General features: G+C 35.1%; 43 protein-coding genes and 4 pseudogenes (2 of these 47 only partly in view). 15 read left to right on the forward strand and 32 right to left on the reverse strand.

Annotated features, from left to right (window positions below; translation table 11 throughout):
- Nucleotides 1-694 carry the beginning of a class I tRNA ligase family protein gene (locus tag ABWU55_RS02205; protein ID WP_353286443.1) on the reverse strand. Its footprint begins 2648 nt before the window's first position, so only the first 694 of its 3342 coding nucleotides appear in the window; its start codon is at nucleotides 692-694; the stop codon falls past the left edge of the window.
- A 176-nt stretch (nucleotides 695-870) separates the two neighbouring features.
- Between ABWU55_RS02205 and ABWU55_RS02210 the strand changes: the two genes are divergently transcribed.
- Complete coding sequence (locus ABWU55_RS02210) at nucleotides 871-2337, forward strand: peptide MFS transporter (protein WP_007548626.1); 1467 nt, start codon at nucleotides 871-873, stop codon at nucleotides 2335-2337.
- Nucleotides 2338-2476: 139 nt separating this feature from the next.
- Here ABWU55_RS02210 and miaB read toward each other — a convergent pair.
- Nucleotides 2477-3795 (reverse strand): annotated as a pseudogene (gene miaB / locus ABWU55_RS02215) (tRNA (N6-isopentenyl adenosine(37)-C2)-methylthiotransferase MiaB).
- Between the two features lie 988 nt (nucleotides 3796-4783).
- Nucleotides 4784-5212: a protoporphyrinogen oxidase HemJ gene (hemJ, locus tag ABWU55_RS02225; protein WP_010082641.1), complete on the reverse strand. Its 429-nt coding sequence runs from the start codon at nucleotides 5210-5212 to the stop codon at nucleotides 4784-4786.
- A 55-nt stretch (nucleotides 5213-5267) separates the two neighbouring features.
- Between hemJ and pdhA the strand changes: the two genes are divergently transcribed.
- Together pdhA and ABWU55_RS02235 are read left to right on the forward strand one after the other, a co-directional pair.
- Complete coding sequence (gene pdhA, locus ABWU55_RS02230) at nucleotides 5268-6248, forward strand: pyruvate dehydrogenase (acetyl-transferring) E1 component subunit alpha (RefSeq protein ID WP_006279887.1); 981 nt, start codon at nucleotides 5268-5270, stop codon at nucleotides 6246-6248.
- A gap of 408 nt (nucleotides 6249-6656) precedes the next feature.
- Nucleotides 6657-7580 (forward strand): RluA family pseudouridine synthase, encoded by a 924-nt coding sequence (locus ABWU55_RS02235; RefSeq protein WP_006279888.1) that lies wholly within the window; start codon nucleotides 6657-6659, stop codon nucleotides 7578-7580.
- Between the two features lie 7 nt (nucleotides 7581-7587).
- Here ABWU55_RS02235 and ABWU55_RS02240 read toward each other — a convergent pair whose 3' ends face one another.
- Nucleotides 7588-8850, reverse strand: a complete 1263-nt coding sequence (locus tag ABWU55_RS02240; protein ID WP_006280528.1) for an MFS transporter — start codon at nucleotides 8848-8850, stop codon at nucleotides 7588-7590.
- Between the two features lie 61 nt (nucleotides 8851-8911).
- Nucleotides 8912-10714: an aspartate--tRNA ligase gene (gene aspS, locus ABWU55_RS02245; protein ID WP_007548818.1), complete on the reverse strand. Its 1803-nt coding sequence runs from the start codon at nucleotides 10712-10714 to the stop codon at nucleotides 8912-8914.
- A gap of 196 nt (nucleotides 10715-10910) precedes the next feature.
- On the opposite strand from aspS, the gene ABWU55_RS02250 reads away from it, so the two are divergent.
- The 3 genes from ABWU55_RS02250 (at nucleotide 10911) to ABWU55_RS02260 (ending at nucleotide 14370) form a co-directional block, all read left to right on the forward strand.
- Nucleotides 10911-11342 (forward strand): hypothetical protein, encoded by a 432-nt coding sequence (locus tag ABWU55_RS02250; RefSeq protein WP_174515653.1) that lies wholly within the window; start codon nucleotides 10911-10913, stop codon nucleotides 11340-11342.
- A gap of 3 nt (nucleotides 11343-11345) precedes the next feature.
- The gene (gene ccmA / locus ABWU55_RS02255) at nucleotides 11346-11969 is read left to right on the forward strand and encodes a heme ABC exporter ATP-binding protein CcmA (RefSeq protein WP_007548816.1); all 624 of its coding nucleotides are present in this window, start codon (nucleotides 11346-11348) and stop codon (nucleotides 11967-11969) included.
- A gap of 1105 nt (nucleotides 11970-13074) precedes the next feature.
- Nucleotides 13075-14370, forward strand: a complete 1296-nt coding sequence (locus ABWU55_RS02260) for a Na+/H+ antiporter NhaC family protein (protein WP_006280467.1) — start codon at nucleotides 13075-13077, stop codon at nucleotides 14368-14370.
- A 1001-nt stretch (nucleotides 14371-15371) separates the two neighbouring features.
- On the opposite strand, the gene ABWU55_RS02265 is transcribed toward ABWU55_RS02260, so the two are convergent.
- From ABWU55_RS02265 to ABWU55_RS02285, 5 genes are all read right to left on the reverse strand, one after another.
- Nucleotides 15372-15671, reverse strand: a complete 300-nt coding sequence (locus ABWU55_RS02265; protein WP_010962566.1) for a type II toxin-antitoxin system RelE family toxin — start codon at nucleotides 15669-15671, stop codon at nucleotides 15372-15374.
- Nucleotides 15652-15876, reverse strand: coding sequence for a hypothetical protein (locus ABWU55_RS02270; RefSeq protein WP_010962565.1), 225 nt, complete (start codon nucleotides 15874-15876; stop codon nucleotides 15652-15654). Before ABWU55_RS02270 ends, ABWU55_RS02265 begins: the two co-directional genes overlap by 20 nt.
- A 94-nt stretch (nucleotides 15877-15970) precedes the next feature.
- Nucleotides 15971-17677: an arginine--tRNA ligase gene (gene argS, locus ABWU55_RS02275; RefSeq protein ID WP_010962564.1), complete on the reverse strand. Its 1707-nt coding sequence runs from the start codon at nucleotides 17675-17677 to the stop codon at nucleotides 15971-15973.
- Between the two features lie 93 nt (nucleotides 17678-17770).
- A complete protein-coding gene (locus tag ABWU55_RS02280) occupies nucleotides 17771-17989 on the reverse strand; it encodes a hypothetical protein (protein ID WP_010962563.1) in 219 nt (72 codons plus the stop codon).
- A 195-nt stretch (nucleotides 17990-18184) separates the two neighbouring features.
- The gene (locus ABWU55_RS02285; RefSeq protein WP_353286444.1) at nucleotides 18185-19900 is read right to left on the reverse strand and encodes an ABC transporter ATP-binding protein; all 1716 of its coding nucleotides are present in this window, start codon (nucleotides 19898-19900) and stop codon (nucleotides 18185-18187) included.
- Between the two features lie 772 nt (nucleotides 19901-20672).
- On the opposite strand from ABWU55_RS02285, the pseudogene ABWU55_RS02290 reads away from it, so the two are divergent.
- From ABWU55_RS02290 to ABWU55_RS02300, 3 genes and pseudogenes are all read left to right on the forward strand, one after another.
- A pseudogene (locus tag ABWU55_RS02290) lies at nucleotides 20673-20918 on the forward strand (PD-(D/E)XK nuclease family transposase); the annotation flags it as partial.
- 633 nt (nucleotides 20919-21551) lie between these two features.
- Nucleotides 21552-23099, forward strand: a complete 1548-nt coding sequence (gene ltrA / locus ABWU55_RS02295) for a group II intron reverse transcriptase/maturase (protein WP_151807757.1) — start codon at nucleotides 21552-21554, stop codon at nucleotides 23097-23099.
- Complete coding sequence (locus tag ABWU55_RS02300) at nucleotides 23096-23902, forward strand: Rpn family recombination-promoting nuclease/putative transposase (protein WP_353286445.1); 807 nt, start codon at nucleotides 23096-23098, stop codon at nucleotides 23900-23902. The genes ltrA and ABWU55_RS02300 overlap by 4 nt, the downstream gene beginning before the upstream one ends.
- Before the next feature lie 331 nt (nucleotides 23903-24233).
- Here the strand turns inward: ABWU55_RS02300 and ABWU55_RS02305 are convergent, their stop codons facing one another.
- The 3 genes from ABWU55_RS02305 to ABWU55_RS02315 all read right to left on the reverse strand — a co-directional run bounded on the left by ABWU55_RS02305 (nucleotide 24234) and on the right by ABWU55_RS02315 (nucleotide 37456).
- Nucleotides 24234-34478: an ankyrin repeat domain-containing protein gene (locus ABWU55_RS02305; protein ID WP_353286446.1), complete on the reverse strand. Its 10245-nt coding sequence runs from the start codon at nucleotides 34476-34478 to the stop codon at nucleotides 24234-24236.
- A gap of 165 nt (nucleotides 34479-34643) precedes the next feature.
- Nucleotides 34644-35999, reverse strand: a complete 1356-nt coding sequence (locus ABWU55_RS02310; protein WP_353286447.1) for an OTU domain-containing protein — start codon at nucleotides 35997-35999, stop codon at nucleotides 34644-34646.
- 206 nt (nucleotides 36000-36205) lie between these two features.
- Nucleotides 36206-37456 (reverse strand): hypothetical protein, encoded by a 1251-nt coding sequence (locus ABWU55_RS02315; protein ID WP_353286448.1) that lies wholly within the window; start codon nucleotides 37454-37456, stop codon nucleotides 36206-36208.
- 968 nt (nucleotides 37457-38424) lie between these two features.
- Here ABWU55_RS02315 and ABWU55_RS02320 point away from each other — a divergent pair.
- Nucleotides 38425-38778 (forward strand): hypothetical protein, encoded by a 354-nt coding sequence (locus ABWU55_RS02320; RefSeq protein WP_265024414.1) that lies wholly within the window; start codon nucleotides 38425-38427, stop codon nucleotides 38776-38778.
- On the opposite strand, the pseudogene ABWU55_RS02325 reads toward ABWU55_RS02320, so the two are convergent.
- Nucleotides 38755-40047, reverse strand: a pseudogene (locus ABWU55_RS02325) (IS4 family transposase). The gene ABWU55_RS02320 and the pseudogene ABWU55_RS02325 sit on opposite strands and share 24 nt — an antisense overlap.
- An 87-nt stretch (nucleotides 40048-40134) precedes the next feature.
- On the opposite strand from ABWU55_RS02325, the gene ABWU55_RS02330 reads away from it, so the two are divergent.
- From ABWU55_RS02330 to ABWU55_RS02340, 3 genes and pseudogenes are all read left to right on the forward strand, one after another.
- Complete coding sequence (locus tag ABWU55_RS02330; RefSeq protein WP_353286449.1) at nucleotides 40135-41271, forward strand: hypothetical protein; 1137 nt, start codon at nucleotides 40135-40137, stop codon at nucleotides 41269-41271.
- A gap of 154 nt (nucleotides 41272-41425) precedes the next feature.
- A complete protein-coding gene (locus ABWU55_RS02335; RefSeq protein WP_353286450.1) occupies nucleotides 41426-43372 on the forward strand; it encodes an ankyrin repeat domain-containing protein in 1947 nt (648 codons plus the stop codon).
- A gap of 170 nt (nucleotides 43373-43542) precedes the next feature.
- A pseudogene (locus tag ABWU55_RS02340) lies at nucleotides 43543-44365 on the forward strand (IS5 family transposase).
- Between the two features lie 34 nt (nucleotides 44366-44399).
- Here the strand turns inward: ABWU55_RS02340 and ABWU55_RS02345 are convergent.
- Both ABWU55_RS02345 and ABWU55_RS02350 read right to left on the reverse strand, forming a co-directional pair.
- Nucleotides 44400-44846 (reverse strand): transposase, encoded by a 447-nt coding sequence (locus ABWU55_RS02345; protein WP_353286451.1) that lies wholly within the window; start codon nucleotides 44844-44846, stop codon nucleotides 44400-44402.
- Nucleotides 44847-44902: 56 nt separating this feature from the next.
- On the reverse strand, nucleotides 44903-45250 hold the full coding sequence (locus ABWU55_RS02350) for a transposase (RefSeq protein ID WP_264378254.1): 348 nt from the start codon (nucleotides 45248-45250) through the stop codon (nucleotides 44903-44905).
- 99 nt (nucleotides 45251-45349) lie between these two features.
- On the opposite strand from ABWU55_RS02350, the gene ABWU55_RS02355 reads away from it, so the two are divergent.
- On the forward strand, nucleotides 45350-45940 hold the full coding sequence (locus ABWU55_RS02355) for a hypothetical protein (protein ID WP_264378253.1): 591 nt from the start codon (nucleotides 45350-45352) through the stop codon (nucleotides 45938-45940).
- Nucleotides 45933-46067, forward strand: coding sequence for a hypothetical protein (locus tag ABWU55_RS02360; RefSeq protein ID WP_264378252.1), 135 nt, complete (start codon nucleotides 45933-45935; stop codon nucleotides 46065-46067). The genes ABWU55_RS02355 and ABWU55_RS02360 overlap by 8 nt, the downstream gene beginning before the upstream one ends.
- A gap of 465 nt (nucleotides 46068-46532) precedes the next feature.
- On the opposite strand, the gene ABWU55_RS02365 is transcribed toward ABWU55_RS02360, so the two are convergent.
- The 16 genes from ABWU55_RS02365 to ABWU55_RS02440 form a co-directional block, all read right to left on the reverse strand.
- Nucleotides 46533-48026 carry a recombinase family protein gene (locus tag ABWU55_RS02365; protein WP_264378251.1) on the reverse strand — a complete coding sequence of 498 codons (1494 nt, stop codon included), beginning with the start codon at nucleotides 48024-48026 and terminating at the stop codon, nucleotides 46533-46535.
- Complete coding sequence (locus ABWU55_RS02370) at nucleotides 48019-48459, reverse strand: DUF2924 domain-containing protein (protein WP_353286452.1); 441 nt, start codon at nucleotides 48457-48459, stop codon at nucleotides 48019-48021. Before ABWU55_RS02370 ends, ABWU55_RS02365 begins: the two co-directional genes overlap by 8 nt.
- A gap of 4 nt (nucleotides 48460-48463) precedes the next feature.
- Nucleotides 48464-48961 (reverse strand): ankyrin repeat domain-containing protein, encoded by a 498-nt coding sequence (locus ABWU55_RS02375; protein ID WP_353286453.1) that lies wholly within the window; start codon nucleotides 48959-48961, stop codon nucleotides 48464-48466.
- Between the two features lie 38 nt (nucleotides 48962-48999).
- Complete coding sequence (locus ABWU55_RS02380) at nucleotides 49000-49719, reverse strand: ankyrin repeat domain-containing protein (RefSeq protein WP_353286454.1); 720 nt, start codon at nucleotides 49717-49719, stop codon at nucleotides 49000-49002.
- Between the two features lie 167 nt (nucleotides 49720-49886).
- Complete coding sequence (locus ABWU55_RS02385; protein WP_353286455.1) at nucleotides 49887-51053, reverse strand: phage tail protein; 1167 nt, start codon at nucleotides 51051-51053, stop codon at nucleotides 49887-49889.
- Between the two features lie 278 nt (nucleotides 51054-51331).
- Nucleotides 51332-52132: a baseplate J/gp47 family protein gene (locus ABWU55_RS02390; RefSeq protein WP_353286456.1), complete on the reverse strand. Its 801-nt coding sequence runs from the start codon at nucleotides 52130-52132 to the stop codon at nucleotides 51332-51334.
- A 2-nt stretch (nucleotides 52133-52134) separates the two neighbouring features.
- Nucleotides 52135-52470 (reverse strand): GPW/gp25 family protein, encoded by a 336-nt coding sequence (locus tag ABWU55_RS02395; RefSeq protein ID WP_264735441.1) that lies wholly within the window; start codon nucleotides 52468-52470, stop codon nucleotides 52135-52137.
- Between the two features lie 7 nt (nucleotides 52471-52477).
- Nucleotides 52478-53569 carry a YhcG family protein gene (locus ABWU55_RS02400; protein WP_264735442.1) on the reverse strand — a complete coding sequence of 364 codons (1092 nt, stop codon included), beginning with the start codon at nucleotides 53567-53569 and terminating at the stop codon, nucleotides 52478-52480.
- The gene (locus tag ABWU55_RS02405; protein WP_353286457.1) at nucleotides 53553-53807 is read right to left on the reverse strand and encodes a PAAR domain-containing protein; all 255 of its coding nucleotides are present in this window, start codon (nucleotides 53805-53807) and stop codon (nucleotides 53553-53555) included. Before ABWU55_RS02405 ends, ABWU55_RS02400 begins: the two co-directional genes overlap by 17 nt.
- A complete protein-coding gene (locus ABWU55_RS02410; RefSeq protein ID WP_353286458.1) occupies nucleotides 53804-54268 on the reverse strand; it encodes a phage baseplate assembly protein V in 465 nt (154 codons plus the stop codon). The genes ABWU55_RS02405 and ABWU55_RS02410 overlap by 4 nt, the downstream gene beginning before the upstream one ends.
- Nucleotides 54255-54731 (reverse strand): hypothetical protein, encoded by a 477-nt coding sequence (locus tag ABWU55_RS02415; protein ID WP_353286459.1) that lies wholly within the window; start codon nucleotides 54729-54731, stop codon nucleotides 54255-54257. Before ABWU55_RS02415 ends, ABWU55_RS02410 begins: the two co-directional genes overlap by 14 nt.
- Before the next feature lie 9 nt (nucleotides 54732-54740).
- Entirely contained in the window at nucleotides 54741-55232 is a 492-nt protein-coding gene (locus ABWU55_RS02420) for a phage tail protein (RefSeq protein ID WP_386086961.1), read from the reverse strand.
- Nucleotides 55229-55540, reverse strand: coding sequence for a hypothetical protein (locus ABWU55_RS02425; protein ID WP_264378242.1), 312 nt, complete (start codon nucleotides 55538-55540; stop codon nucleotides 55229-55231). The genes ABWU55_RS02420 and ABWU55_RS02425 overlap by 4 nt, the downstream gene beginning before the upstream one ends.
- Nucleotides 55540-56544 carry a major capsid protein gene (locus ABWU55_RS02430; protein ID WP_353286460.1) on the reverse strand — a complete coding sequence of 335 codons (1005 nt, stop codon included), beginning with the start codon at nucleotides 56542-56544 and terminating at the stop codon, nucleotides 55540-55542. The genes ABWU55_RS02425 and ABWU55_RS02430 overlap by 1 nt, the downstream gene beginning before the upstream one ends.
- A 24-nt stretch (nucleotides 56545-56568) precedes the next feature.
- Nucleotides 56569-56940 carry a head decoration protein gene (locus ABWU55_RS02435; protein WP_353286461.1) on the reverse strand — a complete coding sequence of 124 codons (372 nt, stop codon included), beginning with the start codon at nucleotides 56938-56940 and terminating at the stop codon, nucleotides 56569-56571.
- Between the two features lie 145 nt (nucleotides 56941-57085).
- Nucleotides 57086-57671, reverse strand: partial view of a S49 family peptidase gene (locus ABWU55_RS02440; RefSeq protein WP_353286462.1) — the 3' portion only. It continues 428 nt past the right edge of the window; only the last 586 of its 1014 coding nucleotides appear in the window; the start codon falls outside the window, past its right edge; its stop codon occupies nucleotides 57086-57088.

Here is a 57671-nt window from a genome sequence, read left to right on the forward strand (position 1 = left end):
ACTTTCGTTTAACACTTTTAAATTGCTGTGGGTTTTCTAAAAGCTCAAATGCAACAGTTACAGCTTTGCTAACTTTTTCTCTATACGCGTTATCAAGCCTTGTTTCGAAATTAGATAATGGAGTTTCGCATGCCCAGCTATATGGTACAACGCGCACTGATTCATACACCAGACCCTTATCATAAAGCTGCTTGAATGCCCACATGACCGACTCCATGAATGATTTATCCATAGTCTTATAGTCATTGTGAAAGTCTACCCACCTTGCTTGCCTATTTACATACTTCTCCCACTCTGATGAAAATTTCATCACAGAAGTACGGCAATGATCGTTAAATTTATCTATACCAAACTTCTCTATCTCAGTTCTACCAGATATTCCAAGTTCTTTTTCTGCACCCATCTCAGCCGGCAATCCATGGCAATCCCAGCCAAATCTACGTTCAACCCTTTTTTGAAGCATAGTTTGATATCTTGCAAATGCGTCTTTGATGAAACCAGTGAGTAAATGTCCATAATGCGGAAGTCCATTTGCAAACGGAGGCCCATCGTAAAAGACAAAACAATTATCCTTGGAACGTTCTTCAACTGACCGCTCAAAAACTTTGTTTTCCTGCCAAAATTTTATGATTTCCTTTTCTAACGATAAAAAATCAGGACTACTTACTGTATCAGGATAATGCTTTGACTTCATGTTCGCTATGTAAAACTAAAGAATATAGGGCTTTCTGAAAAATTACAAATTCAAAAATATTTCCGTAGCTCACACCCCAACAAACTATTCTGCCGAGCTTCCAATACCTTTTTTTAAGTTTTACTTGCAGTTTTTATTGTTTTACTTAACATTAACCCAAGCTTTAGGGGTATTTTATGGATCAGAAGACAGATAAGTTTCCACAATTTTTAAAAATGTTGTGCTTTGTTGAAATGTGGGAACGTTTCTCTTACTATGGAATGAGGGCACTTTTGGTCCTATTTTTGACTTCTCACTTAGGTTTCACTGATGAGAGGGCCTTTACTATTTACTCATTATTTGCTGCAACAGGTTATGCTATACCAATACTTGGAGGTTTTTTAGCTGATAAGTTGATGGGATTCCGCAACATGGTGTTGCTTGGAGGGATAGTGATGATAGCAGGTCATGCTTGCATGTCATTGGTTAAGTTTGAACCAGGTTTATTATATTTAGGTTTATCTCTAATAGCCATAGGTACTGGTATGTTTAAAGGGAACGTAACTAACTTACTTAGTTCATGCTATGGCAAAGACGATCCTGAACGTAGCAGAGGCTTTACTTTATTTTACGTAGGTGTGAATATTGGAGCAATATTGGCTTCTATTTCATGTGGTTATGTAGCCCACTTGTTTGGCTGGCACTACGGCTTTGGTTTAGCTGGTATTGGGATGTCTATAGGGCTAATCTTTTTTCTCAAATTTCAGAATCTTTTAGGAGATAGCGGCCTTTCTCCTTATCCAGAGCTTATGAATAAGCGCATATTAGGGATTAAAATTTTTGGTATAGTATTGATAGGAAGCTTTCTGTCATCATCAATAATTGCTAAAATGCTTATACATAGTGAATTTTTTACTAATATGCTCATATTTATTGGAATAACAGCTCTGGGCATATTTATTTATATAATATCTAAATTATCAGCAGAACAAAGACGAAAATTAGTGGCATTATCTATTCTTGTGGTATTTTTCTTGTGTTTTTTTGCTTTAGAAATGCAGCTTGGCTCTTTGGTTAACTTATTCACCGAAAGAAACGTTATTAACAATGTATTAGGTATAACAATCCCAGCTTCAGTTTCTCAAGCCATAAATCCTTTGTCAATTATAATATTTGGCTTTCTTTTTGGAACATACATGAAGTTTAAGCAAAAATATGCAACTTCCATGTTTACCCTTGGCCTTCTGACAATGGCTATGTGTTTTTTCACACTGTACATAGGATGTTTAAACTCTAACATTGAAGGTAAAGTAGAATACTTATATTTAATAATTGCTATCTCCTTTATGGGACTGGGAGAATTATGTATTGCTCCATTAGTCCAAGAACAAGCAACTACACTAGCCCCCAAAAACCTTAGAGGAGTAGTGATGGGTATAGTAATGCTGTCATTAGCGTTTTCTAACCTAGCCGGAGTTGCAATATCAAAATTTATGTCAGTTCCTTCAGTAAATGGTAAAATAAATTATTTAGAATCTTTAGAAATATATAAAGAGGGTTTTTTAAAGGTGGGAATATTTAATTTAATGCTCGTTATTGTATTTTTATTCTTCTTCAATTTTATACATAAAGTTGTTACTAACTCATCTTGTACAAAAAATTGATATAGGTAAGCTCAAATTTGTAGGTTTAAGGTACCCGTTCAGCAGAGGTAGCAATTAAACTTTGTAACTTTTGAAAAAGATTATGATTGCATTTTTTCAATACTCTTTGCTTAAGATTTATATTTAACGCTGCTTAAAATCAGTGAAATGCACACCCCAGCAAACTACTCTGCCGAGCTTCCAACACTTTCACATTTACTATTTTGTCCCTGTATTTATCTTCAGAATCATCAATGCACACTGATTGCATATATGGGCTTTTACCAATAATTTGGTTTTGGTGTTTACCTTTTTTATCGCTAAATAGAACAGGTATAGTTTTACCTACCATACTCTGGTTAAACTCAAGTTGTTGCTTACTAATTAATTTCTGTAAACGAAGAAGGCGCTCTGTTTTAACCTCTTCTGGTACTTGATCTTTTCTTTCCGCTCCCGTGTGCCTGGTCTTGGGCTGTATTTAAAACTATAAGCCTGAGCATATCTAACTTTTTCTACTAATTTCATAGTTTCTTCAAAATCTTTTTCGGTTTCTCCAGGAAAACCAACAATAAAATCAGAAGAAAATTCGATTTCAGGTTTCAATTTGCGAAATCTGTCTATTATTTCCAAATACTCCTCTGCAGTGTGTTTCCTGTTCATCGCGTGCAATATTTTATTCGAACCAGACTGCACAGGCAGGTGAACAAACGGCATGAGCTTTGGCTCTTCCGCATGTGCCAAGTAGAGAGATTCATGCATATCTCTTGGATGAGAAGTTGTATAACGAATCCTCTCTAGCTTTTCAATTTTAGCAATATGACTAATTAATTTTCCTAAATCCCACACTTCCCCTTCGCACTCCCCATGGTAAGCATTGACGTTCTGACCAAGCAAATTGATCTCATTTGCCCCATTTGCAACTAATTTCAATGCTTCACGAAATATTTCATTCACTGGCCGTGAATACTCAGCTCCACGAGTATAGGGCACTACACAAAACGTACAAAATTTATCACAACCCTCTTGTATGGCAAGAAACGCAGAAGACCCCTGGCTATTGCCATAGCATTCATCTGGCAATTTATCAAACTTTGCAACTTCAGGAAAATCAGTGTTTATTACATGACCTTTACTTCTGCTTGCTTTGACTATCAGCTCCGGTAAGGTAGCGATACTCTGCGGACCAACAACAATATCAACAAAAGGAGCCCTTCTGAACACTTCTTCTCCCTCTGCTTGCGCTACACACCCAGCCACCACTATAGTCATTTCTTTTCGTAACGAATGAATCTTCCCAAGCTCTGAGTAAAGTTTTTCTGCTGCCTTCTCTCTAATGTGACAAGTATTCAGTATCACTAAATCGGCTTTCCCTGCATCACTAACAACGTTGAACCCCAAAGGTTTAATTACATTTTCCATTAAAACGGAGTCATAAACGTTCATCTGACAGCCGTAAGTTTTAATATATAGGCCTTTCATATTTGGTATGTCTTTTTCAAAATTTCTTCACCCTACACGTAAATGTCTAACAGACCAGCGCGTGACGCTAGTGAACTTGCTAGCACAATAGATTTTGACAAAATTATACGAAAAACTGGATCCCAGTGTCAAGCACTGGGATGACAAGTTCTCGGCAACCCCTACGTAATACCATCACGGTATCTCTAGATCCCGCTAACAAGTAGCGGGATGACGGTTGTCAGGGTGTCATGAAAGTAGCTAACACTGGCTTCCATCCAAGAGGGCAGTGCCCTCTTCTTGTCATCCCAGTGCTTGACACTGGGATGGCTTTGTTGCATCGCTACTTATGAAAGGCTAACTATAGTTAGGATTATAAGCAACCTATTGAAAATCTTGTTTTTTTGCAATCAATCTGATCAAATTTAAGAATAGTAATTTATTATTTATATTAATAAATTTAATTCTATTGAAAATAGCTAAAGCATTGAAATTCTTGAATTTTAGCCGGATTAGTGAGTGGTAGTGAAATTTCTTTTACTCAAATTTAGGTATTCACTGACCGTTCTTGTTATAAATACCAGAATAATAAGCTACTGATATTCTCTACCTTTTTTATCTTTATCCATCATAGCTAGCGATGCAACAAAGCCCACTGGGATCCAGGAAAAAGAATGGTGTCATGCAAGTAGCTAACACTGGGATCCAGGAAAAAGAATGGTGTCATGCAAGTAGCTAACACTGGGATCCAGGAAAAAGAATGGTGTCATCCGAGTAGCTTGACACTGGCATCCAGGAGACTTAATTGCAAGTAATGCATTGAGTTTGGTGAGTATGGGTTTTGCGTTATAGAATGAAGCACTTTTGGTGAATTTGTAAAGAAAGCTGGATCCCAGTGTCAAGCACTGGGATGACAAGAAAGGGAGCACTGGAATTTTTATTTCAGTATTGTACATTAGCCATGCATCTGAACAGATACGAGCTTTCTGCTTTTTTTGGGTAAGGTCAGTCAAAAAGGTTTTACAACAACCATAATAACTATAACTATTATCAATACTGTAACTGCTTCATTTAAAACGCGAAAATAAATATGTGACTTCTTATTCGAACCCATTGCAAAATTTTTCCTATATTTTGCAAGTAGCATATGAATAATTAACATCAAAAGTATTGCAAATGCTTTTACATGAAACCATCCTTCACGATATGCTTCCCTAATAACCATTAGTGTAATTCCAAGACCAAGTGAGAAAAGCATTGCAGGGTTTATGATATATCTAAGTAGCCTCTTTTCCATTGTTTGAAGCAAGCTATCATTTTCCGATCCCGGTTTTACAGTTGCATGGTAGACATAAAGCCTGGGTAAATAAAGCATACCTGCCATCCACATGATAACAGAGATAACGTGAAAAGCCTCAAGCCAGTGGTAATAGTTCATTAGCAAAAATTTAAAATTCCTGGTATTGTGTTAGTTTAATGAAAAAGAAATCGATATGAAAGCAGAAAATTTCACTAAAGAACAGATAATTGGATTCTACAGGAAAATGCTACTCATACGCAGATTTGAGGAAAAAGCAGGACAATTATATGGGATGGGATTAATAGGCGGGTTCTGTCACCTATCAATAGGACAAGAAGCAGTTGCAGTTGGAACTCAAGCTGCATCAAAATTAGGTGACGCTTTTATCACAAGTTATAGAGACCATGGCTTAATGCTCGCATGTGATTCTGATCCAAATGTTGTAATGGCAGAGCTTACCGGCAAAGAAACAGGATGCTCAAAAGGTAAAGGTGGTTCGATGCACGTATTTGACGTTGAAAAAAAATTCTTCGGCGGGCATGGAATAGTGGGAGCACAAGTTCCAATTGGCACAGGAATAGCATTTGCTAATAAATATAAGAAAAAAGATAATGTGGTATTTACATATTTTGGCGACGGTGCTGCAAATCAAGGACAAGTATATGAATCGTTTAATATGGCATCTTTGTGGGAGTTGCCTGTGGTTTACATCATAGAAAATAATGAATACGCAATGGGAACCTCCGTGCAAAGGTCAACTTTAGTAACAGAGTTATATAAAAGAGGAGAAAGTTTTGGTATTCCTGGAAAACAAGTTGATGGAATGGATTTTTTCTCTGTTTATGAGGCTACAAGCGAAGCAGCGGAACACACACGCAGCGGAAAAGGGCCTATCCTGCTTGAAATGAAGACATATCGATATCGCGGTCACTCAATGTCAGATCCTGCTACTTATCGCTTAAAAGAAGAAGTTGAAGATATGAAGCAAAATCATGACCCTATAAGCACTTTAAAGAAATACATGACAGATAATAAAATGGCTTCAGAAGAAGAGTGCAAAGTAATTGATAAGGAAATACGTGATTTAGTAAAAAAGTCGGAAGATTTTGCCAAAAATAGTAAAGAACCAAGCGTTGATGAGCTGTATACTGATGTTTATAAATTTGTTAGCTAATTTTTTTATCCAGAACTGTACAAACATTGTATAGTAAACGATGTCATCCAAATAGCTCCTTCTCCCGTCATCCAAGTGCCCTCCTTTTTTTGTCATCCCAGTGCTCTGACTACTTGGATCCAGCTGAGTTGGTGAGTATAAAAGTATAGCTAACGCAAGCTCTACGTCATGCCGCCGCGAACCGTCATACCGCGATTCATTCGCGGTATCTCTAGATCCCGCTAACAAGCAGCGGTATGACGGTTGTCAGGCTAGCTGTCATCTCAGTAGTCTCCTTCTCCTGTCATCCGAGTAGCTGACACTGGTTCCTTTATGACGGCAGTAGCCCCTTCGGTGTCATTCCAGTGCTTGACACTGGAATGACACCAATAATTGACATTTCACTAGATATTCATTATAAATAATGGAATGCTACAAAGTATAAAAACCATATTAATAGAAGACGATAACGTTAGGCTGGATAGGTACATCAGAAGAATCTTTCCTGATCTAAAGCAATCTGTAATTGAAAAATCTTTAAGGAAAGGATTAATCAAAGTTGATGATTGCAAAGCAAAGTCCAGTGATAGAGTAAATTCTGGGCAAACTATAACGCTGAAGCACTTGAATTATATTGAAAACGCTAATTCTGATCGCAAATATAATGAAAAGTTAGTGAATCTACTAAGAGAGAACATATTATATGAAGACGAATATATACTAGCTATAAACAAACCCGCAGGGGTCATCGTTCAAGGTGGCGTAAAAGTAAAGATTAGCATGAGTGATTTGCTTGACCAAATAAGAGAGGGAGAAACATTTAAAATTGTCCATAGGCTAGATAGAGATACGAGTGGAGTGATAATATTCGCACGCAACGCTAATGTTGCCAGATACCTTATGGAAGAATTTAAAGGACGAAGAGTAAAAAAAACTTATTTAGCATTAACTTCTGGCATACCGAGCAAGGATAGTGGAACAATAGACTATCCATTGGTGAAAAAATATGTTTCAGGTCAAGAAAAAGTGGTCGTTGATGAAAATTCACCTCAGAATGCCACTACGCATTTTTCAATTATAGCAAAATCCAAACACAATGTTGCTTATTTAAAATTACAACCAATTACCGGCAGAACCCATCAGTTACGTGCACATTTAGCTCATATAAATTGCCCTATTCTTGGTGACGGTAAATATGGTGGTAAAAAAGCTTTTATTGATGGGATAGCAAATAAAATTCACCTTCATTCGCATTCTTTATCTTTAAAACTGCCAAACAATAAAGAAATCACTATCACCGCTCCTATCACTAAACACATCGAAAAATCCATTGAAGCGCTATTTTTCGACTGAAACGATTTCACCAATCAACTTTTCTGTCTTTGGCTTTAATTTGAAGCACAGATATTAGGCTAATTAATGCGCAGGCAGTAAGATAAATGCCTGCTGCAAGTTTTGTTTCGGTTTTTTCTATAAGCCACATGCATATGTATGGAGAAAGGCCACCAAAAATTCCTGCAGATATATTATTTGCTAAGCTTACGCCAGTGCATCTTACTTTTGTTGGAAACAGTTCACAAATAACAGAACCATATATTCCAAAAGATGCACCTACTGGTATAGTAATCAATAAGTAAGTTATTATTACGACATAGTGGTTAACGGAAGATAATAATGGTAATACACATGTACCAATCAGAGATAGCATAATCAGTACAGGAATCATTACGCGTTTTCTTCCAACTTTATCAGATAAAATTGCAAAAAGTACCGCAGATGCTGCAAATACAACCTGTATTACTATCCTCATTAAATCTTTAACACTAATAGATAAAATAACTAGCTCTTTTATTGATATATTATAAAACATTATTGCTGCGTAGACAATTGCATTCTGAGCAATTCCCAGATTGATTGAAATAATAAGCGGTCTTTTATAGTTTCTTACTAGTTCTAACAATGGTGAATGTGCTAAATTATTAGCGTACTTATTAGTTTTATATGCTAAGCTTTCTTTTAATATGTACCTAGTTAAAAAACCTATTGTCCCCAAAAAAAAGCAAAAATAAAAAAGCAACTTCCATCCCCATATTTCATAGTTCTCACCTGTAACTCTTTTGCAGATAAATATCATTGTTATGCATAAGAGCGTTCCAAGGGCTCCGCTAAAGGGCTTCATACTTCCTAAGAAACCTAGATTTTTTTTATCTTTTGAATGCTCTATCGTAAATGCTGTATTAATGCTTGTTTCACCTCCTGCAGTTATTCCTTGCACTATTCTACAAAACACAAGCAATACAGGTGAAAGCAACCCTATTTCTTTATACCCAGGTATAATTCCCATAATTGTGGATGATATTGAAATTAATATTACTGAAGTAAGTAAAGTCTTTCTTCTGCCATACTTATCTCCCATATAACCAAAAATTACTGCACCAATTGGTCTAAACGCAAAACCAATTGCAAAAACACCAAGGAATTTGAGTGTACTCAAATAATGATCTTCTGATGGGAAAAAAACGTTGATGATTGTATCTGTTAATACTCCAAAAAGAGTGAGTTCATACCACACAATCATGTTACAGATCATGCCCGATAGTATTGCTTTTTGGATATTATTCATGGTCTTTCAATTTAACATAACCTAATATATCATTAACCGGTGCTCCTTGCTATAAAATTTTTCATTCAATAACCTTCAAGGATAATTCACGTAAATGCTTATCCTCCACCTTGGAAGGAGCACCCATTAGAACATCTTCACCTTGCTGGTTCATAGGAAAACAGATTACTTCACGAATATTTGGCTCATCAGCAAGCAGCATAACTATTCTATCAACTCCTGGTGCTATTCCACCATGAGGAGGAACACCAAATCTGAATGCACGTACAAGTGCACCGAATCTTGTATCAACTTCTCCCCGGCTATAACCTGCAATGGCAAAAGCTTTATACATGATATCCAGTTTGTTATTACGAATCGCCCCACTTGACAGTTCTATTCCATTGCAAACAAGATCATATTGGTAAGCAAGGATATCCAGTGGATTTTTGTCCTCTAAATCTTTCAGACCACCGTGTGGCATGGAGAATGGGTTATGAAAGAAATCGATTTTTTTACTTTTATCGTCATATACAAAATATGGAAAATCAATGATCCAACAAAACTTGAAGATATTATCATCTATAAGACTGAGTTCTGACCCTAAAAGAGTGCGTACTTTTCCTGCAATGTTTGCCGCCTCATTCTCTTTGTCAGAAGCAAAAAATACACTATCTCCTGGCTCTATGTTTGTTGCTTCTCTTATGTGGTTTAGCCTATTTTCATCAAGAAATTTAGCAATTGGGCCTTTCGCAGTTCCATCTTTATCAAACGTTATATATCCGAGACCCTTAGCACCGAATTCTTTTTGCGCATGTTCTATCTTTTTATCAAAGAAGCTGCGTGGTTCCTCTGCTGTTTTAGGTGCAGGGATGGCTCTCACTACCATACCACGCTCAATATTGCTTTTGAAAATATTGAACCCTGAATCACGAAAAATTTCTGTAACATCGCTGATTAATAGTGGATTACGCAAATCTGGCTTGTCAGAACCATACTTAAGCATTGCCTCTTTGTATGTAATGCGTGGAAAATCTTTATCGACAGACTTGCGAGAAAATTTAGCAAACACTCTATATAAGGTAGACTCAATAATCTGAAAGATGTCTTCTTGAGTTACAAAAGACATTTCAAGATCTAGCTGATAAAACTCTCCCGGAGAACGGTCAGCCCTTGCGTCTTCATCACGAAAACACGGTGCAATTTGGAAATATTTATCAAACCCTGAAACCATGAGCAACTGTTTGAAAATCTGCGGAGCTTGTGGCAATGCATAGAACTTGCCAGGATTTAGCCTGCTTGGCACTAGGTAGTCGCGTGCTCCTTCAGGAGAGGAAGCAGTGAGTATTGGAGTTTGAATCTCTAAAAATCCTCGCTCTATCATGAGCTTGCGGAGCTCTGCAATAATTTGTGAGCGCAAAATAATATTGTTGCGGACTTTTTCACGTCTTAAGTCAAGAAATCGATATTTAAATCTCATGTTTTCTGGGTATTCTTGCTCGCCGGTAATGCTTGCCAATATACTTCTTTCTTCTTTTGCTATTTCTTCATCAAAGTGGAACTCAACTTCCGACTCAACGCGCAAATTGTTGACTATCACCTCGATTTCTCCGGTAGAAATAGAGCTGTTTACCGTATCTTCAGTTCTAGCTTCAACTATTCCTGTAACAGTAATTACACTCTCCAATTTTAAATTTGATATCTCATCAAAAAAGTCTTTGTCATTATTAAATACTAGCTGAGTGATTCCGTAGAAGTCTCTTAAATCAACAAAAATTAGGTTACCATGGTCGCGCTTACGATATAACCATCCAGAAAGGGTAACTTCCTTTTCTACGTCGTTCTTCCTCAGTTCATTGCACGTATGAGTTTTATAGCAGTTCATATTTGTTTTACTTCTAAATTCTTTAAGAAGTATAGAAATAAACCTTATTACATACAAGCCCGTTCGTCAGATATTTGCGCAATTTTCGAAATAGAGCAGTACTGCTTTTATATTGTCTTTACCCGCAAAAAAATTGCACAATTTCTATAATTATGGTATAATAGTAAGGGTATTTTTAATGAATTAGATACAGGAAATGCCACTTACACAGATCATATTATATAGCGTAACATTACTTGCTGTAGCTGCAGTATTTCTCTTTTTGAGAAAAATATACAAAAATCGCATTAGAAAAATCATATTTCCTAGAAAAGTTTTTAAAGAAGAGTGGGAAGAAGACAGAAAATTCAATGAATTATATCAAAAAAATAAGCAAAAAGAGTTGATGAAACAACAAGAAACGCTACGCGAGAAACAAAAAGATGTGCAAGTTTATAAAGAAGATCCAGAAATAGTTGACATAGCAAAACCGGTAGGTAAATGGACAAAGATGGTTATGATGGGTAATGGTTTAATGCAGCGTTTTGCACAATTGATACATAGAGAAGGCGGACAGAAAGGATTTTGGGAGCTGTTTGTAAAAGCTCAGGCTTCAACTCAAGGTAAACATAAGGGAAAGGGCAGATAATCCATGCTTGAATGTGAAAATTTATCCTGCACTCGTAATAATAAGGTACTATTTAAGAATCTCAGTTTTAAAGCTGAGCTAAAATCAAAGATTCTAATCACTGGTCCAAATGGTAGTGGTAAAACCAGCTTAATTAGAAGTTTATCTGGACTTTTACCGCCGGTATCAGGCAATATAAGGCACTGCGGAAAAGATATATATGATGATCCAAAATCCTATATATCTTCTATGGTCTATATAGGCCATAAGAATGCCTGTAAAGATAGCTTAACTGTTGCTCAAAACGTAGAATTCTGGGCAGGAATACGAAATACTAGAGAATTGATTGTGGCAGCTATTTGTTGCTTGCAGTTGCAACCTGTACTTAATATTAGATATGGCGAACTTTCTGCAGGCTGGAAAAGGAGAGTTGCGCTTGCTCGCCTCTTGATTTCTAATGCAAACGTTTGGCTGATAGATGAACCATTTTGTAATCTTGATAGTGCAACGTGTGAATTAGTGCTGAACCTAATCTCAATACGCTCTGAGCAAAATGGTATAGTAATTATTACAGGGCATAGCTCTACAGAGCAATTGTGTGATTTTACAACGATTGATATACGTAATTTCAATAGACTTCTTGTATAGTTTTTGGCAACAACCGCTAGAAATAAAAAACTTGCTTGACAAACTCCGCCAGCCCCCTTATCATAAACACTGAAGCTATTTATTTATCTTCTCTGTACAGATTAAATGACAAAAAAACTCACGTATCTGGTGTCTCGTGTTTAATTTTTTGCACTATGTGCACCTTATGTCTTTATCAAACTTCTACCTACATAAGCTGAAACGCGCTTATAAAGCGTTTAAAACATAAAAAAACGCCAACTTAAAAAATGGATAGTGAATAACTAGCTACCCTAGGGTTTCTTTTGCCTTTTTTTCTGTTTAGTAAATTTCTTAAACATTTATAGCTAAGGTTAGTTGCATTTAAAAGCAGCTGAGTCGCGGTTATTAAGCGTTTAGAATAAAAAAACGCCATACTTGAAAGTATAATGTAAGTAATTAGCCAACTACGGGGCTTCTTTTGCCTTTTTTTCTGTTTAGTAAATTTCTTAAATATTTATAGCTAAACGACAACCGTCATCCCGCTGCTTGTTAGCGGGATCTAGAGATACCGCGAATGAATCGCGGTATGACGGTTCGCGGTGGCATGACGATAAGCTCGTCATCCCGCTGCTTGTTAGCGGCTAAGGGATACCGCGAAGGGATACTGCGAATGAATCGCGGTATGACGGTTAATTATTCTGCGGCGGTATGACGTAGAGCTCGCGTTAGCTATACTTTTATACTCACCAACTCAGCTGGATCCAAGTAGTCAGCTACTTGGATGACAACCTGTTGAGGCTGCGCTTACACATTCCACTTTCTATGCTCACCAAACAAATTTGCTTACTCGCAGCAAAATTTTCTGGATCCAAGTAGTCAGCTACTCGGATGACATCTTTGTGTTTGAGGCAAAACCAGCTATAACATTTCTTCGCAAACAAATGTTCGTACAGTTGTGCGCGTGATGCTGGAATCTAGACAACAATTAGATCCTATTGTCAAGCAATAAGCTACATGTGCTATTTATTTAGTAGATTAAATATGAAGTTTAAAACTCTGCTATTGACTTCCTGTAGAACTAGTGAAAACCAAACTTGCTTAAAACCACTTAATTAGTTATAGTTATAAGTTTAGGTACAGTAAAATGACAGCTTTTGTCCCCTTGATTATTTTTTTAATCTTGTATCTTGGAAGTGGTGCTTATTTTTCTTTTATCGGAACTGATAATCCACTTCATCAGGTTTCACCAGTAATCTGCTTATTACCAGCACTATTTTTTGCTGTCTCACGTGGTACAAATAAAATTCAGCATAACATCGATACTGTTATCAAGGGCATGGGTGACAAAAACACCCTTACTATGTGTTTAATTTTTTTATTTTCTGGAGCATTTTCTGCGGTGACTCAATCAATCGGTAGCGCAGACACTGTTGCTAATTTAATTCTTAATTTCCTTCCAGCAAGATTACTGCTGCCTGGAGTATTTTTGGCTTCTGCTTTTATTTCAACTGCAATTGGCACATCTATGGGAGTTGTTGCGCTGATGGTACCTATAGCTGTTAATCTGGCAAAAAGTGGAGCTTTTGGTCTCGAAATAGGAACTGCAACTGTAGTAGGTGGTGCCGTGTTTGGCGATAACCTTTCGATGATATCTGATACCACCATTGCATCTGTTTCTTCACAGGAAGCTTCAGCAAAAGATAAACTTAAAATGAACTCTAAAGTTGCACTTATTGCCAGCATTATAACACTCATCTACCTAGCAGTTGCCTCAAATAGTACAAAAATTATTTCTATATCAAATTTAGATTATTATTCTATAATAAAAATTATTCCTTACATTTCTTTAATAATCATGGGGCTGCTTGAAGTCGCCACTTTAGTAACAATAACTATAAACATAATTATTGCTGGTGTGCTAGGAATAACTTTTTTTGACTATGCTATCATTCAATTTCCTCATGACGTGTATGACGGTTTCAAAAAAGTAAACGAAATAGTGATATTTGCTCTATTTATCGGTGGATTGAGCCATATAATGTACAAGCAAGGTCAAAAAGCGTTGCATAAACTCATCGATGAAAGCAATATCACAAAAACTAAAGCTGAATTTGTGATAGCAGGAATTGCGTCTATGTTTACTACCTTAGTTGCCAATAATACCATTGCTATTTTACTAAGTGGTGGCATTGCAAAAAGGCTTGCACAAAAACACAGTATTGCGCCACATCGCAGCGCATACTTATTAGATGTTTTTGCTTGTGCTACAAAAGGTATCTTACCTTATGGTTCCCAACTATTGCTAGCAGGTAGCATCGCCTCTGTATCACCTATTTCTTTATTAACACAGGTATATTATTGCTTTATTCTAGCGGCAGTTACAATAGGCGAAATAATCATCAACAGCAGAAAAGAGAAACATTGTGCGGCTGCAACTTAGAGTTTCTCTTTTTTTACCCATAAGGAACGGAATTACTTGACACCCTTCGCCAACCCCCTTATCATGAAACTGAAGCTATTTATTTATCTTCGCAATCTGTGCAGGTTAATGACAAAAAACTTAGGGTATTTGGCGTCTCATGTTTAATTTTTCGCACTACGTGCATCGCATGTCTTTAAAAATTTCTGGGTTTTTACCTATATAAGCCGAAACGCGCTTACAAAGCGTTTAAGACAGCAAAAAACGTCAAATTGACAAGGGAGAATTTGAATGCTAGCTACTACGGGGTTTCTTTGCCTTTTTTCCTGCTTAGTAAATTTCTTAAACACTTGCGGTGTAGGTTAGTTGTAAGTTAAAAGCAGCTAAATCGCTCTTAATCAAGCGTTTTAGAATAAAAAAAACGCCGATATTTTAGTACATAGTAAATAGCCAACCACCATGGGGCTTCTTTTGCCTTTTTTTTCATTTGGTAAATTTCTTAAACATTTATAGTTGCAATTTAAGAGCCCGTAAAGGGTGTCATTCCAGTGCCCCTGTGATGTATTCCAGTGCTTGACACTGGAATACAGTTTTCCATATAATCTCATCGAAAATGTTGTAACCACTTTCCATGCTAGTTTGCTTGTTCACAAGCAAACTTTTCTGGATCCCAGTGTCTGGGCACTGGGATGACAAGAGAAGGTACTAGCCTGACACCCTGACAACCGTCATCCCGCTGCTTGTTAGCGGGATCTATGCTAATGCCCTTTTATTCTTTCAATTATGTTATTTCCATTTAAATCTGTCTGTTCCGCAACTTCAGTGAATACAGTTGAATACTCCCTAAAACTGATCGTCATAACTTTACCCTACTTTGAATAATATTTTGATCATTACATATTGTAACAAAAAAAAATCAACTCATTTCTTCTAACGGCTCTATATTAAAGATAGAAAGTCCAGAAGCAATGACGTGTGCTAAGGCTTGGACAAGTTGCAGCGGTGAGATCTTTCTTATATTTTTAATTGTGTAATCTTCTGTGTTTGTAAATGTTTTTTCTATACCCCACTGCAGTAATAAGTACTTTACGTTCTGAATGATTTATGATGTAAATTATACGGTAGTTGCTAACCCTTATCCTATATTGCCCTCTAAAGCTATGACATAAAGGCTTTCCTAGATTAAAAGGATCAACTGTAAGGCGTTTCTTTATGGCCTCCTGAACCATTAATTTAATCTTTGCCGGAAGAGCTGGAATTTCTTTTTCAATAACATTTTTTAAGAATTTTATAGTGTAAGTTTTATTTCCAGATGTTTTCATCATCCTCTACTTCTTCTTCACCTTCAGAGAGGCGATCGTCAGCTATTTTGGATAGCTCTACATCTTCTTCGAACTCTTCTTCCACTAAATCTACTAAAACTTCAGGAATAGTTTTATTTTGAGTCTCTGCCATTTCTGTAAGATACTGAGCCAATTTACTGTCAAAACTTACATTAACATTGAGCTTTTTTTGACTGTGAGCCATATATTAACCAGAAAATACTACTATAAACTATAACATTTTTACTTAATTTTGTCAACTTCTCTATTCGTTGAAAAAACAATCTTGCATAAAAAAATCAACTCATCTCTTCCAAAGGCTCTATATTGAAGATAGAAAGTCCAGAAGCGATGACGTGTGCTAAGGCCTGCACGAGAAACATTCTTGCAGCGGTGAGGTTTAAGTTGTCTTCCAGTATGAAACGCATGTTTAAATCACTCTTGCCATACCCCCATAAAACGTGAAACGCTTCTGCAACTTCAAGTAAGTAGAAAGTAATTCTGTGTGGCTCACAAAGCCTTGCTGCAATTTCTACCACATCTGGCCACTTTGCTAAGGTTTTTATGAGGAAGAGCTCTCCACCTGTCCTTAAAAGTGAAGGATCTGCTGTTGGGAGCTCTTTTGGAGCATTACGCATTAACGAATGAGCACGAGCATGCGCATATTGCACGTAAAAAATAGGGTTGTCTTTTGACTGTTCTTTAACTTTAGCAAAATCAAAGTCCAAGACCATATCATTCTTGCGTGTTAGCATTATAAAACGAGTTATGTCCCTGCCAACTTCTTCCACTACATCTCTTGCTGTTAGGAAGTTTCCTGATCTTTTGGACATCTTAACAGGTTTGCCGTTCTCGAAAAAATTCACAATATTATGCAGTTTTACCTCTATTTTTGCTTGATCATCACTGAGCGCAGAGACGACTGCTTTGAGTCTTTTGACATAACCGCCGTGGTCACTACCAAGCTCTACGATCATATTGTTAAAACCACGCGATATCTTATCAAAATGGTAAGCGATATCCGAGGCAAAATAAGTCCAACTGCCGTCCTCTTTCTTCAATGCACGGTCAACGTCATCACCAAATTTTGTAGAGCGAAATAGCATCTCTTTTCTGGAAGTCCAATTTTCGCTTTCTTTGCCTTTTGGTTTCTCCAGGTACCCTTCATACACTAGACCCTTGTCAGACAATATCTTTATACTCTCTTCAATTTTGCCACTTTTTTGTAGCTCATACTCTGAAGTAAAAACATCATGATTTACTCCAAGTAAGTTCATGTCTTCCTTTATGATTTCTAAGATAGAACTTAAAGTATAGTCTCTAATCACTTGATTATCTTGCTTTTCTAGAAGCTCTGCGCCATATTTTTTGGCCAGCCCAGTCCCTATTGGTTTTAAATATTCACCTGGGTATAAACCTTTTTCGATGCTGATTTTTTCTCCCAGAGCTTCCTTATACCGCAAATATACTGACCGAATTAGCGTATCTATCTGCGCTCCAGCATCATTAATATAGTATTCCTTAGTAACTTTATAACCAACTTTTTTCAATAAATTTGCCAGAACGTCACCAAATACTGCCCCTCTTGCATGACCAATATGCAGTGGACCAGTTGGATTTGCAGATACAAATTCAACATTAATGGCCTGATTGTTCCCTATATCTAGGGTGCCAAACTCTGTTTTTAGCTCATTTATTTGTTTTAAAATTCCATGCCACACTTCTATTTTTAAGTGCATGTTGATGAAACCAGAGCCTGCTATTTCCACTTTTGCAACTTCATCAAAAAGTTCAAATTCTTTGGCTAAAACCTCTGCAATTTCAATGGGATTCTTCTTTTCATGCTTTGCAAGCACCATAGCAACATTTGTGTAAATGTCTCCATGGACTCTATTGCTTGGAGGCTCTATGATAAAGTTTGCTGCACTTGTGCTTATAACACCCCTTTGTTTCAACTCATTCAATTTACTAAAGATTAGAGAAGAAATCTGCTTAAAAATGTTCATTCACTATATTGCTATAAAATCTATAGCAGTATAGTGAATAAGTGGGACTAGTTGAAGGTTTATCTTAACTATTTTATCTTCCTGGATCAGAGTTTATATTAAGTCGTTGCCGTAACCATGGTAAGAGAAAGCCATACCTTCGCTGTAACCATCATTACCAGCATCAGGCTCTTCAACATCATCAGTTACTACCTGATCTTCAGTTGTGATTTTATCCTTGATCGTCTCGTCTACACCCTCATCACTATAAGAAAATTTGTTAGTATATGAATAGCGATTATTGATTTTATCACTATAGTTATGTTTTAACATAGAGACCTCCTATACAGTCAAAATTGGAATTACATTAAGATAGAACAAGCTATGAATATAACGTGAATGAAAGAAACTACAGATCACGAAATTTCCGGATAACTATGGAACCATTATAAAATAATAAAATTAAAAATTTAATAATTTTAATTATAAATCTAGCATATCAACTAACGGTATGATTTAAATTTTCTTTCAATTCCACTGTATCTTCGCCAGTTTTGCATACAGCCCGTCTTTACTCATTAGAAAGTCATGAGTTCCTACTTCTTCTACTTTTCCATGATTAATTACTATAATCTTGTCAGTCTTGAGTGCGGTTGATAGCCTGTGTGTAATTACGATTGTTGTTCTGTTTTGCATTAACTTGCTCAATGCTTTTTGCACGAGGTTCTCACTTTTGTAATCAAGGGCAGAGGTTGCTTCATCCAGTATTAAAACCTGAGGATTGTTGAGTATGGCCCTTGCTATTACAATACGTTGTTTTTGTCCTTCAGAAAGTTTTAATCCTCTTTTTCCTACAAATGTATCAAATTTATCAGGCAGCTTATCAATAAATTCCATCGCATAAGCGCTGATGGCTGCTTGCTTCACTTCCTCATATTCGGCACCTGGTTTGCCATATAGTATATTTTCCATTATTGAGCAAGAAAATATCATGTGATCTTGTGGCACTAAGCCAAACAACGATCTGAGGTCATTTAGCGCAATTGACTTAATATTGTGCCCATCGATAGTAATGCTGCCTCTGCTTGGATCATGAAAACGGAGCAGAAGCTTTAAAATGGTACTTTTACCACTGCCAGATGGTCCAACAATTGATACTGCCTGACCAGCCTCTATAGAAAACGATACATTGTTTAACGCTGGCTTATCAAGCTGAGATTCATAAAAAAATGTTACACCATTAAACGAAATTCCTTTTTTAACACTACAAATTTTTATAGGGTCATCGGCATCTACTATAGAACTTTTCATATTTTTAAATTCAAATAAACGCTCTACTATTCCAAGACCTCGTTGTAAATCACTGATATTATCGCTCAAATTATTTATAGCTCCTGTTGCGAGCACTGAATAAACCACAAATGAGGAGAGTTCTCCTATAGTTATATTATTGCTTAAGACTTCTTTAATACCAAAAAAGAGCAAAACAACTAGTGAACCTATCACACACGTGATAACTAGAGTTACTAAAATAGCACGCAAGAGTACTAATTTTACGTATGATTTTGATACTGAGTTTAAATGTTCCTTAAAACGGATTTTTTCATTTTCTTCGAGTACAAACGATTTGATAGTCACTATAGATCTAAAATTTTCCTCACTAAATGACGCAAGCTCACTTAATTTATCCTGGGCAAAGCGTGCATAGCTACGCACTTTTTTTCCAAGTGAAGTCATGATAATGAGTAGTATAGGTATTATTGCGGCTGCATACGCAGTTAGTTGTATATTTGTATATAATAACATAGCAACACTGCCAATCAGAATCACAAAATTTCGTAATATGGTTAGTAAGCTGCTGTTTATTATTGATTGCAGCACAGAGGTATCAGTAATTAACGCTGAGATAACATCTTGTACACCTGTGTTCTCAAAGAAACTTGGTTGCAAGTTAGTGATACTGCTATATAAGTCATATCTGATTCTTGCGATAACTTTCTCGCTGCCAATGCCAATGAAATATAACCGAGTAAATGCAGTGAGAGAAATGGCTAAAACTATAAGTATTGCAACTAATAGTTTGGTAGTAAAATCGTGCTCTGTGCCAGAATCAATTATATTGCTTAAGCCTCTGCCAAAGAGGAGGATCGTTAAGGCTGAAAATAAAACTGCAATAAAAGCTATGACAAAATAGGATAGATTAGGCTTTATATAGTAAAATAACTGCCTAATATTAGATCGCATCTTATTTTAAAGTTTCTAAAGTTAAGTATATAGATTTTAGTTTCAGGGGAAAGGGGAAAGGTGTAGTATGAAGCAATTTAGGTTCTGCAGCTGTTGTGATTTTAGTCCACCAAGAAAGGGTAGTAGCCCGCAGAAACGAAAAACTTGCTTGACAAACTCCGCCAGTCCTCTTATCATGGTATTGAAGGTATTCAGTTATCTTCATCTGTGCAGATTAAACAGCAAGAAAACAACGTAGTTGGCGTCTTATTTTTAATTTTTTGCACTATGTGCACCTTATGTCTTCACAACATTTCTAGGTTTTTACCTATATAAGCTGAAACGCGCTTATAAGTCGTTTAAGACAGTATAGTACGCCAATTTGCAGGATTAGAGAGTGACAACTAGCTAACACGGGGTTTCTTTTGCCTTTTTTTCTGCTTAGTAAATTTCTTAAACATTTAAACTAAGGTGAGTTGCATTTAAAAGCAGCTAAATTGCAGTGTTTAAGACTTAAAAAACGCCAATACTGAAAATAGACAATGACTAGGGCTTCTTTTGCCTTTTTTTTCGTTTGGTAAATTTCTTAAGTATTTATGGCTAAACGACAATCGTCATCCCGCTACGTGTTAGCGGGATCTATGTTAAGGTATGACGGTTCGTGGCGGCGTGACGATAAGCTCGTCATCCCGCTACGTGTTAGCGCCGCGGCGGTATAGCTATACTTAAAAATATGGTTGAACAGTTGTTAATAATAGTGTATAATTATTAATCTTTTCTCAGTATTTTTACTATGGCTCTTTCTAAATTTCTCGATCCAAAGTTAGATTTAACATTTAAGAAAATCTTTGGCACTGAAAAAAATAAGAATATTCTTATCCATTTTTTAAACGATATTTTAGGATGTACTGAAGTCAACACTATACAAGAAGTAGAATTCTTAAGCACCATTATGGACCCTGAAATTGCTTCTGATAAACAAAGCATTGTTGATGTTCTTTGCAGGGATTCTAGTGGGAACAGGTATATAATTGAGATGGTGCGACCTGAAAGTCTTCGGTCATATTGTTTAAAAGGAGAGGAATTCCTCCAGAAAGAAACTGAAAGGATTCTAAAACTTATTAAACCAGATGTTTTGCCATCTGAGTCTACGCATCAGTGCGAATCGGGCAACCGGTTGGTGCCAAGCGATGCGGACAATGAACCTCCTCTTGAAAAAGAAGATGCTCAATCGTGAGAGGAGCATAAACTACAAGCATCATGTGGTTGGAGAGCTAGGCTAGTGGTATGGTGAACGTAAGTGAAACTTCAAAGTATCGTAATTATGAAGGAGCTAAAGATGCTGATAAGCTCTAACCAAAAAGGTAATGTGGATAAGTTACATTTCTCATTTCTAGATGTACGCAAATAATAACTCCACCGGTATAGAGAAGTCACCTAACCCACTGTTGTATGACAGAAGGAACAGGGTAAGCCTGTATTTTCGCCTACATGGCAAGCAAACCGCAAGGAATGCTGATGGAAGTGCAGGTAAAGGAGAATGGAGAAAGCGAATGCCATTTTGTAACGAAATGGATAGAATTTGTAACATTAATTCGCGTGAAAACGAGCAGACTTCCGTTTGGTCCCTCGTGACAAGAAACTTTGTTAACCACTTAAGGTAGGAAAGCAGATGATTACAAGTAAACCTGTAAGTGCATCTACCGAAAGCTTTGAAGCATGGAAGCAGTTGCCATGGAAGAAATGCCAGAAAGTTATTGTGAGGCTACAAAGACGTATTGTTAAGGCTGTCCAAAAAGGAAGATGGGGTAAGGTAAAAGCTTTACAACATCTTCTCACACGCTCTTTTAGCGGAAAAGCTTTGGCTGTTAAGAGAGTAACTGAAAACCAAGGAAAAAACACAGCGGGTGTAGATCGTCAATTATGGTCAACTTGCAATGCTAAATTTCAAGGAATAAAGCAGTTAAAGCAAAGAGGATATAAACCTTCTCCGCTAAAACGGATTTATATCAGTAAATCTAATGGCAAAAGAAGACCTCTTGGAATACCATCGATAAAAGATAGAGCCATGCAAGCATTATATCTGTTTGCTCTGGAACCGATAGCTGAAACAATCAGTGATCGTCACTCCTATGGCTTTAGGCCTAAAAGATCCTGTGCAGATGCTACAGTAGCTTGTCATTTGTTACTGGCAAGTCGTAATCAACTACAATGGATACTTGAAGGTGATATCAAAGGATGCTTTGACAACATTAATCATGAATGGCTTATGAAGCATATTCCTATGGAGAAGAAAATTCTGCATAGTTGGTTAAAAGCTGGCTTCCTAGAATCGAAAACTCTGTATCCCACAACTGCAGGTACCCCGCAAGGTGGTATAATTTCTCCAATACTAGCCAATTTAGCCTTAAACGGACTTGAAAAGTTATTGGAAAGTCGATTTGGTAAACTCGGCAGTAGAAGAAGAAACAAAATCAGAAGTGGAGTGAACGTAATCAGATACGCAGACGACTTTATTATTTCAGGTTTCACACATGAAGTACTGGAAAATGAAGTTAAGCCTTTAGTATCATCTTTTCTTCATGAGCGAGGTTTAATTCTTTCAGAAGAGAAGACAAAGATTACATCTATCACAACAGGGTTTGACTTTCTTGGTTGTAATGTACGTAGATATAATAAGAAGTTAATTATTAAACCTTCGAAAGAAAGTATTAAAAGACTTCTTAATAAAGCACGTACATTGATAAAAGCAAATATAGCGAACACTCAGGCTATAGTAATTAAGTCACTCAACTCTCTACTGAGAGGATGGGGAAATTACTATCACCATGTGTGTGCTAAAAAAGCGTTTAGAAAGATCGACAATGAAATTTGGCATAGTTTATGGAAATGGGCAAAGAAAAGACATCCTCGTAAAGGATTACGTTGGATAAAGAATCGTTACTTCAAAGTAATGGGTCAACGCCAATGGGTCTTTGCTGCACCCATATGCAAGAACAAACCAAAAGAGATACGGTATTTAAGACTGCTTAAGCTGATTGATATACCTATCAGACGACATGTTAAAATCAGAGCGGATGCAAATCCCCTTGACTTAAAATGGAAAAAGTATTTTGATGAGAGAGTGAAACGAACAAGAATGTTAGCAAGCTCTTTCTCAAGAGAAGGTTCTCTACTGTTGGTGTCACCATTAAGAATGATGTTTCCTGAGGAATCATGAAGGACAAGCCGGTTCTAGAAAAGAAGAACTTAGATAAGGGGCTCAAGCGTAGTGTGGGGAAACCTGCATGCTGCGTTTCTAAGGGAGGGGGTAGTAGTAATACTGCTTCCTTACCTGACCAGCTCGCTCGTGATAAAGGCTTTGAAAAACGTGCTCAACTTTATGCTGCTAAGGCTTACTCAAGACAATTAGATAAATCTGGTAATTACATTGATCTTCAGAAAGTCTTTTTTATTGCTATTTCCAATTGTAACCTTCTGCCTGGAGAAGTTGACTATATTTCTACTCATAATATACGGGATATCAAAACCAATGGTCATTACTTAAAAGATCTACAATTTGTCTTTATTGAGTTGCCTAAGTTTTCAAAAAATAAGGTAGAGCAATTAGAGAATACTACAGAGAGATGGTGTTTCTTTTTTAAATACGCAGAAGAAACAACTGAAGAAGATCTAAAAAAGATAGCAGCAGAAGCTCCGATAATAAAGCTAGCATATGATGAATTAGACAGGTTTCGCTGGAATGAAAAGGATTTGATCGCATATGAAGAAAGAATATTGAGCGTGCAGAAAGAAAAAGCTATCCTTGCTCAAAAACTCGATGATGCTACTCACAAAGGTAGACAAGAAGGCATTCTCATTGGTGAAGAACGCGGCATCAAGATTGGTGAAGAGAAGGGTGAACAACAGGCTAAAATAGCTGTGGCCGAAAACTCACTCAAGGCCGGTGTTCCTATAGATGTTATAGCTCAAATTACCGGTCTCTCTCATTCTGAAATTTTACAACTCAGGGAAAAAACATAATTATTCACTTTAACATTTATAAAAACCTTTTCTAAGTTAGACATGTCCCCTAATTAAGAATCTAGTGAACTGTCTAAAACAGCTATGAAGATTGCACACAGAATTATATAAATTACTATCATAACATTACCCAAACTTCTATATCAAAGCTACGTACTGTAAGTTCAATATGGAAAACACATTAACCACTTAGCATTTAATGTCTACTTCATCCATTTTAGGATTAAGACTATCAAACTTGCTACTGGTTGTTTCCCTAATTATTTTGGCTACCCTCACTTTAAATTTTCCACTACTTGGCATATTATATCTCCATCTCTCATATTTTAATCTACCTACTGAGGTTATTCACAAGCTTAGTTACTCCTATATCAGAAAGACAAGTTGATACTTTTGAATGGCTGTGAACTGAAGCATTACTTAAATAACTTTGAGGCTCTAAACTCATTTGCTTTGCATCATCAACTTCTAATCTACCATCTCTGTTGTGTAATATCTGCTCTATTGATTGATTTAGCAGACCCTTATTAAATTGAGCTATAAACTGATCAAATTTCTTCGGACTTAATTTACCAGCTTCTCTACCAGGACATGCTTTCTCTACATACGATTTTAAAATCCCTGAAATTTCATTAAATTTACCACTCATGACTTTTCTAGTAATCTCTTTCTGCATTCCCATATAATCAATATTTAATCGATGCATTGATACACCACTTTTTAATCCAGCTTGCTCTACTACTTTCTCAAATCCATTTGTAATATTGAGTGTATATTCCTGTGCCTCTAGTGGAGATATAGACTGATCTACTGTAGAAATATACTTTTGACCTGTAACCCTTCTAATCAATAAGTCAAGTAACATTATCATACCATTTACATCTACTCTTGCATCTACTTGTGAGATTGGACTTGGAGTGCTCTCAGGTTTAGAACTTAACAATCCACTCACAGAGCTTCTTATCCAACCAAATAAATCATTTATCCATGAAGATGGTTTTGCGCCACTGCTTGTTGCTATTTCAGGTTGATTACTTGAATCTATAGCACGAGGTTTGCGTGATAAGTGATGAGAATTATGACCTCCATGGTGATGACGGCGTTTGCGTTGTACAGGTTTTTCTCTCTCTTTATTGAGCTCTTCCTCTAAATAATTTACAATATTATTATATCCTTTATCTCTAGCAATATCTAGCGGTGTTCTACCGTCAGCAGTTGAGGCATTAACATCAGCACCTCTCTCAACAAGATGCTCGACGATGTCTAATGAACCCAATGATACAGCCCAATGAAGAGGTGTCCAACCTTCATTATCTTTGACCTTAATATCAGCACTGTTATCTAAAAGAAGTTCAATTATATTAAAATTATTCTTTTGAATGGCCCAAAATAAAGGAGTCCAACCCTGCCTATCTTGAATATTAACATTAGCACCTCGTCTGATACTTTCTCTCACTTTTTCAAGATCTCCTTTTTCTGCAGCAATTAATAATTCTTTATCTAGATCTAACTGTTTTTGTTTCAAAACTTCTACTATATTTTCGTAACCCTTTTTAATAGCTAAGTCTAAAGGTGTTTGGCCATACATATCTGCAGCCTTGATATTAGCGCCTCTATCAAGAAGTAGTCTTACTACTTTTAACTTGCCTGCCTCAACAGCAAGATGCAAAGGTTTTTTATTATATGCATTTTGAGCCTCAATATCAGCACCTTTATCAAGAAGAAATTGAACCATATTTGAATTACCTTCTTGAGCCGCAAAGTGCAAGGGTGTTCCTTGATATGTGATCTCATTATTAAACTTGGCACCCTGAGCTATAAGGAACTTGACCGCATCCCATTTACTTCCCTGAGCGGCATAGATTATAGGTGTCCAACCATTATTACTATCTTGAGTATCTAAGCTAGCACCTCGACTTACAAAATCCTTAACTTCATTAAGACTACCATCCTGTACTGCAGTGAAAAATTGCTTATCTAGACTCAATTGTGTTTGTTGTAAGTATTCTGCAACATTATTATGTCCTTTATCTCTAGCAATATCTAGCGGTGTTTTGCCACTACTATCTTTAGTACCAATATTAGCCCCATTATTTATAAGATGCTGCAATATACCTAAATGACCATCCCAAGAAGCCAAGTGTAGTGGCGTCTCGCCATTTTCATCAGCCTCATTAATACTTGCTCCTTTCATGAGAAAAAGTTGTACAATCTCTTCATCATTGCTCTCAGCAGTAGTGTATGTAGGACCTCTACCATATACATCTTGAATATCCTTGTGATTATTCATAACAGCAAAGTGCATGGGAGTTCTGCCAAGTATATCTTTAGCATTCACATTAGCTTCCTTATCAACTAAAAACTCAGCAATACTTGAATGACCTTTCAATGCAGACCAGTGTAGTAGTGTGCAGCCATATTTATCAGTCGTATTAACACTCACATCTGTACTAACAAGAAACTCGACTGTGTCTAAGTTACCACTCCAAGTATAATAAAACCCGCCATGCGTTCTGTCGTCAATATCTTTAGCAATAAGATTATTAATTGTCTTTAGATCCTTTTCATTTTTTACAGTAAGTAATAATTCTCTATCTAAGTGTGCTTGCATAAAAACTTGCCTCATTCTATCAGAATTAGTATAACGTTCCTCATCTTCAGGAGTTCTACCACTGTTATCTTTAACATCAATATCAGCACCTTTACTTATAAGATACTTCACCATATCTAAATGATAAACAGAACGTGAAGCATAATATAGAGGGGTTTTACCATCCTTATCTTTAGCATTAATATCAACTCCTTCTTTTATAAGATACCCTGCTATATCTAAACGATTATTAATAGAAGCAAAATGTAACAGTGTCAAACCATCCTCACTTTGAATATCTAAACTAGCACCTTGATTTACAAGGTCTTGAACTTTACTAAGATCACCACTTTGTACTACAACCAATAGCTCCTTACATAATTCCAATTGTTTTTTACTTAAATATCCTATAACACTGATATAGTTCCTATTAATAGCAACGTCTAGTGGTGTTTTTCCATACTTATCCTTGATGTTTATATTTGCCTTTTTATCACGTACAAAATATTCTACTAAACCTAAGTAACCGTTCCAAGAGGCAAAATATAGAGGTGTTCTACCATTTTTATCAGCATCATTGATACTTGCCCCTTTTCTGAGAAGAACCTCTATTATATCTTTATTGTTTCTCTTTGCAGCACAATGTATAGGTTTCTCACCAAAAATGTTTTCAGCACTAATATTTGCACCTTTTTCTATCAAAAACCTTACAACCTCTAAATGACCTTTCAATGCAGCCCCATGCATAGGTGTCCAACCATCTTCATTAGAAGCATTGACATCAACACCTTTCTCAACAAGATACTGAGCTATAGTCAAATACCCTTTCAATCCAGCGTTATGAAAAGGGGTGTTACCATCTTTATCTTCAGCATTAATGCTAGCTCCTTGATTAATAAGATCTTTTACTTTACTCAGATCTCCTATTTTTGTAGCACTCAACAATTCTTTATCTAGTTCTGCTTTTCTTGAAGATCTTGTCGTATCTGAGTTGAGATCAGTATGTGAACTAGAGATATCCCTTCTTTTCACAGCATGCCCACAATCTTCAATATTCCATTTAAATTGATCACTCTTTGAATTCTTTGGAATCCAAGTAAATACTCTCCTCCTCTCGTCATCATAATTAAAATGATCAACAGCAGCATATAAATATTCGTTAAGTTCAACATTCATTATATAACATCTGCTACCAATAGGTTCTATCTTCCATGTATCTCGTCCAATTCTGCTCCACGGAATCCAAGTAAACACTTTCCTCCTCTCGTTATCATAATTAAAATGATCAACAGCACCGTATAAATATTCATTAAATTTAACATTCATTATAGAATAATCATCACCATCAAGTTCAATCTCCCATCTAAATTTATCATTCTTTTCATCTTTTGGAATCCAAGTAAATACTCTCCTCCTATCATTATCATAACTAAAATAATCATTAGCAGCATATAAATATTCATTTTGATAAATGTTTTTAATACATACTTTTGACGCAAATACTATATTCTTTACTGACTCTGGCAATCTGCTTTTTAGCTCCTCAAGATGAGATTTCTTTTCTTGATCAACATCAGGATAGTGTTCCATCTCCATTGCCTCTTTTATATAATAAGCTAACTTAAATACTGCACCATTATTTAAATCATTATTCCTTTGCATTGTATCAAACACAGCTATATAACCTGGAATAAGCTGAGCAATATAACCATGATTGCGTACAGAACTTAATATTTTTTTTGTATCTATCCTTCCATATACATCATTTATAACTGTTTTAATTATATCATCAAACAACTTTCCATCTGATTTATAAATTTCATTAGCAAGTCTATTAACCGAACCATAACGATCATGTAACATACCATCTTTTAGCTTCTCTTGTGCTACACTTTTTATTGAATGTCTTAACTTCTCTGCAAAAAACTCTGCCCATCTTTTTACGTTAGATGAAGTATCTGCTTGATTAATAATTTCCTTCTTTGCACTTTCAACTATCCCCATCATCTTATATGGGTCGTTACTTTTAGCTTCAATACTAGCATTCTTATCAAGAAAAAATTTGACCATATCTAGGTCACCACTACAAGCGGCTACATGCAGAGGTGTTCTACCATCATTACCTTTAGCCCCAATATCAGCACCTTTATCCACAAGAAACTTAGCTATATTCAAATTGCCTTGCTGAGCAGTCCAGTGCAGAGGGTTACAACCATAGATGTCTTTATCTTTAACACTAAAATGCTTCCTATCAAAAAGAATTTCTACTATGTCCAACCTACCTTTTTGGATAGCAATGTATAAAGGTGTTAAACGTTTACCTTCAATATCAATAGTTTCAATTTTTCTAGTTAAATCTTCAGCTTCACTGATATCACTTTGCACTATAGCATTAAATACCTGCTCTTTTAATAAAATTACTTTCTCCTTGTTAAAGTCCTCTATAATATCCTCTGAATTACAAACAGAGACTATGCACTTTGGATTAGAAACCATTGTATCATTAAAAGCGAACATCATTTCTCTTGCAGGTTGATAATTACTCCAATTCTCCACTTTTGCAATGGTGCTATTTCCATATGATAGCACTAAACTACCATCAGCAATCTCCATATCAAAACCCAATACAGACTTATCTCTAAAATCAACTAAACCAATGTCATTCTTGCTGATAGGTTGATTATGATAAATCTGTAACCCTTGTTCTTCTGGTTGATAATATCTGAAAGAGTTAGGGTTCATTTCTACATGCTCAAGCCTTAAGTTTGTACTATCAATCTTATAAAGCTCATTATTCATTCGTAATACAATTTGTTGATGTTCTGGGCTTTGAAAATAATCAACTAAACCAATGGATAAAGACCATTTAGTACCTTCACTACCAAGTACTGTAATATCTTTTATCTCTAAGCTATCCTCTGTAAGGTCAGAGATTGATTTGTTATAACATTCATTTATATAACTCCTTTCACCTTCTTCTATACCTATGCTATCAATATCTGCTACATTCAACTCAGCAAAATCAATAATATTATAAGGTATGCTTTGATAAGGTAACGCTTTGTTTTTTATTTTTATATTAAGCCTTATTGGCGACGATGAAATTTCGCTGTTTAATGTATCTGGTAGTTTAATGACATACCGATGGTGCATTTTCTCTCCTTCTACTGTAATGTCTTGATAGTAATTACATAGCACCATATAGTCATCATAACTATAGCTCCCTCTATTATTACGGTATTTCTGATAACTACTTGTAACGTCAGAATTATTATAGTTAAAATCAACAATGACTTGACCTGAGTACATGCCAGCAATTATCACTTTTCCATTAGGTACTCCCATATGATTTTTAATAACTTCTACTTGAGATACTGGTATGTCAAAATTATTGTTATTGACAATATCTTTTGCAATTTGGTAAGTATCAAGTAATTCTTGGTCTAGTATACTTGCTTGTATAAATGCTTTCAACTTTTTTGCACTATTGTGTATTACCTCTCTACTAATATCACTTCCTGAACTTTTCAGCTCTTGATATCTAATATCTTCTATTGTATCAGACAAAGACTTATCTTGTATTGCAACAGACTCTGTTATTCCATTGCTATTTACTTGAATTACTAGATTTTTAAAATCATTGATTTTAGTACTTGAAACAATACTTTGTGTATTATTAGCTAAAACATCTAAGCTATAGCCGACCTTTTCTATATCTTCACTTATTCCCCACTGTGTGATATTAGCAACTTGAACCTTTATTATGTCAATATTTCCTTTTATTTTTCCTGTACTGCCCAAATCACTTACTATCTTAGCATTATCACTATCTTCATTAACAACAAATATTGTTTGCTTTAATCCCCTGTTATGCACATTTTCTTTGTTAACTACTCTAACTTCATAATCTTTGTCTGTGCAGTTAAATGAATTCTGCCAGACTTCTGCATTTTTTACATTAATCAATCTTGTTTTACAGTGAGTAGTAATATTTTGCTTGCTGTCAGAATTAGACACATAGTTATATGTGTTAACCAATCTTATGTTATTACTATTACCATAACGTATAGTTCTACCATGCAAATTTGCAACGACATTATTAGCCTTAACATTCATTACTAGAGTATTTTCTTTTCCTGGTCCACCTTCAAGAGTACCAGACGTATAGTCATTAATAATAAAAATAGTTTCATTATTTTTTGAGCCAACATAACGTATATTACTACCCTCTGGAATATGCATTACTGCTGGATAATTTGCAGCTGCTGTTAACGTTCTTGGTCCTGAAATATATAATACTGATTCTCTAGGAAATGTTTGCTTTTTTGTATTACCAGGATCTTTCCTTTTTGGATTAGTAAAAATAAAAGGTTCGCCTGAGAGAGTAAAGCTCTCTTGACAATTTCTATAAATTTTGCCAATGTTACATGGAGCGAACGCATCGTCACCTGTGTGCTTTGTATTGATTGTTTTGCTGCATTGAGATTTTTGTATCGGATTTGTTAATGGTGCATCTACAATTCTTAAGCCAAGATTTTCATACTCGTATTTTGTTAGATGAGGGATATGTTTTGCATCCGTATTAACAACATAAACTTTCTTTTCTTCAATCTCTTGATAGCATTGAGGACTATTCTTTATACCACAGATAAACCTTTCCCAACCTTCACTCATAACCAAAGTATAAGGTGTCATAGTCAATATCTTAGAGATATCAATAGAAGACAAATTTCTCTTTACACTAGAGGCTATATTGATCTTGTCAAAAGAGATATCTTTATATTTTTTTTCTAAATCACATGTCCACTTCATCTGCGTCGCACACTCAGGACCATACGGTAATGGCATAATACATATAGCCTGTGCACCCATATTTTTAATCACCTCACTATATTTCTCTTCAATGGAGATTACGTATTGTACAACCGCATCTATGTCATAATTATCATTTAACAGTTTAATAGCTGCTTCTTTTACGTAAGTTAAATAACCTTTTATTCTAATTGTGTCTTCATATTCTTTTTCTACATCTCTTCCTGTAAAAAACTTGATTACCCCTGCAAAAAATACTTCCACTTGTTCACCACCAGGTAATAGAGGTACTTGCTCTGCTATTGCTTTAGTATATTCCATTCTTTCATGAACTTCTATGCCAATTGTTATCAATACATCAGCAACCATAGTAACTACTGCTGCCCTACCCAAAACTTTGCCTGCAGCAGATAATCCTCTTAAAATCTTAGTAGTTGTACTTACACTTTTCACTGTAAAGCTAACTCCTGCACTTACAGGCCTTATACTCATGCTTGCTAGCTTTACACCACTACTAGCTGTCCAATAATAATTTAATGGATGATGGTTGCCTTGAGCCATTTCCTTTATACTATACCCAAATTGATAAGCAATAGTTGCAAATGTAATACTTTGAACTACAGGATTACTGATAATCTTAACAAAAGTTTGACGTACAGGCTGTGGTATTTTACTAACCAATTTTCCTACTTTACTATTAGGAGAAATACTTACACTTGTCCTAACATCATCCATAGCATCAAGTATACCGTTGATACCAAATACCTGCTTTAAAGCATCATTATTATGCCGTTCAAGTGTTGCTGTATCACTTATACTATCAAGCAAGTCATATATAGCCATCATGGAAAAAAACTTTCCACCTTTTGCTCCTTTTATTTTCGCTGAATCAAATTTATCACGATCAAATGCAATTCCTTTTTCTTGAAGGCTGCTTTCTACATTACTAATATAATCTGCAAAAACTTTTTCACCAAGATCATCAAAATGATTTTTAAACGTATCAAAAGTATCTTCCCTAACACCTTTTGCTAGCAAGTTCTGTTTAATTTCCTCTACAATATTAGAGTAATCTTGATTAGTTTGAACATCACCTATATCTTCAATGTATTTTTTATTCTCTAACAACTGCTTATCATTTGATAGTTGATGTAATTTATCAAAGATTACTTCTTTTCCATCTTGAAATATACTATCTAGCTTTATTCTATAATCATCAATTTTTAAATAATATTCGCTACCTTGCTCTTTAATTTCTTCTATTATAGCATACTCTTTATCGCTGCTTACTTTTAACTTTATCTCAAGATTTTTCTCATCCAGTATATAATTTTCTATACTCTTAATATTTGCAGCATCATCTATCATTAATTCTTTATCATTACCACTATTGTCTTTGAATTTTACATTTACTTTACCACCATCAATCCTCACTTGAGGAGAATCTATTGTTATAATTTTTGTGTCATGAGCTTCAATACCAAATAACTCTTTAATAAGTCTTTCTTTTTCTTCGTTTGTAATCTTTTCTTCATCAAACGAATCTATGCAGGCCATACTTACACTTCTTTCTCTTCTTGGCTTTTTACTTGGTGGATACTCCGGCGATGAAGATTTTCTTTTAGAACACTGCCCTACAGTAGGTAACATATGAACTGAACTATGAACTACTTCAACAGGAATAAATCCTTCCTTAGCTGTCCTACTTGTTAAAATAAGTTTATTCGGATTATTAGATCCTTTATCGAAAACAACACCGATAAACTTTACCTCATCACCATCTGTAAGTGTTTTATAGGTAACACCTTCTTTGTATTCTTCATTTATTTGATCATTTGCTTCTCTCAATAAAGCTTGAGCTCCTTTGCCCTGCCTTGATGTCTTAAGTTCCAACCCTATTGGTGTGTACTCCTCAGCATTTCCACCTTGAGCCACAAACTTAATACCATGAACTAGCATGTCAATACGTTCTCCTCTACCAGTTTGAAACTCAGTTAAAACTAATGCTCTAGTTTCTGGTGATTCCTGTAATTTTAAGTCACTATAATAACTAAACACTCCATTCAATATTCCCTGGAAATGAGCTTCCTTATTAACGAGACTCTTAAAAGGAAAGATTCCTTCTCCAATTTTTTCTAATAATCTACTATATCCTCTTATTGATAAGGATTGGATATCTAGTGCTTTATCGAATGTTTCTTTTAACTCATTAGGATAAGGAACTTCTTTGAAAGTGCCTTGAAATCTGTCAGCTCCGTTGTTGTACTCTTGTAAAGAATTGTATTTTTCAGCCCAAACAGTAAGATATCTTCTAAAATCTGACTTGTATCTAGTATCAAAATTAAGACTTAATTCGACTATTTCCCTATCTCCTATTTCTCTGTTTAATCTCTCAAGAGGGAGCACTTCATCCAGCCCGTTCAGAACATCCTTTCTGTTAGCTTCAACAATATTTATTACATAAACCAACTTCTTTGTATTTTCTGGAATGAGCACCATTGTCACAACTGCATGACTCGCATCAAGATTAGCTGACAATCTCTCCCTGGCTCTTTCAGCTGCTAAACGTCCAGACCCACGAAGATTAGGACGTACCTCGGTAGGTATATTGTCTCCATAGATAAAAATGTATTTTTTAAAACCAGTTTTTAAATCTTCAACTCTATTTAGCAATAGTGATTGCCCTAGTAAAAATCTACTAAAATAATGTTTATCTCCCTTCTCAGGTGTACCAGGAAACGTATGATAAATACGTTCTAGATTATCTTTCACCTGTCCCTTTAATTCTATTGTTCCAATCCTTTGCGTATCCCAGTCATCAGCAGATTTTAGCATACCTTGAAAAAGAGGGATTATTTCTTCTCCACGATTTGATACCTTAATATCAGAGAAAGGAGATGGATTATCAAGGTTGACACCAACACATAAAATGTCATCTGCAGTAGTTAGAACTCGCTGAACGTTTGGTTGGAAGCCTTGTGCATACTTTTCTGCTTGCTGCAAAGCCCTATCTGGAGTGGCATTAGGACCTGCCCCTGCTTTTAATTCAATAATAATGGGAATAGAGTTTAATGCACGATCAGGACCACGAGCTAACAAGATAATATCTGCATAACCCCTTCCTGCAAATTGCTCTGAGTAAACTCTAAGATTGTACCTATAGTGGAAATTCATGAAAACGCCTACCATAAACCCATGATGTGCTGCTTCACGCGCACTACTATCATAGATTAATGAGTTTTCATATTTAGAATGAACTTTACTAATCTCTCCAAGAACTCCCTCAAGAGATTCTTTAACTCCTATCTCTCTACTAGAACTTAGCCCAGCTATATCATCCTACGGATTACTCCATATTCCTTTTTCTATTTCATGAAATTCCTTGCTAGCAGGAGAATCAATTATCTCTTTAACTTCCATATTAACAAAAATACCATCCTTTCCTTTATAGATCTGTACTAATCTGGATTTTATTCTATCTTGAATTTCATTTTTAATATTTATGATCTCATTCTCAACGTTCCGATTTCTAATCCTACTCCTATCTATATTATTTCTTAATATGTTCTCCAACTCATTAACAGTAAACTGATGGCCACGCTTACCTTCTGAAATGGAAAATAAATCTATATTATTAATAGCGTCTTCAGCATTTCCAATTTGACCATTTTTAACAATAGCTACTTTTAAAGTTTTCGAAGTATCAAAATTAAAATAAATCTTTTTAATATTTAACTTTTCTGCAATCTTTGTATCCAGCAAAGTAGAAAAACTACCTAGGAAGAAGTGTGTAAAAAACCCTGCTTTTTCTACAGAGTGTAAATAAGATGGAATCTGATCCACAAATGACTGAAATCTCGCTTCAAAAGATTTAAAATCCTCATCTTGCCGGCTTATACCAACTTCTTTACCTGCTTCCTCTATCAATAACTGTATTAACTCAAAGTCTTGTGGCCTTACTTTACCCATGACTCTTTTTAAGCCTTTTGCAAGCTCTTTATCATTATCAACAATATTCCTTTCAAGACCAAAATTATAATGGTTTCGTTTACCTGGTGCACCAACATGAAATAATTGTATTTGAATATCCCCATTACCATATGGAGGAAGTTGCACTTCACCAGAAACACTAATTGTTGCACTAAGCATTCCACTCATTGCTCTTATTTCAGGTTCACCTCCCCAAATATTAAGTTTTCTCATGTTTTCTAAGTAATCTTTGAAACTTAGTCCACTTTCACCTTCAACAAAATTTCTAAACTCGCTTTCATGAGAACTTATATGATCAACTACTCGATTGCGAAACACATTTCTTACTAAGTTTGCAAATGTATCATCATAATTGGCAGTACTTAAATTCCTTACCAAATTCCTAATACGATCTAAATCTTGAATTACAGCTCCTTCATCTCCAAATAGTACTTCATACCTTTGTCGAAATAAAGCATCGTCGTTTCTGACGGGTATTAAGTAAGCCATAGTAACAGACCAAAACAAGCAACTACCGTCTCCTGGAACATCGATTCTCTTAATCCGACTTCCACTTTCGGAATCAACATCAGATCTCCGATAACGCTTAAGTTGAGAAAATTCTTTAGCTTGCTCTATATATTGTATTTGATCCGATAATTCGGTAATCTTTGAATTAACGCCTTCTTTTTTTAGATGATCTGTTGGATATTGTATCTTAAACATAAAACCCCCTTCATTATATTGTATTAAACCCACTATACCAAGCTTATTATATAACAATCAGAGATATCAACAATAAAAGCTATTTTTCCCTATATACCAACTTATATATATAATATTTGTATTATAATGCAACACCTTTCTGACAGAAGCTAAAGTAGTAACAAGAAACCACCATATGTTTTATAGAGTTGCCTCATAATACCTCATTAATTACCCAACTCTAATTGCTCACATGCTTTACTTAAATTAACCTCAGTTAAGCTAGTAAACTCTTCAGCTGTAGATTTTCCATATGCTAGAAACTTATTCAATAAATCAGTATCTCTTTTTTCCAACATAGATCGTATGTAGCCTGCTTGTTTGGACCCCATAAACTCTTTAATCTGATCAGAATTAGCTTTATTTAATACCGCCCATACTGGTTCCATACAACCTCTATTAATTAAAGGAACTAACAACCTCCCTTGAAATACTGAACTACTCTTCATCTCTTTATTTAATAATAAGGCACGATGGCTATCAAATCCCTCTTTCGTCCACATATACATAAAAAGCTTTACTCCTTCATCTATACAAGACTCCGAATAATTTCCCAATTCTTTCATATACTTCAACCAAATATAATAACAATTCTCCGAAACATCACTTGGTTTTAAATAGTCAAATAGTCTTTGAAATTGATCAAAGCGAAGTGCACCCTGTAGAGTATCTAAACTACCATAATAACCATTTTCAGCTAAGTCTCTTTTTAGAAGTTCTGGATATTTATCAGGACTTATTTGACTAAAACAAAACTCGAATATTTCAGGATAACTATTACAACGACTACCTGCTGAATATACTGCTGTCTTCATGAAAATCTCATCCTTTTTCTGTGCACCCATCTCACTTTCAGGTAATAACTTTATTTTATTCCAGAAAAATTCAACTGCCTGTACTTGTTTAAAATCTATAGCACATTTAAGTCCATATTCGTATAGATGACGACCATCTAAATTTAGCTTAGAGATATAACCACTAACAAAATGTGACCAAAACTGCGCTAAAAGACCCGACCCGCAACACCTAACTAAGTGCTCATACTCCAATAGACTACTCTTACCTTGAGCTGATAATTCCTCTTTTCTTTCCTCAAACAAAGCAATAATATCTTCTTCTAGACAGTACCGACAGGCAATGGCATACTTATCAAAGAGATTACCTGAATCTGGCGCAATTAACTTTTTGCCTACCACTTGCCTATCAAGCTTAACTCCGTGTAAATTGTCTACTTTTTTCCAACAATCCTCACTAGACAGCACTTGTGCAAGAAAATTACGTCCTTTCTTGCCGCTTCTTTGGTGCAGAAGCCAATTTGCATAGCACCAGCGCTCAATTTGAAAAAGCTTAGATGCTCTATAGGGATCATCCTCTTTAATAGACGAAAATAAAACTTTTGGAATATCTGAACGCAGCATGATCACTCCTCTATGAATGGAAAAACATGGAAACTGTTACACCTAACATACACTTGTAACTTGATACCATTTTGAGTAAGATATCCCGTTTCTAAGTTTTGTCAATCATCAACTTGAAAAATTTTTTTAGACTTGAATAACTCTCAACAAAAGCCTCTTAATATGAGAGATACATGACGTTTTGTTTATTTTAAATTCTGTTTTTATAAGTTTATCTTAATACTTATTGTTGAATGAATTAATATTAATTTAATATTATATATCGCTAATAAATTAAGTAATATAACCATTTCCAATGGTCAAAACCAAGCGCGGTGAGAACTATTTTTTTTGGGATGTGTTGGTCTACCATGTGATACATACGAACTTTTTAATATAGTGATTTCATTGTACGCTAAAACTAGCCATATTAGCCCATTTCATCCATATCTACATACGAACTGTTTTGCCTAAGCTTATGAAAATAATTTAAATCCTCTATTTTTATAACCTTATTTTTACGCGGCTTGTTCTCACAAATATACGACCTTTTTTGCAATCTTAGGAAGAGTCAATAATTCAATTCTTTATAACACTAGCTAGCATGGTATCTTCACTAAAATATTTTTTGAAAAAGTTAGTTGATTTATAAATAATTCTCTACTAATACTGGCATGTGTTTGTTTATTCTGCTGAAGTGGCTCCGCAGGTTACTGTATAAGCTTCAGCAGTTTCCGTACTCCTTTAAAGTATAATTCATCATGATCTTATAGTAGTGATATCAAGTATAGGTCTTAACCATGTTGATTTATAGTAAAATTAGCTCGAATTTGGAGTCATAAGCAACTTTTAACCTCTCTATATACTCCATTGTTACTCACCATAAAAACTTAACAAAAATATGAGTAGTAAAAAGATTGTGTTGAAATTAGCTTGACCAATATTATATATTGTACATAATATATTCTATATCTAGGCTAGGAGGTAGTATGGTTACAGAGTCAGTAAAATATGTTGTAGAATCTATCAGTGAACAAAAGCTAGGAGAGGAATTAAATACTGAGCCATGGCATTCAAAAATTGAGTGTAATAGCAATGAGGGACCAACGCCTGAAGATGACATAACAGATTTAGATGACTATAGTTTGTTTGTTCAAGGAATAAGTAATCGTTCGGAATGTTATGACCTTGATCAGAGACATGAAACTAGGGAGGCTGTTGACACATGTGTAAAACATACATTGTCGTATCAGAGTGAAACTGATGATAGTGATTTATATTGGAAAAATTACCCTATTAGTCCAAGCATACGCGTCAAGTTAAGAGATTGTGAGCAAATTTAGAGAGGTTAAAGTGGATACTCTAGCCCTTCTACGTTTGTCTTTTAATGAAAATCGCGACCAAGTTATAGTGAGTTTTTTAAGAAATGCTTTTAAACTATTAATTTTGGTTAATACTAAAAATAACTCTCTAACCCGCCTTTTTAGCTCAATAAATGCCTTTGTTAAGCTAAGTTCTGTATTCTTTTTCACTTCTGTGCAACCAACTATGCCGTGAAATATAAGAATTGCGCACAATTTAGCATATAGTTCACATAATACTCTGCATGGCTTTCCTTTTAGCTTATCAAGCCTGATATGGCTTTTATACAATTTAAATAATAACTCAATTTGCCACCTTACTCTGTAAATCGTTAATACTTGCTCAGCACTAATTTTATTTTCTGGAACATTAGTTATAAATATTGACCAGTTCAACAATTTTTGATTTCTTTTAGAGGATCTGCGATCTTGCTAATCTATTAGCTTTCCTTCTTCTGGCCATAGACTGTTCTTCAGTTAGTTTCTGACATATAATTCTTACTCTAATTTTTGCTTCTTTTCCTAACAATACCTCGTTTTCTAAAAATCTCTAAACATTCTAATAACTCCATTTTTTGATTTGTTTCTACATCATATATGTTGGTATCGACGACTTATGAAATAAGCTCCTATTTTATTGATTTGTTTAAAAGAACTTGGCACAAAATAACCGAGATCAGATATTAGCAAATCATTGCTTAATATATTACTTAAATGTTTCCTATATCCCTGGTCTGATCTTACCCCCTCCGTTAAATTAAGTTGGTCTATTATCTGATTCATGTAGTCGAAAACTAATTGTAACTTTATTCCAGACTTAGTATTGCTTTCATAGCCACTGTAGCTAGTACCATAACCTTTATACATCTCTTCCATACTGTTAGGTAGAGTAATATAGGTACTGTCCAATAATTTAACACTATTAAATTGCTGTAAGATTTTGCAATCAACTTGCAAGATATTTTTAAAGAGAATCACAGATTCATTATAATCCTTTTCATAAATTCCACTGCTTCTTCAGTAAATCTAAAATCCAAACCTTGTTTTGTTATATCTCTCGTTTAGTAATTGACACATTGTTTCTACGCTACAATTATCAACTCCTATATTACCCAAGACCATGGCTTTTACGAATGATGAACCTTTTAGCTTTCTCTTTCTTTTTATAAACCTTGTTGTAATTGAGATTTTCTCTGCTTTTTCATTAAAAAATTCTTTGAGCTTTTTTGATAAGCAAGTTATTTTATTCATTGGTTCTCTCACTAAAAGTATATCTGGGAGAACTTATACCTTATTATTCTATCTCTTTCATACCTTTATTTCCTTAACTTGACGCGTATGATTAGTCCAAGAGACTCTGCTTTAATTAAGTTAGATCTACTACTGACTGAAAGTGAGAGAAGTCTAATTGATGAATTTCGTAAAGAGTTAAAAGATGTAGTAACAAAAAATGATCAAGGTTATAGGGATAAGCATGAAAATTTTACAAACACTGCTTTAGAGCGTATAGAGTGCATAACAAATAAATATTTGCAAAAAGGGATAAGACTCAATTCAAAATATAACGATGATAAGTATACTATAACAAGTTTAATTTTTAAGGAAATAAGAAATATCCCTAATAGAATACGACAGCATAAGGGATTACCACCTTATGAGAGTTTATCAGACGATAGTGAGACTATAACAAGTTTAGTTTCTAAGGGAATAAGAGATATTCCTGCCTACGAGGGTGTATCAGATGACAAAAATATAGGTATTATACGCAATATCATGAGTAATTTACTATTAAAAGGTGGAAGAGTAAAATGCAGTTCCTTTTATGATGATAAGTTATTGTATGCAACTTATGGGTTCAGTTATGAGATTTTTGCAGAACGTGAAGAAATCGATAACAAGCTAAAAAGTGTAGCAGATGAAGGTATTATAAACAGTAGTGCCCAAGGCAAAGCTTTACACGTAGAAATGGATAATGGATATTTTTATGTAAAATATTCGCAAGATAGCACTGTTGAGGTTGCAAAAGTTATAAATAATCCAAAAGTGAAAGATTTAAGTTTTAGACATCATATATTTCATGTTGGAAAGAGTATAGTAAGAGTTGAAAATGTAGGAGGAAAAAGAAATTATACAGACGTTTTAGAAGGTGGCATTGAAATGTCTTTTACTACTGAAGTAGGAAAGATTAGTATTCATCTACGTTCTAGTGATAAAGACAACAATACAATTGAAGTAAAGATAAGTGACGATGATAAGAAGAAACTTGATCAATTAAAAGATAAGGAAGAAATAGGAGAAAATTGCTTACTTGGTGGATATTCAGTACATGATGCGATTAAACGAGGATATTTTGAAAAACATGAAACACTACGTCAATCTTCTGAAAAAATTACCTTATCTAATGAAAAGAAAAAAAATAGTTGGTGTGAGATAGTAACAAATTCAAAACAGACAACAAGCCGTACTGTAGGGTAAATGCTACACTGCTTGATTGTCTAAAGATCTTATATTACTCACCATAAAAACTTAACAAAAGCTTAACGACGTGAGTAGTAAAAAGATTATGGTCATTGACTTAATGTTACATATCGCACACAATATATTATGTATCTTAGCGTAAGGGATAAGTATGGGTGAGTCTACTGGGATGGTAAAATCTATCATCAATCTACTAAAACCAAAATCCAAACCAGAACTATATGATATTGAATATGAATCAATTATAGAACATCTATCATCTAAAGCACATTTATTAAATGAGCTGATGAATGATATGTGGTACTCAGGAGATTTACCATCAGTTAGAAATCATAATGAACCAGCATCTTTGATGGATAGCAAACTTGGATTAAGTGAACAGATTTGTGTTTGGTTTGCTCTAGATTATGATCTTACGCCAAGTCAAAAAAATTTAAACAAGAAGTTACTTAGTGCTCTAAAATGTTTAGCTTCTAACTGTGGTTCATTTGATAATACTGAACCTCTTGAAGAATTTTTATATGACAATAAAAACAATAAAGATTTAAAAATAATTCTTAACCTCAAAAGAGGAGAATCTCAATCAACAGTATTGCATGCGATTGCAGGAGCAAATATTGGTGGATTTCGTCGCACAGGAAATCAGGCTATAGATTTACTCTTAGGAGCAGGTGCAGATCCTAACATACAAGATAATAAAGGAAAAACACCACTATACCTTGCTGCTGCTAAAGGTCATTACGATAATACAAACTCTCTTCTCTTGAAAGGAGCTAACCCTAATATAACAAGTAGAAAGGGGAGAACTCCACAACAAATAGCAACTAATAAACTCTGCTATAATATAGAAGAATTATTTCTAACTGATAAACAGAAAAAGTTAAATGCAGAATTGTATGACTTACTTGTACTCGATTCAGACTGCACTAAAAATTTAAAGGAGTTTTTAAGTAAGCATAAAAGAGATTCAGACCTAAAAGTGGTGCTAAATATTCGGCAAGGAATGGGTGAATCAAAAGTATTTTCTTATGTTGATCGTTTTTCTTGGGACAATGAAGGTCTTATTCAAGAGTTAAGAAAGATATTTTTAGAAGCAGGAGCATTAGATTATGCTATGAATATTTATCGTCAGCAAAAGGAAGGACAGGCCAGTACATTACTCGTCAATTTAACTTCAAATCAGAAGGAAAAGTTAAATAAGTTTTCTGATAAGGTGTTTCAAGCTCAAAATATGGCTGAACTTGAAGAGATTGTAAACGATGCTATAAAGTCTGGTGTACGATTAAACTATTCTCTTTCACAAGATTTCTTTTCAGGTAATGAGTACACTTTTACCGATTATGTGATGAAAAAAATCAGTGAATTAGAAAAAAATCCTAAAGTTGCTAGTAATATAATATGTCAATTAGTATCAAAAGGGGCAGTGTTTGGTAATACAGTTGATGCTAACACGCTGACATCAGAATTTAAAGAGCATAAAACTAACCTAAAAAAAGCTTATAGAGATTATATTAGCAATTCTCATAAATTTATTGAAATCGCAAAAAGTGCAACCAATAGCGAGCTAAAAGATGCAAGAGTAGACAACTCCGTTTTTTACTTAGAATATTCTAAAGATAGTAAAATAGACATTATAAAGATAACAGATGGGGTAAGGGATTTAGGTCTAACCGATGGAGAGGTAAACTGTGGAAGAAATATAGTAAAGATCGGTAAAAGTGCAGTAGAAATTAAAACTGAAGATGGCATAAGGAATTATACAGATCTTACAGAAGGCAGCAGTATAGTATTAACTTTCTATACTAGTTTGGGAAATGTAGACGTTAGGCTGTATCCTGACATACAGAATAAAAGCAAAATTATAGTAGAAGTGAGTAATAGAGAAGAAATATTAGAAAAATTCAAAGATCGCGAAGAAGAGTTAGGCAATGATTGCGAGCTTGGTAACTACTGGGTCTACGATGCTATTAAACAGGGATATTTTGAAAGATCTGGTGGATTAATGCGTCCTGAAGTAATAAGCGAGTCTAACAACAAATGGGCAGAACGTGAAGAATTAAGAAGGGTTTCTAATTCGAGGGAAGAAATTGCTAGGTAGAAGGTATTAAATATTAACTAAGATAATTAGCAATCTAAGAAACGAATTATCTTAAGCTCTACACAAATCACTCGCTCTTTTTTACAATTAATTTGGTTTATAGAACTACTAGAGGTTGTCCACAAACCAAGGAATACGTAGTATATAAAGAAAGAATATTGAGGTAAGAGATGAGGAAAAAATATCCAACAGATTTAAGTAAAAGGGAATGGGCAAGAATAGAAAAACACTTCAGAGTATCGTACAAGAAAGGAGGAAGGCCACCAAAATACAGTAAGTGTGAGATAGTAAATGCAATTCTTTATATACTGCGCACAGGATGTCAATGGCGCTATTTACCACACGATTTTCCGCCGTGGAAGGCTGTGCATGAACAGTTTAGAAGGTGGAAAAAGCAGGGAATTTTTGAGAAAATGAACTATGATATCACTAAATATAGTAGGTCAAAAATGGGAAGCCGAGCGCATGCATAGTGGACAGTCAATCGGTAAAAACCACGGAAAAAGGGGGGTCAAAGGTTATGATGGTGCGAAAAAGGTAAAGGGGAGAAAAAGACATATAATCACAGATACTCAAGGATTTGTGCTTGGTTGCTATGTAGGAGCTGCAAGCGAAAATGACAGAGATGGGGTGAAGATGGCATTGGACAATATGAAGGAAAAATACAGCAATATTAAGAAAATGTGGGCTGATATGGGATACCAAGGAAAAGATTTAAAGGATTACGTAAAGAGAGAATATGGGATAGATATTGAAATTGTCAAAAGGCCTCCATGTAGGTTTTGGGTGCATAAAGATACACCACTAGAACTATTGCCACAACGGGATCCTGGATTTTCAGTACAGCCGAGAAGGTGGGTGGTAGAGAGGACTTTTGCTTGGATCAATAGAAATAGAAGGCTATCAAAGGAGTACGATTTACTTACAACATCTACTGAAAGTTTCATATATCTGGCTATGAGTAAAGTTATGTTAAGTAGGGAATATGCTTGATTTACTGGTTTGTGGACAACCTCTATAGTATTTTCTAAAATGAATGATAAATTTCCATTATGGTATTACCAACCAAAAGTTGTAAGTCTGTACATTTATACATTAGAGGTCTGAGGCGGCTTTTGATGGTATGCCAACAGTGTTCTATAGGATTCAAATCTGGTGAATATGTTGGAAGATACAGCACATGACAGCCAAAAGACTCTATTAATGATTTTGTTTTAGTGGTCTTATGAAATGTAGCATTATCCATAACTATGGTTGTGCCAAGTGGCAATTTAGGTAATAACATCTTCTCCAACCATATATTAAATACCTCTTTGTCACACCCACCTTTGAAAGTCATTGGTGCAATAAATCTCATTCCAATCCACCCGGCTACTATACTGATTCTCTCTCGCTGGAATATCTGCATAAATTTTCTTTCCTCTTGGAGCACGTCCATATTCTCGGTATAACTTATTATCAACTCCTGCTTCATCTATATATAAGATGCTGGAATGGTCTATTTTTGAGATTTTATCAATAAATTGCTGCCTATCTTCTTGATTGCGCTCTTGATATAGTGTGACTTTTTTTTAAAGTAATTTTTAGCTGTTTTAGTCTATACCAAATTGAATTTATTCCAAATCCAAGATTTTGTTTCATCTCTGCCAGAGTATGGTCTGGATTCTTTGTAACATATTCTTCGAGTATTTTTGGGTCTATTTTTCGAATAAAGCTACCTTTTTTAGATGGCTTTAGGCTTTCACCAGCAGCTTTCTTTTTTAACCAGCGGTACAGAGTTGCTATTCCTATCTCCATGAGTTCTGCTATCTCAACCTTTGTCTTCCCTTTTTCTATCATCAATACTGCCTTTTCCCTTAAATCCACACTATATGCCATTATAACTCAAATACTTTATTATACCTTTATCATTTACTTTGGGAAATACTATAGTAGTAATCAAAATAAGATTTTTTCTTATAGTCAAGTTATAGTAAAATGAAATGCGATAAAGTTGCATTATTCTTTCTACAGCTAAATTTTTGCCTTAGCGTATTTATTGATCATATTCTAGAAGAGTTAGCTACTAATTGCAATCAAGCAGGATATGAACATATATATGGACCGTTTATGATGGAACTTTACGAGAAACATAAATTATTTATGAATGTCAATAGTGGTGTTGAGAGAAAAGTGTACATTGACTGCAAAAATCCAAATTCTGTAAAAGTTGAGTGTAAAATCCCCAAAGCACCTGTAAAGCTTCTAGATTTTTCTGAGAAAAAAATATGTGATATATCATTTTCAATGGAATTTACACTTGAATCTCAGAATGGTAAAGAGGGTCTAATATATAGAGACGGTAAGTTATTACTTGATGTTCCTGAGGAGTTAAAAAACTACCAAGATGGCGATAAGAGTTTATTTGATATTATAAGAGAATATTTCGAAAAATTTTGCAAAATATTAGGATTTACGTTTGCAACAAAAATAGAGCACAACTTAGGAAATGAATTGAAAGTAGACAGTCATGGCTATCTGGAAAATGTGGAACCTCCTGTCCGGAGCAATAATCATGCTCATGGTTAAAAAAGTATGCTCTATAAGCTCAAATGAGAAGAAATTACCTAATTTAAAAGTTTTACTTGATGATTATGGATTTTCTCAACTGCGCAGGATTCAAAGAAGGCTGGATAATAGACCTACTCAAGTTTAGTATTCGGCTTTGTAGCATTATACAACGCAAAATCCATACACCACATCTACTGCCACTGCGAAATAAAACATAAAACGCAACACAGCTCACCAATAATAACGCACCAACAACACCAGCCGCAATTGGTTGATTTGATGATTTTTCGTATATAGGGATTTCCTTCACTATAAAAACATGGTTCTATTTCAGCAGAAAAGGGTTGTTATGTGAGTTTGACTCTTGCTCAATAGTTTGCTCTGGTTTCATATGTAAATTGAAAATCTTTACTATTTATATTAATATACTCATATAATTTAATGTCAGTTTTTGTCACACTGGTTTACATCAAGACTATTTTTAACCTCTTCAACATCTGCTGGTGCATTAGAAGTCCTTCATATTTTGCAATAGTGGTTTCCTTATAAATCCTTGAGTTTTTTTTGCAACAGCTTTTCCTATTATTTTCGATGTTTTCATCTCCTCTTGTTAAACAATGCAATCAAGACCATAAAATTTCTCCAATTGCTCACTCCACAGCATCGGTATTTCTCTCAAATCAACTAATTTCAAATCTCTTGGCTGTCTCCCATTTACTATATCTTCTTTAATCTTCGGAGCTAAATAATTTAACCTTAAAATTTGTTGTACCCTTCTTGTACCTATATTAATTTTAACGCTCAGTTCCTTCACACTTGCATATTTTCCTGCCTCCAGTTGACGTTTCCAGGAATGGGCTCTCACCACTGCTTTCAGTAGCGCATTATTTGTTTTACCTTCTGGCTCAATTACTGTGCATTTCTTTCCTTTCTTTTTTATTGGTATAAATTCCACCTTATCCTCTAAACTCACCTCTATTCCATCTTCTTTTATCATTACTCCTTTTATTAACTTTTTCACTACTTCTTTCTGCTTTCCAAAATTTAAATTTTCCCATTTTTCTTCGGTCTTTTCTCTCCAATTTTCATATATCTGCTCCGCTTTTCTCATCACTTCTTTTTCTACTTCTCCTGCTACTATTGTTCGATTTACTGATTCACAATTCTTTCCCCTTAAGTGGTTATTACATACGTAGTATCGATATCTCTTATTCTCTTTTTTTGCATATGTCAGTGTCATATTTACACCACAGCTCTTGCACTTAATTATTCCCTTTAGCAGAGCTTCTTCATATTTTGCTTTTCTATATGGCTGATTCTTTATCAATTCTTGTGCTTTTTGCCATTTTTCCTCTTTTATTATTGCTTCATGCTTTCCCTCATACTCTTTCTCATAATGTCTTATCTTTCCCATATATATTGGATTTGTTACTATCCTCCTTACCGTGGCCTTTTTAAAGATATCTGATTTCGTACGGTACCCTTGGCTATTTAACTCTCTTGCCAACTCTGCCATTGACTTCAGCTCTATATACCTCTCAAATATATGTTTTACCAACTTTGCTTCTTTCTCATTTATTATTAATTCTTTATCTTTTACATCATACCCAAGCGGCAAAGTTCCACCCATCCATAGTCCTTGTTCTTTTGATGTTGCTATTTTATTTTTTACTCTCTCTACTATCATTTCTCTTTCTAGTTGTGCTGCTCCTGATAACACTGTTTGCACGAACTTTCCCATTGGCGTATTATTGTCAAATATCTGCGTTACTGCTACAAAATTTACTCTATGTCTTCTAAAAAATGACGTTACTTCGATGCTGTCTTTTGTTTCCCTTGATAACCTGTCTAGCGTATATACTACTACACAATCTACTTCTCCTTTTTTTACATCTTCAAACAACTCCTTTATCGCTGGTCTTTCTAAGTTTTTCCCTGAATATCCTCCATCATCGTACCTTTTGGCCAATGCTACCCAGCCTTCTTTGCTCTTTATATACTTTTCACATGCTACTCGCTGCGCATCTAAACTATTAAACTTTTGCTCCAGACCGTCTTCATTTGACTTTCTCGTATATATTCCACATCTTATCCCTTTACACATTTTCCTTTCCCTTTTGATCACGCAAACCAAATAGGAGCGGCCCATTGTAACTCATTCCCATTATTTTTCCAGCTACTGCTGACAATGACGTGAAAAATTCTTCTCGGTAGATTAAACCCTTATCTGTTACCATTACTGTATGAGTCTCTTCCCCTCTCTCTAGTATTAATTCTGTCCCTTCTACTGGTAATTTGTCGCTACTTATTCTCTTTCCCCTTTCTAGCCGATCTGCCAGATACTCTAGTCTTTTTGTTCCCTTTCTTGACATTTCTCCATACGCTTTTTCCTGCATTCTATAAGCTAATCTCGGTATCAGATATTTCTTTGAGTATCTAGGCGCTTCTTCCCCAAATACCTTCTTCCATATTCTTCTCAACTCTACCAACGCTTTTTTCTCTAAATTCATTACCTTCTTTTCTATTTCTTTCTCCATGCTTTTAGCCTCTCATAGAAGATTTCCCACTTTGCTGTTCAAATAACTTTTCAATTCTGTCTGTTTCTTTCTTTAATACCTCGGTTATCTTTTTGCTATTTTTAGCATAATCCATCGCTATCATTCCAAATTTATCCGCTTGCTCTATTTCTCCTCCAGCTTTTACCAGCTCCTCCACTATTTCTTTTTCACCTACCATGCACGCAAGGTGTAGAGGTATGCATTTATTTCCATATTCCTCAGCATTTACGTCTGCTCCTGATTTTATCAATTCCCTCACGATTTCTAGACGTTTCTCCGTTACCGCTAGGTGCAGTGCTGTGTATCCTTTCACATCTGCTGCATTCACATTCACTCCTTTTTCAACTAATAACTTCACTGTTTTTACCTCTACTGCATAATGCAGAGCTGTTCTTCCATTCTCGTCTCTTGCATAAATATTTTTATATGAGTTCTCTAATAATTCTTTTGCTGACTTATTAAATTTGCCAAGCTTTAACATAATCCACCTCACCTTTTCTTTAAATTTAAATCCCTCTTTTAAGCATTCCTTTTCGCTACCTCATCTATCATTTCGTTCACTTGGTTCATTATCTTGCTTGCTAAATTTTGACATTCTTTCTTTATTAGCGATTTGTCTCTCTTCCTTATTTCTCCTATCTCTATTATTTTTAGCTCTGGTAAATAACTCCCATTCAACATGTCTGCTATTTCTCCCACTAGCCTCTCTATTCCATAGCATGTCAGTTCTCTACTTTTTGTTATTCCTCCTTGTTCTCTCAGAAATTTACTCGCCTTTTCACTCTCTTTGCTATCACATAGACGATACTTTTCACTTTCCCAGATATAGTACATTGGTGTTGCACCGTACTTATTCAGTTGATTAACTTCAGCTCCGGCCTTTACCAGCTCTTTTATTATTTCAACTCCTGCTCCTCCTATTTTGCACGCAGAGTGCAGTGGCGTACATCCAGTGACATATTGAGTGGCATTTACTTCTGCTCCTTCTCTTAGCAGCACTTTTACATTTTCTAAACTTTTTGCGAATACTGCACAGTGTAGTGGCGTATAACCATTTTTATCTCTTGCATTTACCTCTGCTCCTTTTTTTATTAATAATCTCACTGTTTTGTAATCAGAGATTTCTACTGCTTGGTGCAATATCGTCTCTCCTTCTTCATTTCTTTTATTAATGTTTTTAAACCCTTTACTTGATACTTCTTTAAAAAACTTACTAAAAGATTCTTTGCTAAACTTCATACTTACCTCACAAAATTAGCTTTTCTAGCGCCAGATAAATTTCTTATGTTTACCTGCTGCTATTCAAGTCATGTCCGTTTTAGCATAAGAAAGCAAGTCTTTTTCTTTTTATTTCATACACTTTTACCTGTTATTAATATAATATATGAGGATCTAAATATAAGTACTTAACTTATTATAGATATAACTTGACTACTTTTCCAACTTCTGTGCAAATGTCGATGTTCATGCCACTTCAGTACTCCCGGGTAAAATACTAAAATGTGCTTTTCTAATTCGTGTATTGAGTCTTTTTGCTCTGAATCCAAATCATTTTTATAGTAAACGTTGTGTTCTGCTAAAACATATTTTCTGACCTTCTGATCTGTATAATTTTCTACTTTATAGTTGTGAGTAACGCTAAATCTTTCTAAAATTGGCTTATGTTTTAAATTCCAATATTGCCCTGAAAGTTTATCGCTTCCCAATACAAATTTATTTCCTCTTTCTTCTACGCTACTTACTGGAAAGCACGTATTTATGTCTCCTAAATCCCAACTGTCTGATAATACTATCTGCGCTTTTGCAAATTTAATCGATGGTAATAAACTCTGTGGTAATGGATATAGTGCTTTTAAGTTGTACCACAAATGATCTCTTTCATAGATGCCTTTATAATCCCTTGTGTAAGGCTCGGTTTCTCCAAGGATTGCTACATCTAGGCGATATATATCATTGCTTAAAGCTCGTTCATAATGATCGCGTAGATAGTTTTCTATAATCCTAATAACTGGACCACTAGACCTGAAAAAATTTACTCTTCCAAATGATAACACTGGTCCATTTTTTTCTATTTTTACCCCTGAATAATCAGAAAGAAGATCTCCAAATAAACTCTCATCCAATATAAATCTCTGCACATTATAATAATCGTTAAAAATCCTCATCAATCTGGATCTTACAGGCAGTGATAGTTTTGCCAGCTCTACTACTGCATCTACGAAGAAGTCATTTGGTACCTCTTTTATCCCTACTTGCAACTCAAAAAAGTGTTTACCGGGTGGCTCTTCAATAATTGTAATATCTTCTATATTTGCCCATTTTAATGCTATTTTTAGTGATGCTGGAGTTCCTCTCAGTCTTTGAAATTTTACTCCTTCTACTACGGCTTTTCTTTTATCCTTTATCCAACGTAGTATTTCCCCCAATTCATATCCCTCAATCAACCACGGCAATGTTTCTTCTTTAAGATTAAACTTAAATCCTTTGATACAGCTTGGATCAACCTTATAATCTATTGCATCAACCAGTGCTTGCTCTTGCTTTGTTGCGTTTGGCGGTAATAAACTTTTCATTTGTCTTTTCTTTCAAGTTGCTTTAATTTCCTTTATTTAGGTAGCTTATGAGTAAGCAAGAGATCATTGCAGAACTGATCAAAAATAAAGATGTTCTTAATATCAAAAACACTTTCCTTAATATTTGACCATATTATCCATACTTTAAAAAACAAATTACAACTTCTGGAAGAAAATCAATACTTTCCTCTCCCTAACATTGGATCCAGTAAACCTTAAACCACTTATTGCACGCAATCCCCTCACTGGTACGATTCCACAAAACAAAAAAATACGTTTTAAATCCTATCTAACTTGACGTAGCCAAGCACTGCACACTCATTCCCCAGAACCACAACATCCTCTCTTGGCTCGATTAATTCTACGTTTTCTACACCCTCTACAAACAAATTTGCTATTATCCAAGATCTTGTAACATTCCATCCCAGCCTTCTATTTGCTTCAAACTTCTTAATGAACTGCTTCTTGATTTCCTCCTTCGATATTACAGGACTTATGCTCATTCTGCTGTGAATATCTATTTCCGTAATATTGCAACCAATTACTGTTACTGTATCTGTTAAAACCCTTATATCATCTCTATTAACTTGCTTTCTTACAATTTTAAGTAGCTCTTCTAACACTATGCCAGTTATGGATAATTCTGTTGATAAGATTGAAATTTGTACTTTCCCTGGTATAGGTGATTCTACTAGTGCATCTTTTACTCTACTATCTGCTGACAGTGCATGATATTTATAATATTCCTTACTTCCTCCTGTTGACCAACCTGCTATCTTTGCTTTAATTCTTTTTCTAAATCGTTCATCATCTTCTTCTTTTTGCCTCTCCACTCCATAAAACTCAGCTAAATTATCAAGATCTTCTCCTGTCGCAAATTTTAGTAAATTGCTCTTTACTGATTCATTTATTCTTTGTCTTAGTAACAATTCCCTCCATGCTGCTACTTCTAATACCTTTATCGCTGGGTCACTTTCTACTAACGCTGAAAAGGTTTCATCTCTACACACTAACTCCTCCTTCATTCTGGAAAAGATTTCCTCATAGCTTAGTTTTTCAATAATATTAGATGTCTGCATTTCTAAACAACTACTCCACTAATACCTATGAATTTGCCTTCTGAAAGATACATACCTTCAAGTACAAGAGTCATTTTTCCTTCTTTAGCTTCAGCAATCTTTACTTTTTCTAACTTAAATCTCTTCTCAAATTTCCCCAGTGCTTCTGCTGTTGCTGCATAGATTTCCAAAGTTAAATCTCTATTTATTGGCTTATCCACCAATTCAAATAATCTTGACCCATAATCTCTCCTCATTATTCTACTGTTTACTGGAGTGGTCAGTATATCAATTATCGATTGCTTTAAGTGCTCTATTCCTTCTAACGCTTTTCCTGTTTTAGCATCCATTCCTCTCATATATTTTTCATGGCTCTGACTTAATACTTGCATGTTTTTCACGTGCTATAGAAATAGCCTTTCTCAACTTCTTTTCAAGAATTTCTTTAGAAGGAAGCTGTGTTAAATACTGTGCAACATGAATATTAGAGCCTTCGAGTTCAAGATATTCTATATCCTCTTGATCCTTATCAGCACATAAAATAATCCCTAACGGTTTTTCTTCACCTGCTTTTCGTTCATTTTTATCTAACCAATTTAAATACCATTCCATCTGTCCTTTATAAGCTGGTTCAAAGCGACCTATTTTTAGTTCTATTGCTATAAGACGTTTTAATCCTCTGTGAAAAAATAGCAGGTCCAAATACCTGTCAGTTGTTTTAGTACTCATCCTTTTTTGACGTGTTACAAAACAAAAATCACTCCCAAACTCTTGTAAAAATTTTGTCAATTCATCCAAGATTGTATTTTCTAGATCAGTCTCACTATAACTTGATGGCAATTCCATGAAGCTAAGGAAGTATGGGTCATGAAAAATGAATTCTGTTGCTAACATATTTTCTTCACGTAAATTTTTTATACTCCTTCTTATAAACTCTTCAGGTTTTTTTGCTAGCGCTGTACGTTCATACAACATAGTATCGATTTTACTACGTAGTGCTCTAACACTCCACCTTTCAATACGACACATTTCTATATAATAATTACGCTTCAGCTCATCAGAAATTGCAATAATTTCTACAAAATGTGACCAACTCAATTGTTGTGACAGTGTCGCGACAATTTCTTGATCAGAAAAGAATTTAGAAAATTGCACCATACGAAATAATGACGCTCTATCAAAACCACGTCCATATTTAATCTGAAGTTCTTTTGCAAGTTGGGAGATGATTTGCTTCCCATAATCTGCACGTTTGTGCTTTAGAATATCTTGATCAATTCTGGAGCCAATTTCCCAGTTTAACAATACTAGAGTAGAATTGAATTGAACAGAAAGATGATTCTTTGCTCTATCTATTAAATTACTAATGTCTCCTAATAGGCTAGTAGTTATATCCATATTCATAACTTTACTTTTGGTAAGTATAGCAGATGGTTTATTTTTATCCTGAAAAAACATTACTACTACCACTTATTACTTTAGAACCACAAGATATTGAATCTCCAACTCTTCCTATACTATAGCCATTTGCAAACACTTTTTTTGATCCTTCAATTAATACTCTACCTTCTGTAAAATTATCTCCTTTTCGGCAAACTGGCTTACCATTTACAAAAACATTGTTACTGCCGCTAATGCAGAAATGTGGTATAGCTTCTCCACAGTAATCTCCTAACCTCACTATTCCTTTGTTCAATTTAAGTCGATCCTTTCTGCTTTCAGTTTTATTCCACTTCTTGTCATTTCTATTCTCGATTCCCCAGCTTTCAGTGTTATTTTGTCTACTACTTCAATCTCTAAATGATGTTTTTCCTTATCATATAACAATCTTGTTCCATCTTGAAACTTCACACTATTTATTTCTTTTTTATTCTCTGGTGCAGGGTATTTTTTCTGATATATTCCTCCTAATACCACTCCTAATGATAGTTCACCAAAAGGAGAAAATACCACAACTTGTTCATCGATACCTGGTGAAGACCAATTTCTATCTTTTCCTGCTTTACTTGTTATCCACGGTAAATAATCTGTTAAAAATTCGCCTATTTTCACTCTTACTTTTGCTTTTTCATAATCTATTTCTTTTACCAATCCAATACGGATAATATTCGCTAATTTTCTATTTAGCTCTGAAATCGCGAAACTATGGTCTAACATGCACTTCACCTATCTCAATAACATGTGGCATTATGCCAGTTGACCATACTGATTTACCTGCATGCACTTCATGAGTCCACTCCACTAACCACACTAAATATGCATCTAATTCGGGTCTAAATCCATCAGGCTCTGCAGAAAGAAATTCAGCCGGAGACACATTCTTTTCCCAGGTATTCTTGTTCACTACTCTCGCAACCTCAGCAGCTAATGTTCTAACAACTACCGAGGAATCCTCTACTGTTCCATCAACTACAATTCTCGCTTCAAATCTTGCTTTCAGGGCTAATTCCTCTGTTCCAGGATCTTTTCCCGATTCTAAACTCACAAGCTCTACAAATACCGCTGGCGCTAATAATTCTTTTCTTATTGCTGGATAAATTTCACATGTCTGTATAGACGGTATTTCTTCCTTCAGTGTGCTGCAAATTGCTTGATGTAAATCTTTCCAGAACTTTGTCATGCATATAATTTAACTCATGTAATGTATAAAATATTTTTCAAATACCTTTTCAACTTCATAATTAACAAGATTCCCTATTATCCTTGAAGCCTCTGGTTTCAGTGACAATTTAACTTCCTTTATTGGCAATGCTGCTCTTCCTTCACGTTTAAAAATACCGCTATTTCCTTTTGGCATAACTGCTGCAAATCCTCCTATAAACTCATGCTTTCCTACTTTCGATCCTCTTCTTGTTTTTTGTATTTTACCAATTGTTGATGCTCTAATGTCATAGAGATTTGCTCTAATCAACACGTCTAATCTGCTAGTTTTCGCCTTAAAAATTCTTAATCTCTTTCTTATCAAACTTAATTTTACCTTCTTTTCCTCACTGATTTCCTTAGCTGCTTGCGCTTTTAACCATAGTGCCGTTTTGTTTAACGCTTTTATAGCTGCCAGTTTTATTTTCTGCTCTTTTCTTTCAATATTGGAGATTATTTCATTAATATTGTTACTAATCAAACACTTTCTATTGCCTCAATTTTCCATATTTTACTTGAAGAATCTTTTAACGGTGGTTCAAAAATCTTGTAGAACCTTTTTTCAATCTTGATATAATCACCTATGCTAAAGGAAGTAACGTCCTGATCACGTATTTCTATAGAAGCAATTTGCTGAGTTAATTCTCCACCTGCACCTAAAGAGTACGTAGTCTCAGGACGTTTAATTAGCACTTTTATTTTACGAATGCCCTCCTTATTTTTATTACAATATATGGCTTCCACTCCTAGATGATCAAAACAATCTTCTAATAATCTTCCTATATTCATCAACTAGAACTAATTTTTACCAAAACGGCCGGACGATGGCACATTGGCAATGGATTCGACTGCGTATGCAAATCAGTTCCTCTATCAAACCTTCTTGGCTCTTGTTTTGCATAGAGTGGCTGTCCAAGAGTATTTACTGTCTCATTAAAATCTGCTGGTGCAAAATATGTTGTAAATGTGCTTGCTGTTCCTAGTGGAAAACAGTGTCCCGTATCTTTCTCAATAAATCTTCTTACGGTTCCTTCAGGATCTGTTGCTTGCCCTCTATATTCCTCAAATGTTATTCCGCAAAATGTAAATCCTGATCTCATGTCGTTCCTTAGTGCTGCACCTTCTTGCCATCTTTCATATGCTTCTTTTACTTTAACGTGAGAGGTTAGTGCATCAAAAAACTCAGGACTTACCAGCGCATGAATCCCAGTCATATATTCACCACTTAAGTTGTCCTCAACATGGCGCAATACTTCCAGACACTTACGCTTTACATCTGTTGTTGCTGTTCCCAGGGCAAAATTTACTACTTTTGGTGTAATTTCAAACTCGTTATACAGATTTAATAACTCTGACCCGTCAGCATCTAAAATTATTCCTTTGAGCGCTCCCATACGCAAATGCTCCAACGTTATTGCATGTTTGTTTCTCATTAGCTGCAAATGATCAGTTATTACATCTGCAAGCGCTTTAAGTTCACTCTCTGATCCAAATGCCCTTATTCCTTGTACTTCTTCTGGCAGCACTACATCATCATGCGGAATATGCGGAATCGTAAATGTTCTTACCTTTCTTTTGCCACGTTTTCCTACTGTTGCTGGTGCTCCGGGTAACTGCGTTGGTAATAAACTTAATACTCCGTTGTGTTCTTCTATGGTAATATGTCTAAATCTTACTGACCTACTTGGAAACAAATTTAGATTTTCAACTCGTCCATAATTTATCGGCAATATATTCATCGCATTTGTTAGTGCCGTCATGCTAAATGCTGTATTTGTAAATGGATTTTGCATTCTTTTTCTCCTTATTAATTTTAGTTAAACTCCCTTGCGGATAATGATCCCTCGTCCTTCAAGTTGCTTTATTGCTGCATTTTTCTGCTCTTCAGTGATATTTGCTGGCCACACAATTGCATGATCTGCTAGTATTGCACCACGAGTAATAATTACTGCTTTGGCATTTTCTGTCGCATTTACATCACTTACTATTGCACCTATTGCTGTTTGTGTGCCATCTGTTCCAACAGGATTAAGTACTCTAATAAAACCATCTTCCGTCTTTTTGGCGACTACTGCACCAAGCTTAAGATTTTGACCTTTAGCTACTGTTATTTGATCTCTTGAATATAGGTTGGACACTTCATATTTCAGAAGATCGCCTAAATTATTTCCTTCAGTTATACTTATCATGTCTTTTTCTCTCCTTTTTTTATTTTTTTACCGCCGCGTTTACAATTGCTATACACCGCGGTTATTACCTTATAATTAGCCATTATGGCGCATTTTGGACACTTATTTACCGCAGAGCACTATATACGGCGGTTATAAAAATACTTTAACTCCTACGACTTCTTGCTACCTGTGTCATCAAATCTTCCTGCGAATTCTGTGGTACTGCACTCAGTATCTCTGTCTTCTTCGTTCTTTCTGCAAGTAATTCCATCAAAACCTCCCTTGCTTGCTCAACACTTACGCTTTGCTCAATAAATTCTCCTATCTTTTCTGGCATCTTTGATACATTACATAATCTTATTATCTCTAAAACTTCTCTACGACAGTTCTCCTCAATAGTTGTCATACTAACACTCCTACTTTTATGATTGTTGATAAATTCAAAAAATGTTGTAACTCCATCTGCAAGACCTATTTCTACTGCTTTCTCGCCAAAATACAGCCCTGCTTCTGTTGATCGAATCTTTTCAATTGAAAGACCTCTGTTCCTTGCTATCAGCTGCACAAACATTTCATATAGTCGGTCTACTTCTTTTTGTAAGCTTCCCAGACTTTCAGACGTCATTGGCTCATGCGGGTTTAAATCATTCTTTCGACTACCAGCAAAGATTGTGGTGTACTTAATACCTTGCTTTTCATCAAACCTACTTTGATCTATATGACTTGCTATTACTCCTATACTCCCAACT

Source organism: Wolbachia endosymbiont (group A) of Crataerina pallida (assembly GCF_964028475.1).
In the GTDB taxonomy this organism is placed as follows: Bacteria; Pseudomonadota; Alphaproteobacteria; order Rickettsiales; family Anaplasmataceae; genus Wolbachia; species Wolbachia pipientis.

Coding starts and splice junctions, on each gene's coding strand:
- ABWU55_RS02335 (WP_353286450.1), top strand. CDS start 41,426: ATGGGTGAGTCTACTGGGATGGTAAAATCTATCATCAATCTACTAAAA.
- ltrA (WP_151807757.1), top strand. CDS start 21,552: ATGATTACAAGTAAACCTGTAAGTGCATCTACCGAAAGCTTTGAAGCA.
- ABWU55_RS02270 (WP_010962565.1), bottom strand. CDS start 15,876: ATGGCTCACAGTCAAAAAAAGCTCAATGTTAATGTAAGTTTTGACAGT.
- ABWU55_RS02400 (WP_264735442.1), bottom strand. CDS start 53,569: ATGTTTTTTCAGGATAAAAATAAACCATCTGCTATACTTACCAAAAGT.
- ABWU55_RS02240 (WP_006280528.1), bottom strand. CDS start 8,850: ATGAATAATATCCAAAAAGCAATACTATCGGGCATGATCTGTAACATG.
- ABWU55_RS02360 (WP_264378252.1), top strand. CDS start 45,933: ATGGTTAAAAAAGTATGCTCTATAAGCTCAAATGAGAAGAAATTACCT.
- hemJ (WP_010082641.1), bottom strand. CDS start 5,212: ATGAACTATTACCACTGGCTTGAGGCTTTTCACGTTATCTCTGTTATC.
- aspS (WP_007548818.1), bottom strand. CDS start 10,714: ATGAACTGCTATAAAACTCATACGTGCAATGAACTGAGGAAGAACGAC.
- ABWU55_RS02320 (WP_265024414.1), top strand. CDS start 38,425: ATGGTTACAGAGTCAGTAAAATATGTTGTAGAATCTATCAGTGAACAA.
- ABWU55_RS02305 (WP_353286446.1), bottom strand. CDS start 34,478: ATGAATTTCCACTATAGGTACAATCTTAGAGTTTACTCAGAGCAATTT.
- ABWU55_RS02300 (WP_353286445.1), top strand. CDS start 23,096: ATGAAGGACAAGCCGGTTCTAGAAAAGAAGAACTTAGATAAGGGGCTC.
- ABWU55_RS02395 (WP_264735441.1), bottom strand. CDS start 52,470: ATGAGAGGAATGGATGCTAAAACAGGAAAAGCGTTAGAAGGAATAGAG.
- ABWU55_RS02435 (WP_353286461.1), bottom strand. CDS start 56,940: ATGATAAGTATAACTGAAGGAAATAATTTAGGCGATCTTCTGAAATAT.
- ABWU55_RS02430 (WP_353286460.1), bottom strand. CDS start 56,544: ATGCAAAATCCATTTACAAATACAGCATTTAGCATGACGGCACTAACA.
- ABWU55_RS02250 (WP_174515653.1), top strand. CDS start 10,911: ATGCCACTTACACAGATCATATTATATAGCGTAACATTACTTGCTGTA.
- ABWU55_RS02345 (WP_353286451.1), bottom strand. CDS start 44,846: ATGAAGCAGGAGTTGATAATAAGTTATACCGAGAATATGGACGTGCTC.
- ABWU55_RS02375 (WP_353286453.1), bottom strand. CDS start 48,961: ATGTTAAAGCTTGGCAAATTTAATAAGTCAGCAAAAGAATTATTAGAG.
- ABWU55_RS02330 (WP_353286449.1), top strand. CDS start 40,135: ATGATTAGTCCAAGAGACTCTGCTTTAATTAAGTTAGATCTACTACTG.
- ABWU55_RS02380 (WP_353286454.1), bottom strand. CDS start 49,719: ATGAAGTTTAGCAAAGAATCTTTTAGTAAGTTTTTTAAAGAAGTATCA.
- pdhA (WP_006279887.1), top strand. CDS start 5,268: ATGAAAGCAGAAAATTTCACTAAAGAACAGATAATTGGATTCTACAGG.
- ABWU55_RS02235 (WP_006279888.1), top strand. CDS start 6,657: ATGCTACAAAGTATAAAAACCATATTAATAGAAGACGATAACGTTAGG.
- ABWU55_RS02285 (WP_353286444.1), bottom strand. CDS start 19,900: ATGCGATCTAATATTAGGCAGTTATTTTACTATATAAAGCCTAATCTA.
- ABWU55_RS02265 (WP_010962566.1), bottom strand. CDS start 15,671: ATGAAAACATCTGGAAATAAAACTTACACTATAAAATTCTTAAAAAAT.
- ABWU55_RS02425 (WP_264378242.1), bottom strand. CDS start 55,540: ATGAATATAGGAAGATTATTAGAAGATTGTTTTGATCATCTAGGAGTG.
- ABWU55_RS02385 (WP_353286455.1), bottom strand. CDS start 51,053: ATGAAAAGTTTATTACCGCCAAACGCAACAAAGCAAGAGCAAGCACTG.
- ABWU55_RS02315 (WP_353286448.1), bottom strand. CDS start 37,456: ATGCTGCGTTCAGATATTCCAAAAGTTTTATTTTCGTCTATTAAAGAG.
- ABWU55_RS02390 (WP_353286456.1), bottom strand. CDS start 52,132: ATGCAGACATCTAATATTATTGAAAAACTAAGCTATGAGGAAATCTTT.
- argS (WP_010962564.1), bottom strand. CDS start 17,677: ATGAACATTTTTAAGCAGATTTCTTCTCTAATCTTTAGTAAATTGAAT.
- ABWU55_RS02355 (WP_264378253.1), top strand. CDS start 45,350: ATGAAATGCGATAAAGTTGCATTATTCTTTCTACAGCTAAATTTTTGC.
- ABWU55_RS02350 (WP_264378254.1), bottom strand. CDS start 45,250: ATGGCATATAGTGTGGATTTAAGGGAAAAGGCAGTATTGATGATAGAA.
- ABWU55_RS02365 (WP_264378251.1), bottom strand. CDS start 48,026: ATGTGTAAAGGGATAAGATGTGGAATATATACGAGAAAGTCAAATGAA.
- ABWU55_RS02310 (WP_353286447.1), bottom strand. CDS start 35,999: ATGTTTAAGATACAATATCCAACAGATCATCTAAAAAAAGAAGGCGTT.
- ccmA (WP_007548816.1), top strand. CDS start 11,346: ATGCTTGAATGTGAAAATTTATCCTGCACTCGTAATAATAAGGTACTA.
- ABWU55_RS02415 (WP_353286459.1), bottom strand. CDS start 54,731: ATGACAAAGTTCTGGAAAGATTTACATCAAGCAATTTGCAGCACACTG.
- ABWU55_RS02410 (WP_353286458.1), bottom strand. CDS start 54,268: ATGTTAGACCATAGTTTCGCGATTTCAGAGCTAAATAGAAAATTAGCG.
- ABWU55_RS02260 (WP_006280467.1), top strand. CDS start 13,075: ATGACAGCTTTTGTCCCCTTGATTATTTTTTTAATCTTGTATCTTGGA.
- ABWU55_RS02280 (WP_010962563.1), bottom strand. CDS start 17,989: ATGTTAAAACATAACTATAGTGATAAAATCAATAATCGCTATTCATAT.
- ABWU55_RS02210 (WP_007548626.1), top strand. CDS start 871: ATGGATCAGAAGACAGATAAGTTTCCACAATTTTTAAAAATGTTGTGC.
- ABWU55_RS02370 (WP_353286452.1), bottom strand. CDS start 48,459: ATGGAGAAAGAAATAGAAAAGAAGGTAATGAATTTAGAGAAAAAAGCG.